The 57,671-nt window shown below is 40.4% G+C and carries 57 protein-coding genes (2 of these 57 running past the window's edge); 30 read left to right on the top strand and 27 right to left on the bottom strand.

What is annotated here, in order from left to right:
• Both DI060_RS09460 and DI060_RS09455 read left to right on the top strand, forming a co-directional pair.
• A protein-coding gene (locus DI060_RS09460) for a neutral/alkaline non-lysosomal ceramidase N-terminal domain-containing protein (RefSeq protein ID WP_108976159.1) crosses the window boundary here: on the top strand, window positions 1-1,506 show its 3' portion. Its footprint begins 501 nt before the window's first position; 1,506 of the gene's 2,007 nt are visible here — the last part of the coding sequence; the start codon falls outside the window, past its left edge; its stop codon occupies window positions 1,504-1,506.
• A 106-nt stretch (window positions 1,507-1,612) separates the two neighbouring features.
• The gene (locus DI060_RS09455) at window positions 1,613-1,906 is read left to right on the top strand and encodes a c-type cytochrome (protein WP_244594339.1); all 294 of its coding nucleotides are present in this window, start codon (window positions 1,613-1,615) and stop codon (window positions 1,904-1,906) included.
• Window positions 1,907-1,909: 3 nt separating this feature from the next.
• On the opposite strand, the gene DI060_RS09450 is transcribed toward DI060_RS09455, so the two are convergent.
• The gene (locus DI060_RS09450; protein WP_108976155.1) at window positions 1,910-3,376 is read right to left on the bottom strand and encodes a methyl-accepting chemotaxis protein; all 1,467 of its coding nucleotides are present in this window, start codon (window positions 3,374-3,376) and stop codon (window positions 1,910-1,912) included.
• A 74-nt stretch (window positions 3,377-3,450) separates the two neighbouring features.
• Here DI060_RS09450 and DI060_RS09445 point away from each other — a divergent pair, with 74 nt between their 5' ends.
• The 4 genes from DI060_RS09445 to lnt all read left to right on the top strand — a co-directional run bounded on the left by DI060_RS09445 (window position 3,451) and on the right by lnt (window position 8,013).
• On the top strand, window positions 3,451-4,263 hold the full coding sequence (locus DI060_RS09445; protein ID WP_108976153.1) for a ZIP family metal transporter: 813 nt from the start codon (window positions 3,451-3,453) through the stop codon (window positions 4,261-4,263).
• A 102-nt stretch (window positions 4,264-4,365) separates the two neighbouring features.
• Window positions 4,366-5,295, top strand: coding sequence for an esterase/lipase family protein (locus tag DI060_RS09440; protein WP_108976151.1), 930 nt, complete (start codon window positions 4,366-4,368; stop codon window positions 5,293-5,295).
• 98 nt (window positions 5,296-5,393) lie between these two features.
• Complete coding sequence (locus DI060_RS09435; RefSeq protein ID WP_108976149.1) at window positions 5,394-6,440, top strand: lipase secretion chaperone; 1,047 nt, start codon at window positions 5,394-5,396, stop codon at window positions 6,438-6,440.
• Complete coding sequence (lnt, locus tag DI060_RS09430) at window positions 6,412-8,013, top strand: apolipoprotein N-acyltransferase (protein WP_167836958.1); 1,602 nt, start codon at window positions 6,412-6,414, stop codon at window positions 8,011-8,013. Before DI060_RS09435 ends, lnt begins: the two co-directional genes overlap by 29 nt.
• A gap of 15 nt (window positions 8,014-8,028) precedes the next feature.
• On the opposite strand, the gene DI060_RS09425 is transcribed toward lnt, so the two are convergent.
• The 6 genes from DI060_RS09425 to DI060_RS09400 all read right to left on the bottom strand — a co-directional run bounded on the left by DI060_RS09425 (window position 8,029) and on the right by DI060_RS09400 (window position 15,226).
• Window positions 8,029-8,439 carry an LA_2478/LA_2722/LA_4182 family protein gene (locus DI060_RS09425; RefSeq protein ID WP_108976145.1) on the bottom strand — a complete coding sequence of 137 codons (411 nt, stop codon included), beginning with the start codon at window positions 8,437-8,439 and terminating at the stop codon, window positions 8,029-8,031.
• Between the two features lie 61 nt (window positions 8,440-8,500).
• Window positions 8,501-11,587: an efflux RND transporter permease subunit gene (locus DI060_RS09420; protein WP_108976143.1), complete on the bottom strand. Its 3,087-nt coding sequence runs from the start codon at window positions 11,585-11,587 to the stop codon at window positions 8,501-8,503.
• Window positions 11,588-12,724, bottom strand: coding sequence for an efflux RND transporter periplasmic adaptor subunit (locus DI060_RS09415; RefSeq protein WP_108976141.1), 1,137 nt, complete (start codon window positions 12,722-12,724; stop codon window positions 11,588-11,590). It abuts the gene before it with no gap.
• On the bottom strand, window positions 12,721-14,043 hold the full coding sequence (locus DI060_RS09410; protein ID WP_108976139.1) for a TolC family protein: 1,323 nt from the start codon (window positions 14,041-14,043) through the stop codon (window positions 12,721-12,723). Before DI060_RS09410 ends, DI060_RS09415 begins: the two co-directional genes overlap by 4 nt.
• 28 nt (window positions 14,044-14,071) lie before the next feature.
• Window positions 14,072-14,389: a hypothetical protein gene (locus tag DI060_RS09405; protein ID WP_108976346.1), complete on the bottom strand. Its 318-nt coding sequence runs from the start codon at window positions 14,387-14,389 to the stop codon at window positions 14,072-14,074.
• A gap of 141 nt (window positions 14,390-14,530) precedes the next feature.
• The gene (locus tag DI060_RS09400) at window positions 14,531-15,226 is read right to left on the bottom strand and encodes a nitroreductase (RefSeq protein WP_108976137.1); all 696 of its coding nucleotides are present in this window, start codon (window positions 15,224-15,226) and stop codon (window positions 14,531-14,533) included.
• A gap of 106 nt (window positions 15,227-15,332) precedes the next feature.
• Between DI060_RS09400 and DI060_RS09395 the strand changes: the two genes are divergently transcribed.
• The 4 genes from DI060_RS09395 to DI060_RS09380 all read left to right on the top strand — a co-directional run bounded on the left by DI060_RS09395 (window position 15,333) and on the right by DI060_RS09380 (window position 18,451).
• Window positions 15,333-15,908, top strand: coding sequence for a TetR/AcrR family transcriptional regulator (locus tag DI060_RS09395; protein WP_108976135.1), 576 nt, complete (start codon window positions 15,333-15,335; stop codon window positions 15,906-15,908).
• A gap of 77 nt (window positions 15,909-15,985) precedes the next feature.
• A complete protein-coding gene (locus tag DI060_RS09390) occupies window positions 15,986-16,504 on the top strand; it encodes an SRPBCC domain-containing protein (RefSeq protein ID WP_108976133.1) in 519 nt (172 codons plus the stop codon).
• A gap of 220 nt (window positions 16,505-16,724) precedes the next feature.
• Window positions 16,725-17,153, top strand: coding sequence for a DoxX family protein (locus tag DI060_RS09385; protein WP_108976131.1), 429 nt, complete (start codon window positions 16,725-16,727; stop codon window positions 17,151-17,153).
• A complete protein-coding gene (locus DI060_RS09380; RefSeq protein ID WP_108976129.1) occupies window positions 17,150-18,451 on the top strand; it encodes a hypothetical protein in 1,302 nt (433 codons plus the stop codon). Before DI060_RS09385 ends, DI060_RS09380 begins: the two co-directional genes overlap by 4 nt.
• A gap of 80 nt (window positions 18,452-18,531) precedes the next feature.
• Here the strand turns inward: DI060_RS09380 and DI060_RS09375 are convergent, their stop codons facing one another.
• Together DI060_RS09375 and katG are read right to left on the bottom strand one after the other, a co-directional pair.
• Complete coding sequence (locus tag DI060_RS09375; protein WP_108976127.1) at window positions 18,532-18,879, bottom strand: high-potential iron-sulfur protein; 348 nt, start codon at window positions 18,877-18,879, stop codon at window positions 18,532-18,534.
• Between the two features lie 6 nt (window positions 18,880-18,885).
• Entirely contained in the window at window positions 18,886-21,099 is a 2,214-nt protein-coding gene (katG, locus tag DI060_RS09370; RefSeq protein ID WP_108976125.1) for a catalase/peroxidase HPI, read from the bottom strand.
• A 174-nt stretch (window positions 21,100-21,273) separates the two neighbouring features.
• On the opposite strand from katG, the gene DI060_RS09365 reads away from it, so the two are divergent.
• Window positions 21,274-21,909: a hypothetical protein gene (locus DI060_RS09365; protein ID WP_108976123.1), complete on the top strand. Its 636-nt coding sequence runs from the start codon at window positions 21,274-21,276 to the stop codon at window positions 21,907-21,909.
• 112 nt (window positions 21,910-22,021) lie between these two features.
• Entirely contained in the window at window positions 22,022-22,897 is an 876-nt protein-coding gene (locus tag DI060_RS09360; protein WP_108976121.1) for a hypothetical protein, read from the top strand.
• Here DI060_RS09360 and DI060_RS09355 read toward each other — a convergent pair.
• Window positions 22,889-24,061, bottom strand: coding sequence for a hypothetical protein (locus DI060_RS09355; RefSeq protein WP_108976119.1), 1,173 nt, complete (start codon window positions 24,059-24,061; stop codon window positions 22,889-22,891). The genes DI060_RS09360 and DI060_RS09355 overlap by 9 nt on opposite strands.
• A 47-nt stretch (window positions 24,062-24,108) precedes the next feature.
• Here DI060_RS09355 and DI060_RS09350 point away from each other — a divergent pair, with 47 nt between their 5' ends.
• Window positions 24,109-25,041: a TPM domain-containing protein gene (locus DI060_RS09350; protein ID WP_108976117.1), complete on the top strand. Its 933-nt coding sequence runs from the start codon at window positions 24,109-24,111 to the stop codon at window positions 25,039-25,041.
• 120 nt (window positions 25,042-25,161) lie between these two features.
• Window positions 25,162-26,559: an MATE family efflux transporter gene (locus tag DI060_RS09345; protein ID WP_108976114.1), complete on the top strand. Its 1,398-nt coding sequence runs from the start codon at window positions 25,162-25,164 to the stop codon at window positions 26,557-26,559.
• On the opposite strand, the gene DI060_RS09340 is transcribed toward DI060_RS09345, so the two are convergent.
• Complete coding sequence (locus tag DI060_RS09340) at window positions 26,556-27,422, bottom strand: DUF4349 domain-containing protein (RefSeq protein ID WP_108976112.1); 867 nt, start codon at window positions 27,420-27,422, stop codon at window positions 26,556-26,558. The genes DI060_RS09345 and DI060_RS09340 overlap by 4 nt on opposite strands.
• 127 nt (window positions 27,423-27,549) lie before the next feature.
• The gene (locus tag DI060_RS09335; protein ID WP_108976345.1) at window positions 27,550-27,855 is read right to left on the bottom strand and encodes a DUF805 domain-containing protein; all 306 of its coding nucleotides are present in this window, start codon (window positions 27,853-27,855) and stop codon (window positions 27,550-27,552) included.
• Between the two features lie 138 nt (window positions 27,856-27,993).
• Here DI060_RS09335 and DI060_RS09330 point away from each other — a divergent pair, with 138 nt between their 5' ends.
• Window positions 27,994-28,917: a hypothetical protein gene (locus DI060_RS09330; protein WP_108976110.1), complete on the top strand. Its 924-nt coding sequence runs from the start codon at window positions 27,994-27,996 to the stop codon at window positions 28,915-28,917.
• Here DI060_RS09330 and nadB read toward each other — a convergent pair.
• Both nadB and DI060_RS09320 read right to left on the bottom strand, forming a co-directional pair.
• A complete protein-coding gene (gene nadB / locus DI060_RS09325; protein ID WP_108976108.1) occupies window positions 28,914-30,515 on the bottom strand; it encodes an L-aspartate oxidase in 1,602 nt (533 codons plus the stop codon). The two genes, DI060_RS09330 and nadB, sit on opposite strands and share 4 nt — an antisense overlap.
• On the bottom strand, window positions 30,512-32,356 hold the full coding sequence (locus tag DI060_RS09320) for a S41 family peptidase (RefSeq protein WP_108976344.1): 1,845 nt from the start codon (window positions 32,354-32,356) through the stop codon (window positions 30,512-30,514). Before DI060_RS09320 ends, nadB begins: the two co-directional genes overlap by 4 nt.
• Window positions 32,357-32,474: 118 nt before the next feature.
• On the opposite strand from DI060_RS09320, the gene DI060_RS09315 reads away from it, so the two are divergent.
• Window positions 32,475-33,401: a tetratricopeptide repeat protein gene (locus tag DI060_RS09315; RefSeq protein ID WP_108976105.1), complete on the top strand. Its 927-nt coding sequence runs from the start codon at window positions 32,475-32,477 to the stop codon at window positions 33,399-33,401.
• Here the strand turns inward: DI060_RS09315 and DI060_RS09310 are convergent.
• Window positions 33,376-34,137 carry a pyridoxine 5'-phosphate synthase gene (locus tag DI060_RS09310; protein ID WP_108976103.1) on the bottom strand — a complete coding sequence of 254 codons (762 nt, stop codon included), beginning with the start codon at window positions 34,135-34,137 and terminating at the stop codon, window positions 33,376-33,378. The two genes, DI060_RS09315 and DI060_RS09310, sit on opposite strands and share 26 nt — an antisense overlap.
• A gap of 104 nt (window positions 34,138-34,241) precedes the next feature.
• Between DI060_RS09310 and DI060_RS09305 the strand changes: the two genes are divergently transcribed.
• The 7 genes from DI060_RS09305 (at window position 34,242) to DI060_RS09275 (ending at window position 39,160) form a co-directional block, all read left to right on the top strand.
• Window positions 34,242-34,721, top strand: a complete 480-nt coding sequence (locus DI060_RS09305) for an FYDLN acid domain-containing protein (protein WP_108976101.1) — start codon at window positions 34,242-34,244, stop codon at window positions 34,719-34,721.
• A 14-nt stretch (window positions 34,722-34,735) separates the two neighbouring features.
• On the top strand, window positions 34,736-35,641 hold the full coding sequence (gene miaA, locus DI060_RS09300; RefSeq protein ID WP_244594338.1) for a tRNA (adenosine(37)-N6)-dimethylallyltransferase MiaA: 906 nt from the start codon (window positions 34,736-34,738) through the stop codon (window positions 35,639-35,641).
• Between the two features lie 18 nt (window positions 35,642-35,659).
• Window positions 35,660-35,905: an RNA chaperone Hfq gene (gene hfq / locus DI060_RS09295; protein WP_108976099.1), complete on the top strand. Its 246-nt coding sequence runs from the start codon at window positions 35,660-35,662 to the stop codon at window positions 35,903-35,905.
• A gap of 66 nt (window positions 35,906-35,971) precedes the next feature.
• The gene (locus DI060_RS09290; RefSeq protein WP_108976097.1) at window positions 35,972-37,039 is read left to right on the top strand and encodes a mannose-1-phosphate guanylyltransferase; all 1,068 of its coding nucleotides are present in this window, start codon (window positions 35,972-35,974) and stop codon (window positions 37,037-37,039) included.
• 168 nt (window positions 37,040-37,207) lie between these two features.
• On the top strand, window positions 37,208-37,939 hold the full coding sequence (locus DI060_RS09285) for a hypothetical protein (protein ID WP_108976095.1): 732 nt from the start codon (window positions 37,208-37,210) through the stop codon (window positions 37,937-37,939).
• A gap of 22 nt (window positions 37,940-37,961) precedes the next feature.
• Window positions 37,962-38,447, top strand: a complete 486-nt coding sequence (locus DI060_RS09280; RefSeq protein ID WP_108976093.1) for a chemotaxis protein CheW — start codon at window positions 37,962-37,964, stop codon at window positions 38,445-38,447.
• A gap of 11 nt (window positions 38,448-38,458) precedes the next feature.
• Window positions 38,459-39,160 carry a phosphate signaling complex PhoU family protein gene (locus DI060_RS09275; RefSeq protein WP_209452025.1) on the top strand — a complete coding sequence of 234 codons (702 nt, stop codon included), beginning with the start codon at window positions 38,459-38,461 and terminating at the stop codon, window positions 39,158-39,160.
• Here the strand turns inward: DI060_RS09275 and ilvD are convergent.
• Window positions 39,157-40,836 (bottom strand): dihydroxy-acid dehydratase, encoded by a 1,680-nt coding sequence (gene ilvD / locus DI060_RS09270; RefSeq protein ID WP_108976091.1) that lies wholly within the window; start codon window positions 40,834-40,836, stop codon window positions 39,157-39,159. The genes DI060_RS09275 and ilvD overlap by 4 nt on opposite strands.
• A gap of 95 nt (window positions 40,837-40,931) precedes the next feature.
• Window positions 40,932-41,216 (bottom strand): helix-hairpin-helix domain-containing protein, encoded by a 285-nt coding sequence (locus DI060_RS09265; protein ID WP_108976089.1) that lies wholly within the window; start codon window positions 41,214-41,216, stop codon window positions 40,932-40,934.
• 154 nt (window positions 41,217-41,370) lie between these two features.
• Between DI060_RS09265 and DI060_RS09260 the strand changes: the two genes are divergently transcribed.
• Window positions 41,371-41,733, top strand: coding sequence for a hypothetical protein (locus tag DI060_RS09260; protein ID WP_108976341.1), 363 nt, complete (start codon window positions 41,371-41,373; stop codon window positions 41,731-41,733).
• Here DI060_RS09260 and DI060_RS09255 read toward each other — a convergent pair.
• Window positions 41,730-42,431: a TetR/AcrR family transcriptional regulator gene (locus tag DI060_RS09255; protein WP_108976087.1), complete on the bottom strand. Its 702-nt coding sequence runs from the start codon at window positions 42,429-42,431 to the stop codon at window positions 41,730-41,732. The two genes, DI060_RS09260 and DI060_RS09255, sit on opposite strands and share 4 nt — an antisense overlap.
• A 60-nt stretch (window positions 42,432-42,491) precedes the next feature.
• Here DI060_RS09255 and DI060_RS18940 point away from each other — a divergent pair, with 60 nt between their 5' ends.
• Genes DI060_RS18940 through DI060_RS09240 form a run of 4 tightly spaced genes read left to right on the top strand, consistent with a single transcriptional unit; the run spans window position 42,492 to window position 44,860 of the window.
• Window positions 42,492-42,665 (top strand): hypothetical protein, encoded by a 174-nt coding sequence (locus tag DI060_RS18940; RefSeq protein ID WP_167836956.1) that lies wholly within the window; start codon window positions 42,492-42,494, stop codon window positions 42,663-42,665.
• A 4-nt stretch (window positions 42,666-42,669) separates the two neighbouring features.
• Window positions 42,670-43,155, top strand: coding sequence for a hypothetical protein (locus DI060_RS09250; RefSeq protein WP_108976085.1), 486 nt, complete (start codon window positions 42,670-42,672; stop codon window positions 43,153-43,155).
• Window positions 43,152-44,210 carry a saccharopine dehydrogenase family protein gene (locus DI060_RS09245; protein WP_108976082.1) on the top strand — a complete coding sequence of 353 codons (1,059 nt, stop codon included), beginning with the start codon at window positions 43,152-43,154 and terminating at the stop codon, window positions 44,208-44,210. The genes DI060_RS09250 and DI060_RS09245 overlap by 4 nt, the downstream gene beginning before the upstream one ends.
• 50 nt (window positions 44,211-44,260) lie before the next feature.
• Complete coding sequence (locus DI060_RS09240) at window positions 44,261-44,860, top strand: YdeI/OmpD-associated family protein (protein WP_108976340.1); 600 nt, start codon at window positions 44,261-44,263, stop codon at window positions 44,858-44,860.
• Here the strand turns inward: DI060_RS09240 and DI060_RS09235 are convergent.
• Window positions 44,857-47,223 (bottom strand): TonB-dependent receptor family protein, encoded by a 2,367-nt coding sequence (locus DI060_RS09235; RefSeq protein ID WP_108976080.1) that lies wholly within the window; start codon window positions 47,221-47,223, stop codon window positions 44,857-44,859. The genes DI060_RS09240 and DI060_RS09235 overlap by 4 nt on opposite strands.
• Window positions 47,224-47,329: 106 nt before the next feature.
• Window positions 47,330-48,001 (bottom strand): hypothetical protein, encoded by a 672-nt coding sequence (locus DI060_RS09230; protein WP_108976078.1) that lies wholly within the window; start codon window positions 47,999-48,001, stop codon window positions 47,330-47,332.
• Between the two features lie 113 nt (window positions 48,002-48,114).
• On the opposite strand from DI060_RS09230, the gene DI060_RS09225 reads away from it, so the two are divergent.
• Window positions 48,115-50,082: a hypothetical protein gene (locus DI060_RS09225; protein ID WP_108976076.1), complete on the top strand. Its 1,968-nt coding sequence runs from the start codon at window positions 48,115-48,117 to the stop codon at window positions 50,080-50,082.
• Here DI060_RS09225 and DI060_RS09220 read toward each other — a convergent pair.
• The 5 genes from DI060_RS09220 to pgsB are packed head-to-tail and all read right to left on the bottom strand — an operon-like array spanning window position 50,066 to window position 53,645.
• Window positions 50,066-50,569 (bottom strand): LIC_12238 family plasminogen-binding lipoprotein, encoded by a 504-nt coding sequence (locus DI060_RS09220; protein ID WP_244594337.1) that lies wholly within the window; start codon window positions 50,567-50,569, stop codon window positions 50,066-50,068. The genes DI060_RS09225 and DI060_RS09220 overlap by 17 nt on opposite strands.
• 47 nt (window positions 50,570-50,616) lie before the next feature.
• Window positions 50,617-50,814, bottom strand: a complete 198-nt coding sequence (locus DI060_RS09215) for a hypothetical protein (protein WP_108976074.1) — start codon at window positions 50,812-50,814, stop codon at window positions 50,617-50,619.
• A gap of 43 nt (window positions 50,815-50,857) precedes the next feature.
• Window positions 50,858-52,000, bottom strand: a complete 1,143-nt coding sequence (gene pgsW / locus DI060_RS09210) for a poly-gamma-glutamate system protein (RefSeq protein ID WP_108976072.1) — start codon at window positions 51,998-52,000, stop codon at window positions 50,858-50,860.
• Window positions 51,997-52,455 (bottom strand): poly-gamma-glutamate biosynthesis protein PgsC, encoded by a 459-nt coding sequence (gene pgsC / locus DI060_RS09205; protein WP_108976070.1) that lies wholly within the window; start codon window positions 52,453-52,455, stop codon window positions 51,997-51,999. Before pgsC ends, pgsW begins: the two co-directional genes overlap by 4 nt.
• Window positions 52,452-53,645, bottom strand: coding sequence for a poly-gamma-glutamate synthase PgsB (gene pgsB, locus DI060_RS09200; RefSeq protein WP_108976068.1), 1,194 nt, complete (start codon window positions 53,643-53,645; stop codon window positions 52,452-52,454). The genes pgsC and pgsB overlap by 4 nt, the downstream gene beginning before the upstream one ends.
• A gap of 92 nt (window positions 53,646-53,737) precedes the next feature.
• On the opposite strand from pgsB, the gene DI060_RS09195 reads away from it, so the two are divergent.
• Window positions 53,738-56,134: a SpoIIE family protein phosphatase gene (locus DI060_RS09195; protein WP_108976066.1), complete on the top strand. Its 2,397-nt coding sequence runs from the start codon at window positions 53,738-53,740 to the stop codon at window positions 56,132-56,134.
• Here DI060_RS09195 and DI060_RS09190 read toward each other — a convergent pair.
• Together DI060_RS09190 and DI060_RS09185 are read right to left on the bottom strand one after the other, a co-directional pair.
• A complete protein-coding gene (locus DI060_RS09190; RefSeq protein ID WP_108976064.1) occupies window positions 56,131-56,463 on the bottom strand; it encodes an STAS domain-containing protein in 333 nt (110 codons plus the stop codon). The genes DI060_RS09195 and DI060_RS09190 overlap by 4 nt on opposite strands.
• A 45-nt stretch (window positions 56,464-56,508) precedes the next feature.
• A protein-coding gene (locus tag DI060_RS09185) for a serine hydrolase domain-containing protein (RefSeq protein WP_108976062.1) crosses the window boundary here: on the bottom strand, window positions 56,509-57,671 show its 3' portion. It continues 907 nt past the right edge of the window; the window shows 1,163 of its 2,070 coding nt (coding positions 908-2,070); its start codon lies beyond the right edge, outside the window — the gene reads right to left on this strand; the stop codon is at window positions 56,509-56,511.

Genomic DNA, 57,671 nt, shown 5'->3' with positions numbered 1-57,671 from the left:
GGTAAAGCGATGGTGAAAGATGCAGGCATCAACCGAAGTTTGGATGCTTACAATGCCAATCCCCAAGAAGAAAGACAATTGTATTCAGATACCATTGAAAGGGAAATGACTCAGCTCAATTTTGTGGCTCAGGGCAAAAAATTAGGCCACGTGAATTGGTACGGAGTGCACCCAACAAATATTACCTTTGACAATCGACTTATTTCCTCAGACAATAAAGGAGTTGCAGCATTACTATCAGAGGAACAAGCATTAAACGAGGGACACCCATCCTTTGTTGCGATATTCGCCCAAGCGAATGAAGGAGATGTCTCTCCTAACCTAAATCTCAATAATACGGGTCCAGGAAAGGAGATGTATGAGAGTAGCTTTCTAATAGGAAAGCGGCAGTTCCTAGCCAGCCAGGAGATATGGAAAGGCCCCACGAGAGAGTTGAAGGGAGGCATGGCTTTCGCGCATACATTTATCGATATGAGCCAATATAAAGTGAGCGCAGAATTTTCTAGAACAGGAAAAGAAGAGAGTACCTGCCCAAGTGCCTACGGATATGCATTCGCCGCTGGCTCTACGGAAGAGGGTGGTGGGCATTGGCTTTTCCATGAAGGTATGACAGATAAACATCGTCGGTTCTATATTGATTGGATCGCAAAATTCATGTTACAGTCACCTTCTGAGGAACTTAGAAATTGCCAAAAGCCAAAAGCCGTTCTATTTCCAATGGGTGAGACCAAACCCATCCCAAGCTTACCACAGATCCTTCCCTACGGTATGGTGAGAATCGGTGATCTGCTGATCATGGTCCTGCCCCATGAAGTCACGACGATGTCAGCAAGGCGTTTGAAAAAGCAGGTCAGAAGTCAATTTCCCAATGAATCTTTAGAAGTTGTGATTTCTGGTCTTTCCAACGATTTTTCTGGCTACATTACAACACCTGAAGAATATTCAGAACAACATTACGAAGGTGGGCATACATTGCATGGCAAGCAGAGTTTGAATGCTCTCCGCCAAGAGTTTCATAGGATGGCAAGTCACATGCGAGAAGGATTCGAGGTTTCCGAAACTATTGGCAATCATCCTTTCCCTTTGGATCTCTCAGAAAGAGTGCGTTCGAAAGAAATACCTTTCACAAATGAAACGAGCACCGAACCAAAAGAAATCCTTATCTTTCCCAAACCAATATACAAAATAGGGGAAGAGGTGCGATGCCGAGTGGAAGCGGCAAACCCAAACGTGGGTTATCCGATGGTCAAAGAGTACTTTATCATTGAAAAGCGGCTGCATTCTGCCTGGTTACCCATCAAAACGGAAGCGGCCATTGATACAAAAATAGAATACCAGACCTCCCGCTTACCTTGGAAATCCCTGGGTAGTATGGATCTTTCTTGGACGATCGGAGATAGAGAGTCAGGTGAGTATCGCTTGGTTCATAAAGGAATGTTCCAAACAAGCAATGGCAAAAAATCTCCTTATACCTTAATTTGCCCTAGCTTTCGTGTTGATCCATAAAAAATTATAAGATGAGGAGATCACCAGGCTGTCTAAATCATTGATGTTGTACCGTCTGTTACCTGTTCTCCTCTTTTCTTGTGCCCTTCCGATTTCCCAAAAAAAAATGGCGTCCCCAGAAGAAACCGAGCTTGTCCGAAAGAAAGCAGATCTAATTTGGGAAAAGCAGTGTTCGGCATGCCATGGCGTAGATGGTAAGTCTGATGCCAGTCTCAATCCAAAACCTCGAAATTTTGGTACCTTTGGAATGAAAATGGGTTTCTTCTTTGGTGGAGATAAAATGCGCGAAGGGATTTACCGTACAATTAGTACAGGAAAAAACAAAGCGATGCCTGCCTTCCAAGGCAGCCTCAAAGAAGAAGAGATCTGGTCATTGGTAGACCGCATTGAACGATTTTAAGATCTACCAGTGAAAAAAGTCTATCGTATGGTTTAGAGACTTAGCCTGTAAAGAGAGAGACTCTGCCGTGACTGCCAATTCCTCCGAGGATGCAGCAAACTGCTGTGTGACGGAATCCAATTCTTTCATTGCTTGCCCGATTTGAGCTACTGACTCTGCCTGCTCTTTATTTGAAATCGACATAGTGCGAACGAGTTCCGAGGTTTGACTAATGGCGGGGATGATATCCGAGATGATTTGACCAGCTCTATTTGCAATTTCTAAACTGCTTGCTGATAGTTGGCTGATCTCACCAGAAGAAACGTTGCTTTTTTCTGCTAGTTTACCAACTTCTGTGGCTACAACGGCAAAACCTTTCCCATTCTCTCCAGCGCGAGCCGCTTCAATGGAAGCATTGAGAGAGAGTAGGCTTGTTTGAGCAGCAATCTCCTTAATGACACCGATCTTTCCTGAGATTGCATTCATAGCTTGAACAGCTTCTTGTACGGAACGTTCACCAATTTTAGCCTCTTCGGTTGATTTTTTGGCAATCAAATCTGTTTTTTCAGCGGAAGCTGCAGACTCTGAAATATTTTTAATGATTTGAACGATGGCAGCTTCCGTCTCTTCAACTGTCGCAGCTTGGTCGGTTGCTGAATGGCTTAGAAATTGCGAAGTATCTTCCAGTTTTTGACTTGCAAGAAGTACCGTTTCCACGTTTCTTTTCACGTCGGATATCACGGTCGCGAGATTTGTCAGAGTATTGTTAAAGGAGTTTTTGATTTCTAAAAAACCACCAGAAAAATTTCCATTGATCGCTGTTTTTAGATTACCTTTCTCTAATCCTTGCAATGAATGTAGCAATTCATTTGTAAGCTCTTTTGCCTCCTCACTAAGTTTCTTTTGTTCGGTAATGTCGCTCGCAAATTTGATTACCTTCGTTAAATTCCCTTTTAAATCAAAGATAGGGTTGTAGGTGGCTTGGATCCATACAACTTTCCCGGATTTCCCGATTCTCTTGAATTCGGATTGATGGAAATTTCCAGATCGAAGGATGTTCCAGAACATATCGTACTCTTCCGATAGAGCGTAGGCAGGATCCACAAAGATTTTATGGTGTTTTCCAATGATCTCCTCGTTTTGATAGCCCATTAAGTGCAAAAAGTTTCGATTAGCGCTTAATATATTTCCCTGCATATCGAATGAAATAATAGCTTGAGATCGGTCTAGTGCTTGGATTTGAGATTGGTGGTCGAGAAAAGTATGTAATAGAGCAGTAATCTCGACATTCTTGGTTTTCCTAAGAAGATAAAGATACTGAAATGAGAAATGTGACCAAATGATCATGAGGATGACAGTTGTTATGAATGGTCGAAAACTCGAGATTGAAGCTTTAGTTTGGTCGTCTTGTGGGATTAGAAAATAAAGTAATCCGATGAAGAGAAAGCAGAGTATACTGAAACGTACGGAATCAGACTTTAATGAATGCATAGAGTTTAGCTATCCTTGGATTTGCATGCGAATCCTACTTGCATCTGACGAGACGTCAAGGTAAAATTCTCAGAATGGAATCACTCCTTTCCGTGCACCCCGTCTTATTAGCACTTCTGGCCACTTGCTTTACATGGTTGTGTACGGCCTTGGGTGCATCCTTTGTCTTTTTTTTCCGCTCTGTGCCCAGGCCATTGTTCAATTCCATGTTGGGCTTTTCATCTGGGATTATGATTGCAGCAAGCTTCTGGTCCTTACTATTGCCCGCGCTTGAGTTATGGGAAACCAAGACAAACCATGCTTGGTTCTATGCGAGCCTATCCTTTCTATCCGGCGGTTTGGTGCTATATCTGATCCATAAGTTTTTACCCCATTTGCATGTAGGATTGGAATCTAATCGACAAGAGGGAGGTCGTTCTTCCTTCCAGAGAAGCATACTACTTGTCATTGCCATTACCCTACATAACATCCCCGAAGGTCTGGCTGTAGGAGTCGCATTCGGTGCATTAGGTGATAATTTCACAGCACAGGCTCTGGCTTCTGCCCTTGTGGTTGCCTTCGGGATTGGAATCCAAAACATCCCCGAAGGTGCCGCAGTTTCCATCCCCCTCCTACGGGAGGGTTTTTCCGTACGCAGAAGTTTTTGGTATGGGCAGTTGTCTGGTTTTGTAGAGCCTTTGGGTGGTCTTTTGGGCGCGGCTTTGGTCTTCTCCATGGCAAATGTACTTCCCTTTGCACTCTGTTTTGCTGCAGGAGCCATGATCTTTGTCGTTATCGAAGAGTTGATTCCAGAATCGCATACGGGCCAAGAAACGGAAATGAGCACTCTCGGTGCTCTTTTTGGTTTTGTGCTGATGATGGCTCTAGACCTAGGCCTGGGGGCCTAATCAGCCAATAACAGGTTTTTCCCTACAAAATCCAAAAAAAAGTTTGACACTCGTTCAGAATCATGTGTATTTAGACATACTTTCGACAAAGGTGAAAAACATATGGTGAGAAAAAGTCTTTCGTATTTAATTTTAGCAATTTTTATGGTAAGCCCTGTTTGGGCAGGATCCACATCCTCCTCCAAACCATTGGCAGGCACATACCCCATTATCCTCTCCCACGGCTTATTTGGCTGGGGTGAAAACTCCAACGGAATCATCAGCATTGTAAACTATTGGGGTGGTGTAGATGACTATCTCAGAAGCCAAGGTGCTACCGTTTATGCTCCTGCAAAGACTGCAGCGAACTCAAATGAAGTGAGAGCCCAAGAGTTGAAAACTGCCATGTTAACTTATTTGGCGGCTAACAACTACACTGGCAAAGTGCATATCGTGGGACACTCTCAAGGTGGATTGGATAGCCGTTATGCGGTGTCTAATCTAGGTTTGTCTTCGCGTGTCGCAACGTTAACCACTCTCAATACACCTCACTATGGATCTCCCATAGCAGATATCGTAAAAACGGTGCTCCCTAGTTGGATCCAGCCCTTTGTCGCATCCATTGTAGAAACCTTAGTGAAAGTTGTATATGGTGGTACAAACCAACAAAATGCTTTGGCGGCTCTATCTTCACTTACAAAAGAAGGCCTTACAAGCTTTAACTCCTACACTCCCAATCGTACTGGGGTAAAATACTTTTCTTATGGCTCCTCGATCACTATTCCTGATTTGATCCAGCACCCACTGATGGGCATCCTGCACCCAGCTTGTGCTGCCGGTGGTTTGTTCCAAGGACAAGGATTGACAAATGATGGATTGGTGCCTCTAAGCTCACAAAGATGGGGTACTTGGAAAGGTGGACCTTCGTTTGGAATTTTGACAACTGGGATTGACCACTTACAGATAACAAACACTTTGCGCTCTGGCCAGTTGTGGTTTGATGTCAATGGCTTTTACCTAAACCTTGCTCGCGACCTCAAAGCGAACCAATAGTTTCGGTCCCTATACAATTGAATTAAAAAACCCAGGCCGATGTGCTTGGGTTTTTTTTTAGTGTTCACTCCTTGGAGATTTTGATTTAATCTATTTCTATGAAGAAATCCTCACTCATTCTGATCACGATTGCTTTTGTCTCCATACTAGTCATCTTACTTGGTGTATCTTATATGAATCCTTCTAGGCAAGAGTCAGAATCAGAAGAAAATCCAAATGAAAAGGCCATCTCTTATTTCCAAAACCAAGAGGATGGTTTTTTTGTGGATCCTTTCTATTTGGAATCTGCAAAGTCTATATTTACTGGCGAGGGTGGCTTTTTAAGTTACGAAGAAATCATCAGCAAAGCAAAGTCAGGCGAACTCAATTTAATTTTTGAATTGTGGAATTTGCGGCGACAATGTCCAGAAGGATCGACTCGCGAGCAATGCCATGAATACATCAAAGCCTTTTTGCAAAATCAATACTCGGCAGAAGAAGCTAAGAAACTCATACAAATGCTCACAAACTATTTAAAGTATGAAGAAGCTATGGCAAATATTGATACTTCCTCACAATCGTATACCAACCAAGAAATGTACGATACAATCAAACAAATGAGAAGAAAGTTTTTTTCTAAAGAAGAAGCGGAGCTCATTTTCGGTCTGGAAGAGGCCACCGCTGAGTTTAGTTATAATAGAAAGAATTTTCTTGAAGAAACTAAAAATTTAAAAGCAGAGGACAGATTAAAATCTTACGAAGAGTTCAGAAAAAAAACATTTGGCCAATACTATAAGGCAATAGCAGAACGTGAGCCAAAATATGATAAATTTGAAACGGAAATGGAATTGCGAAGGAATGAGTTAACAAAATTATCTGCACAAGAAAGAGATACAAAAGAAAAAGAAATCCGCATTCGATACTTTGGAAAAGAGGGGAATGAAAGGATCGAGAAAGTCTTAAAGGATATGAAGGAAGAGGAAGAAAGGATAACAAAATTAGAAAAAGAGGAAGCAAACTTTCTAAAGAATAATCCGAATCTATCTGCTTCTGAGAGGGACAAAAAACTTTTGGAAATGCGCACACAAGCTTTGGGTAGTAAAGAACTTGCCGAGGAATATGGAAGACGATTGGAGTATGAAAAAACTCTTAACAAAGCTCAATAGTTTTCCGGTTTTCTTTTATATACTTCCCATCTCCCTTCTGTTTGCTCTATCACTAGAGCCATATGGATTTGTCAGTGCAGGTTTCTTAAGCATTTTACTTCTCATTTATTCAATAGATCGGCTAACAAAAGAACATACAATTTATTTTATTCTTATTTTTTCCCTATCCTTCTCACTTTGTGTGACTCTCTTTGCATTCCCGTGGATTTGGAATGCCATTCAAAATATAACGGGTTTTTCATTGCCTTATTGTTTACTTTTGTTTATTCTCTATGGTCTATTTTCTTTTTATAAAATTATATTTATACCCATAGGTGTCCATTTCTTGCGGAAAGGGCGGTTATCAGAAGTGTTTCTCTTTCTCTTTGGTATTCCTTCTCTATTTTTGCTAAGTGATAGTTTGTTTCCAATGGTATTTCCCGTATATTGGGCAGATCTATTTCGCAATCATATCCTTTGGAGGCAATCTGCTTTCTTTGGGACAGAGGCGATGGCCTTTTTAACAATATTTGCTATTTCCTCTATTTATCTCTTTTTGCTTCCGAAGAAAGTAGCTTGGATGAGATATTTGTACATCCTTCCATTAGTCTTGCTTCTTATTTTAAATTTTATTTTACTACTCCGGCCCATCGATGGCGAAAAATCGATTTCCCTTTTATTATTGCAACCAAATACACCTTATGCGAAAGATCTCGATAGAGAAAATAGAGATTTTATGAGCCATACCATTCAAAATGTTTTTGATTTGGGTATGGAATCTATCGAGAATTCTGGAAATCAAATTGATCTCATACTACTTCCCGAATCTTCCATTCCTTTTTTGGGTACAAAGAAAGGAGACGATAATGATCCTATGTTTAGTCAAACTTTTCTAGATATTGTCAATGTTTGGAGAAAGAAATCATCGGCAGGAGTCATCTATTCAGAGTTAGTTTGGGACCAAGGTTCAAGGAATTCCATAAGTTTTTTAGGGAATGGAGCAATTGAATCCGAGAGAGCTTACAAAGAAATTTTATTACCATTCGGAGAGTATGTTCCATTGGCTGACCTTTTCCCCTTTGTGCAGAGATGGTTTGGAGAGGCAAGCCATCACAAACCAGGAAACGGAATGCCAGTATTTCGGTTTTCATCCAAAAAAGGGATGGAGCTTAAATTTTCGGGCTCAATTTGTTACGAACTTTTGTACTCAGAAGCAATGAGAGAGAGAGTAGCTAGGCATAAATCCCAATTTATGGTTAACCTAACCAATGATTCTTGGTTTGAAAGTGAACGAGAGGCATTGCAACATGCAGGAGCTGGAAAATTGAGGGCACTTGAGCTAGGGATACCTGTGATTCGTTCTGCAGTATCGGGTGTTACGGTGCTTTTTGACCCATGGGGTAGAGAGATTGATTTGGGATTAGCTCGGAATACAAGAGGGTATCGGGCAATAGATTTTTTCCCGAGCAAACAAAATAACGAAACTTTTTACATCAAGTATGGGACATTGCCATTTCGTATTTTAAGTGTGGGTCTGCTATTTTTGGCTGCACTCTTTTCTCTCAAAAATGTTTTTATCGAGAAAAGAGTCTGAAATAGAAGGAAAGATCTATTTTAAAGATTCTAGGGCTTCGCAACCTGGTATGCTTGGCTTTCCATCTTTAAAGGCACTACAATTTGTTTTGTCTAAGGCATTGATACAAGATTCGAATGCATTGACCTCTTCCATAGTAATCTCTCTCTTCTCTTCTTGTCTTTGTTTTTTGCCTTCTTCAAACTTCTGGTTAAAGAATCCGACACATTTCTCTTGAGATTGCATAAAAGGAGGGATCATACTTCTGTACTGCTCAGGGATTTGTGCCATCTCTGCCTTTGAACATTCCATCATCTTAGAGCAGAGAACGTTTTGAAACTTTGGTAAAATCTCCACTAACTTTTCCTCGGGAGATTGGGATGATTTCCCACATTGGATCACTGCAAATGTAGCAACTAACATTAACAATCGTACAATCGATTTCATTTTTTACCTCGAAATACATAGTGAAATAAGAAAATAGAAACTGAAAAGTAAATTTAGGTCCTCACACCTTTTTTCCTAAGCGCAAATACACTACGGGCAAAACAAAAAGAGTTAGACAACTCGCTGTGATCAGTCCGCCAATGACGACACTCGCAAGGGGTCTTTGCACTTCTGCTCCTGGAGAACTGCTCAAAGCCATGGGTAAAAAACCAATCGAAGCAAGGAGAGCTGTAGTGAGCACGGGTCGTAATCTACTGAGAGAACCTTGTCTCACCGCTTCTCGGTGATCGAGTCCTTGGCCTTCCAGGCTTCGGATAAAGGTGACTAGGACCAAACCATTGAGCACAGCGATTCCAAATAATGCAATGAAGCCAATTCCTGCCGAAATACTGAAATTTAGATCCCGAAGAAATAGAGCCAGTATACCTCCCGAAATAGCGATTGGAACATTTAAGAAAATGAGCAATGCTGATCTCAAATCTCCGAATGCAAAATAAAGGATAATTAAGATTAAACACAATGTGATCGGGAGAACAATGAGTAAGCGATTTCTTGCTGATATGTACTTTTCGTACTCTCCCCCTAATCGATAAAAATATCCAGAAGGAATGAGTTTTTTTGAATCGATGGTATCTTTAACCATTTTAACAGTATTTACTAAATCATTGCCTCTAATATTGAATTGAACTAAGGCGTATCGGCTCTGGTTCTCATGTAAAATTTGCACAGGACCATCTTCAATAAAAATCTCAGATAATTCGCGCAAAGGAGCAAAGTTATTTTTTCCAACATAAAAAGGAAGATTTTTAACTTGGTCCAATTGGAATACATCTTTCGCTTTTACAACGATTTCGAATCGTTTCATTCCTTCATATACGATTCCCGCAGGTACACCTGATGAGATAGCTTCCACAGTTTGATTGAAATCGATAATCGATTGGTGGTTACGTGCTAATTTTTCACGATTGGGTTTCAATCTTAAATATTCCAAACCAAAGGTTTGTTCGATACGTAAGTCATCAACTCCGGAAATATTTTTAATTTCTTCGGAAACTGATTCGGCAATGATTTTAAGCTCGTTCAAATCCTCTCCATATATTTTAATACCGACATCAGCACGTATCCCTGCCATCATTTCGTTATTACGCATTTCTATAGGCTGAGAAAGACCAAATGCTACTTCGGGAGCATGTTGAGAAATCAAATCAGATATTTTGCGTTCAATCTGTTCTTTGGGCATGGTCCATTTGGATCTATCCAACATATCCAAATATATATCAGTTTTTTCGACGCCCATAGGTTCAATGGCAAGCTCAGGGGATCCGGTCCTAGACACAATACGATTCACTTCAGGTATATTCTCTAAAATCGTTTTCTCTATTTTCAAGGAAGAAGTTAATGACTGGCTTAGTGAGGTGGAAGGATACCGACTCACTTCGATTAGGAGGTTGCCTTCATCTAGTTTTGGTAAAAATTCACCACCCATTTGTGCAAAGATTAGGATAGAGATTATAAAAACACCAGCTGAGCCATACATAATCTGCTTTGGATTCTCAAGACAGTAATTAAATTTTGGGAGATACCAAGATTGGATTTTGGAAAAAAAGTAGGTTTCATGTTCGGCTATATGATTCCCTCTTAAAAAGAGGCTAGCAAGGACTGGGATTATTGTAAGAGTATATAGAAATGCACCAGCTAATGCCAGTAATACAGTAATTGCCATTGGGATGAACATTTTTCCTTCTGTGCCAGAAAGGGTTAAGATTGGAACATACACTATGGCAATGATGATTTCGCCAAAGATAGTCGCTTTCCGGACTTCTATCGTTGCTTTCAGTATGGTCTCTTTTTGTTCCTCATCTGTTAGATTTCTTTTTAGCTTTGTTTTCATAAAGCTTAGGTGTCTATGAGCATTTTCTATCAAAATAACAGCACCATCGACTATCAGTCCAAAATCAATCGCTCCCATCGACATTAGATTTGCAGGCAAATCACGCCAAAACATCAAGGTAAGTGCAAACAACATAGAGAGAGGAATCATCGCCGCTATTACGAGACCAGATCGAAAGTCCCCAATCATTAAGAAGAGAATGACAATGACAAGAATTGCACCCTCCGATAAATTCCAAAGTATTGTTTTGAGAGTATTTTTTACCATGATAGAACGATCATAGTAGGGAATAATTCTCATTCCTTTGGGAAGGGTGGGTTCAATCTCCTTGATTTTTTCTTTTACTGCATTTGTGACTTCAAGAGAATTTCCACCTAATATCATTAAGGTGACTGCTCCTGTTACTTCACTTTTACCCATTGAGGTTGCAGCTCCTTTACGGAGTCTGGTTCCTTCCTGAATAGTACCCAGGTTTTCTAGATAGATGGGAAATCCATCAGCAGATGTTCCTACTTCTATTTTTTTGAAATCATCTATGGACTTTAAGAACCCATCTGTTCCCACTATCAACTGTTCACCGAAAGTTTCAATATAACCAGAACCTGTTGATAGATTGTTGGATTGCACAGCCTCTACAATCTTTGCAAGCGGAACACCCAATGCTGCTGCTTTATGTAAATCTACTAGCACCTGGTATTGTTTTGTTGCACCGCCAAATGTATTTACTTCTACGATACCGGGTACTGTTTTGAGTTGTGGATTGATATTCCAGTTAAGATAGGTAGTCAATTCCATCGCCGAATGTGAATCACTTTCCAAGGTAAACTGAAATACTTCACCGAGACCAGTACTCATAGGTCCAATCATCGGTTTCCCATATTTGGATGGAATATTTTCTCCTGCTTCCGTGAGTCGTTCGCTTACCAACTGCCTTGCTAACATAATAGGAGTTCCTTCTTTAAAAATGGCAGTCACTAATGAAAAGCCATAACGAGAAACAGAGCGAACAATTTCTAAATTAGGAACCCCAGTAATTGCTCTTTCGACAGGCAAACTAATGTATTGCTCAATTTCTAAAGTGGAAAGTGAGGGTGCAGTAGTTACAATTTGCACTTGGACATTTGTGATATCGGGAACAGCATCTACTTTTAAGTGGTAGGTTGCATACAATCCAAAACCTGAAACCAATAGAGTAGAGAGTATCGTCAGGAACCGGTGATGTAAGGAAAATCTTACAATGTGTGTGAGCAATTCCATTCACTCCCCTCCAAATGTTGACTTAAACAACATTGCTTTGAGTGCAAAGGAGCCTTTGCTTACAATGGTTTCGCCTTCTCTTAGCCCATCTGTAATCTCTACTTCCTCAGCCGTTTCTATCCCTTTTGTTACAGCTCTCCAAAGAAATTTGTTAGGCTCTGTTTCAAGCAAAACAAAAGTTTTATTTTGATAAGACTGGATGGAAGCCTTGGGAATGACGATGCCTCTTTTTTTCTGCCTTTGGATCAGAGCTTTCCCAAATAATCCAATTTTTGCTTTCTGATTATGGTTTTTAAAAATGAGACGAGCATGAACGGTCCGTGATTGTGCATCAACCTGTTCCCCAATATGATCAAGTTTAGCTGTAAAGATATCCTCTGGATAGGAATTTAAAAAGATCTCAGCATTTGCTCCTTCAGTTAAAAATTGCAAATCCCCTTCAAAGATCTTGGCTTGGAACCAAAGTGTGTCTAAATTTGCGATACTTGTAAAAACTTGGTCAGAGGTTACCAATGATCCAGGGATTGCATTTCTAGTTAGTGCCTTCCCAGAGATGGGAGCAAAGATTGTATAAATTCCTGAATATGACTGGTCGAGTGCCAGACCATTTGCTCTCAAATATTCTTCTGATGCTCTCTTTTCGGCATCCACCACTTTGAAAGAAGCTTCAGCATCTATTAGCTCTTGTTTGGCGGCTAAATTCATTTGGACTAAACGTTGTATTCGATTTAAATTTTCTTCGGCAGCTTTCCATTTTGATTTTGAAATTTGGTAGTTTGACCGAAGTTTTGCCAATTCAGGAGAATCAATCGAAACAAGTTTGGCTCCTTTTTGAACTTTATCGCCTTCCACGAAGTATACTTTTAGAATGCGCCCTGGGATACGAGCGATCACATCCATCTTTTGATCGGGGACCGCTTCGGTTTCTCCCAAGAGTTCAAGTTTTGAAATGATTTCTGTTTCTCGGACAATTTGGGTTTCAATCAAAAGTCCTTTCCTTTGTTCGTCCGTAATCTCTAGAATCTGATTCGAGGTATGGATCTCTCGGGCTTGAGGTTTTTCTTTGCCTCTCTTCCATAAATAAAATCCAAAACCTAATGCAGAAAGTATAAGTAGAGCAATGTATTTGGTTCTCATTTTTTTGCCTCCAATTGTTCGATTGGAAGTCCTAAAACTCTAGTAAGCTCGATTGTTGCCAATTCCCATTCGAGCTTTGCATTCAGATACAAGAGTTTTGTTTGCAGTAATATTCTTTGTTGTTGAATAGCCTCTAAAAGCCTGACTCTACCAAATCGAACTGCTTCTTGTAGATTTTTGATGTCATTTTCTGCTCGGATCATTTTTTCAGATTCGTAGAGTTTGATCTCTTCATTTAAAATGCTATAGTTTGCCACTGCCTGGAGAACCTCTTGTTTGATACTTCTCTCCGTTAATTGGTATTTTTCTTTTGATACCTGAACTTTTGTCTTTGTTACCAACAGTTCTCCTTCAAAATCTCTCCAAACTAGAATGGGAAAACTGACCAGACCACCAATCACACGTTCATTGAAGCCATCATTTTGAGCAAATGCTCCCAAACTTACATTCGGAATTTTCTCTTTCTTGGTTCGGTTCCATTCTAAATTTGCAATTTGAATCTCGTTTTCCGTTAACTTTAATTCCGGTCGCAGCATGATTGCCATTTGCACCAACTCAGATTTGTTGGCGAAAGTTTCATTTTGCAGAATCCAATCTTTTTGGTGTATCCAATCCCTGGTAAGGTCTAGTTTTAGTAAAAGTTCAAGCTCTGATTTAGTGGATTCCAACAAACGTTTGCTTTGTGCCCATAATCGATAGACTCGGATTTCTTCGGCTTCTGTGAGCGCTTCGTCAATCCCCGGCGACAGGCCTTCTTTGATCCTTGCTTTGGCAATTTTTTTGATATCTTGTGTAAGCGATAGTGTCTCAAACAAATTTCTTTCTTCCTCATGGATCGTCCGAAATCGATATAACTTTTTTAATACTTCAAATTCATACAATCTACGCGTGGTTTCCAATCTAAGCACTTGCGATTGGAATTCTTCATCTGCAATCTGCATCGCAATTTCTCGTTTTCCGTTTGTGTAAATTTCTTGGCTTACCATCACCTGGAAATTTTGAGCGGATGTAGGAGCATTGCCTATTAGAGATGTGGAGTTTCCTTGTCTTTGTGCAAGATATTGGTTAAACAAAGGGTTTTGAGGAAATAAATAGGATGCTATTTTTTTTCTCCCTCGCATCTCGCCAAGTTTTAATTCTTCCATTTTAAATTCTGGAAGTTCCTGAACCAAACATTTGCTAAGTGAAGTTAGCTGTTTTTCTTCCGAACAGCGTGTACGAATATTCTCTTCAGCAAATAAGGCTGAAGTAAATAAGATTATATAAAATAAAATACATTGTTTGTAATAAAACAAATATTTAGGTAAAAAACTACCCATAGAAACCTCGATTTGATGAAAGATAAATCTAAGAGAAAAGGATCGAGGTTTTTGGGGGACGGAAGAGAGATGAGAGACGTAGAGAGAGTGGCTCTAACTGTTCGTGGGTGACAACATAGACGGTTTGGATGTGAACAAATACTTGGGATAAATGCAAACTTATTTGAAAAAAGGCAATAGCATTGCAAGGGCAGGAAAAACAAACATGGTCTTCATGATCGCCATCCTCTTCCAATCCATGGTCGGAATGCCCAAGACTATGGTCTAAAAATGCATAAGGACAAGTACTCTCTGGGCTACCTAACAGGCCACAGTTGATTTCATTGTCTACAACACGCTGGTACAAAAAATTCCCCATAAAAAGAAGCAGAAACACTGTTAGACTGATCCTTCGAGAGAAAGCCATAGACAAGAAAAGTGTACAAGGCCACCGAATGAATTGCAAGCATTTCCTATCGTTTCTTTTTATGTGGAATGAATTTAAGTCTCAGGAATAGTACTGGATGAGACTGTCTTTTCCTTCCCTCGGTGTATGGAAGCGATTCAAATCAGAATCGGGCTTCGGATAACCAAGACTAAAACCCAAGATGACTTTTTCTTCCTCAGGTAAAGATAAACTCTTTTTTACGACTTGAGGAAAAGCACCTAGTGCAGCTTGTGCACAGGAACCTAAGCCTTCTTCTCTTGCTAATAGGAGTACAGACTGAACTAAGCAACCTATATCAATCCCCACAAAAAAACTAAGTTCAAACCTCGTGCTTAAAAAAACAGCTACAGGCGCGTCAAAGAACTGAAAATTACGGAGCGTAAATTGGTCTCGAGCCTCTTTGTCCTTACGGTCAATGCCCGCAACTCCATAAACTCGCATCCCCAAATCAAACATGCGTTTTTTGGCATCACTTGGATAGCCTTCTGGCCAAGCAGTTTCTGGTTGTGGACTAGACTGCATTGCATGTTCACTCATTTCTTTTGCCAATTCGATTTTCTTTTGTCCTTGTACGATGTGTAACTTCCAGGGTTGGGAATTTTTCCAACTAGGTGCACGGAGTGCCGTTGAAAAAATACGGTCCAGGACTTCTTTGGGAACAGGTTTATCTAAGAATTGCCTGATACTGTGCCTTGTAGACATGGCATCTGTCACCGTAATAGCTTTATTATGGATATCGATAAATTCTTCACTCATAAATACATACCGACTGGTATGTATAATTTTGCAAGAAAAAAACATACTGACTGGTATGTATATTTCTTGTGATTTTTTTCCTTTGGAATTTCCTGGAGAATGAGATATGGAAAAAAAAGGGACTCGTTTCAGACTTCTCGAGACAAGTAGGCGCCTTTTCCTGGAAAATGGATATGCTGAAACGGGCTTAAACCAAATCGTTGCAGAGGCCAACACGGTAAAGGCAAGTCTGTACCAACACTTCCCATCAAAAGAAGAGTTGGGTAGGGAGGTATTAAAACTCTACTCGGAAGAAAATCTAGATCTACTAAAGGTATTGATGAAAAAATACCCTGATCCTATCGATTTTATCTCTGCTTGGACCAAAGTGATCCAAAGAGAAGCAAGGCAAAAGAAATTGTATGGCTGTGGTATGGCAAACTTCCGCGCCCAAATTTCGAGATCAGAAAATGTGATCAAAGAAGAGATCGAATCGATTGTTAATAAAACAGTCTCTTCTTTAGACACATATTTGAAGCAAGCACAGACACAAGGCCTTGTTCCAAAAGACAAAAACACAAATGTATTGGCGCGCCAGATTTTTATGGTATACGAAGGTGTCTTACAATGCTATCGCCTGACAGATGATCCCAAGCTTATCTCCGATCTACTCGCCGTTTCTACCATCCTATTGAAAAAATAAACTGCTTGTCATTCTTATCTTCTAAAGAGTCCAATGCACTGTTTCCATTTTGAAAATGGTAGCAAAGGGATGTAAGGATGGCCAAGGCATTCATTGAAAGATTACAAAGTTCTGTGAAAGGACAGACAGAAATTGAGTTCCAACGGCATTTCCGTGCAAGTCCAGATGCACTTTTTTCTTGCCATACAGAAGCAAAACTCATCCAAAAGTGGCTTACAGGCCCGCCTGCCTGGGTCTTTGAACGTTGCAAGGTGGATCTTCGTGTGGGCGGCACCTATCTCTATATCTGGTCGCACCCGCAAAATGGTAGGTTTGGGATGATGGGTTTTTTTAAAGAGTTAGAGACACCGTTTAAAATCGTAAATACGGAAATCTTTCTTCCTGATCCTGATCAAATCAATCAGAATGCAATCGATGAATCACTAGCTTCTTGGAATTGGCTCAGCTTCACAAAAGATGCCGATCGTACACTTATGAAATTGGTTTGCCGTTATCCGAATGCGGATATCAGAAAGACTGCCTTAGATTCAGGCATGTCGGATGGAATGGAAATGAGCTACCAGAAATTAGATCAGTTGCTTGCTGGCATGAAATAAAAGAATTTAAGATCTGTTAAATGATGGGTATTTAAAGGTAATTTAGAACAGATTGCACTCTCACTCTTCGATTGCAAATGTTTTTGTTTTGTCAATGTAAAACTCCATTATTCTTCAAATCAAATTATGAAAGGGAATTTTTAGATAAATTTTACATACTCTTCAATACAAAACTTACATGTAAGGACAATGCATTCTGTCTAAGAAGATAGGAGAAAGTATGGAAACTAATATTTTTCAAAAAACATTACGTATTCTATTAGGTGCTTTTATGACATTGGCAGGCATTGGCCACCTAACGTTTCAAAGGCAGGAGTTTTTAGCTCAGGTACCAAGGTGGCTACCTTCGGATCCAACATTTATGGATTTTGTGGTAGTATCCTCAGGACTTGTGGAAATCGCACTTGGCCTGTCTATGCTCTTTTGGGTGAAACAACAAATTAAGGTGGGAATTTTATTGGCATTATTCTTTGTAGCGATCTTTCCTGGCAATATCTCTCAGTATACAAATGGCATCAGCGCCTTTGGTTTGGACACTGATGAAAAACGATTGATACGTTTGTTTTTCCAACCTGTTTTGATTCTATGGGCTCTTTGGTCCACTGGTGCTTTGCATTACTTAAAGGAGAAACGCAAAACGAAATCATGATCTTCTTCCGTACCGTAGTTTTCCTTTTTTTCTTTTCCGTAAGCCTATTTTCAGAACCGAAACAAAATCCAACTGCGGTACAACCAGATTCAAAGAAAATTACCACAAAACAGGCAAAAGATACCCAAATCAATTCTTCCGAAGAGGCAGAGAAAGAAGAGGAGACTATCAGTATAGAAGTTACCCATGAGGTGGTGAATGATTTTATTTGGAGAGGACAGAGCTTTACTGGCGACTATCTTGCACGAAGAAACAATACACCCTATTCTAGTTTTGCCCAAGCGTATACCTATGTACCCGTTGCAAGGGTGGCCCATACAAATGGGTTTTATTTTGAACTCGAGGGAAACATTGCCTTAAAAGGTAGGTCAGATCGAGATTCTGACCAACGAATACAATCCTATCCAGGAGCACTCCCTGTGCAGCTAAACCAATGGCAGGATCGATGGACCAATGGAAACTTTAGCCCAGATGCACAGGGGAGTTCTGTCTTTTATGATCCAGCAAACAATGTATATACGGACAAATGCAATAAAGCTTTGCCTGACAATGCTTTTTTAAATCCATGTGCACTTGATCCAAGCCGAGTTAAACCTTACGCAGAAAAAAATGGGATGCAAAGATCTGACGGGTTGTTTACAACCTTTGCCTATGAAATGGAGGCGGGTAGGTTTGGAAGTTTCACAGTGGGAACTTGGTGGTATTATAAAAATGATAGATCCAATAAATATACCTGGAATGAATTTTTTATTTGGTGGGAGTTGCCCTGGCTTCGTGAATCTTTAAAACCAACCATCCAAACCTTTACACAAACATCCTATGATGTAGGTGGTGGCTATGGAAATCAATACTCATCCTTTTCATTGTCTCACACATTCTTTTCTGACAAACCCATATCTTTAGAATGGATGAGCAGTTTGGGATACCAGTGGTTGAACAATAACACTTCCAAAAAATCAGGATTTAATGATCTAACAACCAACTGGAAGTTTATATGGCAGGATTTTTTTGTCTCATTGAACCATGTATACCGTCCAGACATTGATTTGTATGACAACAACAGAACATACTTCCAAAACTCTCAAAATAACTTTGCTTTTTCAAATCTTAGTGAAAGGGATGGTCGTATAGCAGATCCATCAAAGCTTTATGGTTTGCAAAATGAACTAGTGTATATGGCGATCCAACAAAGTGGTTTAGCAGAACCACTCAAAATCTTGGCAAAAGATTCTTACCAGAACCAAACTATCCCAAGACATTTGTTTTGGATCGGGATAGGGTATACGCAAAAATTTTAAATAATTCTCCACCAATGATTTGTTAAGTGAAATAGAATATTCCCTAGCCATTGGGCCATAAAACAAATCCAGACACCTGATTACATTTTTTTGGTAAAGGCAGAACACCATCCAGACTGGGAGACTAGATTGGCTCCCATAATTGAACAGCGTCCCCATCGCTCATCTACCCTTTGGTATTGTTGGCAATTCTTGCATATATTGTCCTTTTGTGTCTTTGCCCTTCTTTCCGGATACAAACTAAAATCTGTTTTGGATGCATCGTGGTGAAACCCAAGTGCGTTCGGTGTTGGGTCATTTTCGTCTAGAATTGTATCAGGATTCTCTGCCTTCTCTTTTATTTCAGAGAGGATTTTCCCTGTGAAAAACAAACCTCCTCCTAAGAGGAGGCTTGTTCTTAAAAAACTTTTTCTGTTAGTTCGTTTCATCTTTTCTTACTTTTTGATATCAAAACGATCTAACATCATCACTTTGTTCCATGCATTGACAAAGTCTTTTACAAACTTTTCTTTTGCATCATCGGAAGCATATACTTCAGCAACGGATCTCAATTCGGAGTGCGAACCGAAAATCAAGTCAACAGAGGTAGCTGACCATTTTTTAGCACCTGTTTTTCGATCAATACCTTCATATACAGCGGCATTGTCGCTAGACTTCTGCCATTTTGTGGACATATCCAAAAGATTTACAAAAAAATCATTGCTCAAGACGCCCGGCCTTTGGGTTAGAACGCCGTGTTTTGAGTTAGCAGAGTTTGCATTTAAGGCTCTTAAGCCACCTACAAGCACAGTCATCTCGGGAACTGTTAAGCTCAACATGTTGGCTCGATCAACAAGTGCTTCTGTGGGTGATAGGTAGTTGCCATCTCCATAGTAGTTTCGGAAGGCATCTGCCTTTGGTTCAAGAACGGCAAATGATTTTACATCAGTACTTTCTTGTGAAGCATCCATACGTCCTGGTGTAAATGGAACACTTACCTTTACTCCAGCCTTTTTTGCGGCTTCTTCTACGGCAGCAACTCCACCTAATACAATCACGTCGGCCAATGAAACTTTTTTTCCGCTCTCATTGAACTCTCTCTGGATCTCAGTAAGTTCTTTTAAGACCTTTTTCAATTCATCAGGATTGTTTACAGTCCACTCTCTCTGTGGAGAAAGTCTTAACCTTCCACCATTTGCACCACCACGCATATCAGTGCTTCGGAAGGAAGCCGCCGCTGCCCAAGCAGTTCTCACTAATTCAGGGATTGTAAGGCCTGATCCTAAAATCTTTCCTTTCAAGGATTTGATTTCTTTTTCACCGATGAGTTTGTGGTCTACGCTTGGAATTGGATCCTGCCAGATTAAAGTTTCTTTCGGCTCTTTTTCCCAAATATATTTTGAAAGTGGTCCCATATCTCTATGAGTCAATTTGAACCAAGCTTTGGCAAAGGCCAGTTCGAACTCTTTGGGGTTGTCTTTGAATCGTTTTGCGATTACTTGGTAACTTGGATCAAATTTTAATGCCAAGTCGGTTGTAAACATGATAGGAGCATGTCGAAGTGTTTTGTCATGCGCATCAGGTACCATGTTTGATGCTGCCCCATCTTTTGGAATCCATTGGATTGCACCGGCAGGACTTTTTGTCTGCACCCATTCAAAACCGAACAAATTGTTCAGATATTGAGTAGTCCATTTTGTTGGATTTGCGGTCCATGCGCCTTCTAAACCACTGGTTATGGTATCTTCTGCGTTTCCTTTTTTATAGCTGTTTTTCCAGCCAAAGCCTTGTTCTTCGATACCAGCCGCAGCGGGTTCAGCACCTACATGTTTAGAAGGATCCGCCTTTCCGTGAGCCTTACCAAATGTATGTCCTCCGGCAATCAAAGCAACAGTCTCTTCATCGTTCATTGCCATTCTACCGAATGTTTCTCTAATATCTTTTGCAGCAAGAAGTGGATCAGGGTTGCCGTTTGGCCCTTCGGGATTTACATAGATAAGACCCATCTGTACGGCGGCTAATGGATTGTCTAACTTTCGATCGCCTTTGTATCGTTCGTCGGCAAGGAACTTCTTTTCTGGTCCCCAATACACGATGTCTGCTTCCCAATCATCGGTCCTACCTCCGGCAAATCCATAGGTTTTAAATCCCATGGATTCCAAAGCCACGTTTCCTGTTAATACCATCAAATCTGCCCAAGAAACTTTTTTTCCGTATTTCTTTTTGATAGGCCATAAAAGCCTTCGTGCCTTGTCCAAGTTTGCATTGTCCGGCCAACTGTTGAGTGGTTCAAATCGTTGTTGGCCACCACCCGCTCCGCCACGACCATCTAAGGTTCGATAGGTTCCAGCACTGTGCCAAGCCATACGAATGAAAAAAGGCCCATAGTGTCCATAATCAGACGGCCACCACTCCTGGCTTGTGGTCATCAATGCCTTAATTTCTTCTTTGAGTTTGGCGATGTCGACGGTTTTGAATTCTTTTGCATACTCATACTGTCTACCCAAAGGGTTTGATTCTGGTGAGTGTTGGCGGAGAGGGGCTAGGTCTAGCCTCTCTGGCCAAAAGAAGAGATGGTTTGTTTTTTCTTGGGTTTGGGCGGATATGGGAACGCTTAGCAGGGCCATGAGGGCTAAGAGTCCCACTTTCGCTGGAAAGGACTGGTTCATATGTTGCCTCCTGAATTTGATACAAATTTAGAATAAGTCTAAATTAGATTCAAGAATAAATTTAGAATCAGTATAAAAAATTTGAATTTTTCCCCTTCATAATGTGGGCCTTAGAAACCTACTTGCAGAAATCGAAATTCGTCCGATACTCTTCCCAGATTTGGTAGGTGGTTTATGGAACGACAATCTCCCTTCTATCCGAAAGGACAGTGGTCTTCTACATATCCGAAGCATCTTTTGGCAATGGAGACTCTATTCCAACAAAGGAGGCAAAGTTTACACCCTGAAGTTTCTGTCTATTTAGCTGGCCTTGTGGCACGAAGGTTGGACTCGGAATATTGGACACAAGTCGAACAAACCTTTCTTGTCGAGTCACCTGAGGAAATATATGATCTCATCCGAAAGCATTCTTTGTACATAGGACAGAATGCACCTATCGTGACCACTTCCAGGTACAACGCCGAGCATTTGATGATAAACATTGCTCTGGACCAACAATCATATCAATTTTTGTTAAAAATTCCATCTAAATACTACGGAATCGCATCCACTTACTCCTATTATGCGGGAAATGAAACCTTGGGTCGTATATTGCAGTTTCTATCTAGACACACCCAACAGATCATTGACCAATTGAGAGCCTATATGCATTCGATTCAAGATAGAGATGAGATACCAGAACCGAGTCCTATCCTAAAAGAACTATGGGATAAATTTTCAAAAGGAGTAGAATCTAAGAAAACAAAAGGTGGATTTGATGCAAGTGTTGATATAGCACAAATTCTCCAGCAAATGAGAGGCTTTAATTAAAACTGACAAGGATTTGTAAACTCTCGTTTCCATTTTCCCTGGCAAGCAGCAAGACTAGATTGCTCCTATCTTCTCCTTGACCATTCTGGCACAGAAATGTAAAATTATAGATATGAACCAAGGGAAACCAGATGTTTGCCCTGACTGCGGCAGTAAAAATATCTACCAAGAATCACAAAATCGATTTAGATGTGGTGATTGCTTTTGTAAGATTGATGCGAGAAATTTTTCACAGCCAAAAGTAAGTCCTTTAGTGCAGGGGAACCAGACTCTTTCCCTCAAAAAACAGTTCCTTTTTGCTCTTTCGCTACTGATCCCAATTGCCATCTCGACTAAGTATGTTTTCTTTCTAGAGACAGATAAGAATCTGCCAGTCCCCGCAGAGAATCAAAACGTAGAATTAGAAACATACCGAAAATTCCAAATCCTCACATCGGATGCATTCCAAGATTCCATCGGAAACCTGTTTGTGGTTGGTCGGATCAAAAATTTAGAAGAGAAAGTAGTGGAAAGACCAACGATTACCGTATCTTTTCTCGGCACTTCCGAAAACATCATCCACACAGTGGAGGGATATGGTATCGCCCCTCTTTTAAAACCCAATGAGGAGACAATGTTTGTTGCTTTATGGATGGAGTCAAAACCCTATACCAGCTATCGAATGGAGGCGGCGTCTATCGGGGTTTATGCGGAGAGAGAAAGCTATCGTGCCGAGATTCAAGGATTAAAAATTACAAAAACAAAAGAACACTGGCTTGTGACAGGACTGGCAAACAAAACAGGATCTACTGATCTAAAGTATGTTGAGCTCCATCTTCTATGCAAAAATAAAAAAGGAAAAGCAATCTATTACCTCTCCCAATCATTGCAAGAGGAAAGATTGAGGAAACACGAGTCTGTGCCATTCGCCATTCAAATATACCAACTGGATCTCGAAATCGCATCTATAGATATAGAAACAACGGCACAATCGATTGATTCACCATGAGAGACGCTCTTCTTCCTTCCAGTCTACAAGAATGCGCAGTACTGTTTCCATCGCAAGGTCACTAAAATCCCAAGTTTGGATCTCATCCACCTGGAATAGAGACGGGATAACATTCAGGGGATCTTCTGACTCGATGGTATCGCTTTGCAAACTTCGATATAAACGTTTTAGAGATTTATAATAGGAACTTGTAAAAACTGTGACTCGCTTCATTGGTATTTCGAGTTCATAAACAAAATCATTTTTTGTATCTAGCTTTGCAATTTGTATGTCAGGAGAGTTTTTGCGTGTCTCATATAAATAAAAAGTACTCTCAGATTTATCCAGTTTATATCCTAGGTCCTTTTTTTCCCATACCCACTTGTAGTAGATACATCCGGACACCAAATATCCGAGTAAAAGGAAAAGAATTGGTGAGAGAACCGTTTCCTTTCTTTTGAACTTTAAGATGAGAAAAGCTAAACCCAAATGACCGGGTACGAAAAAGAAAAATAAAAAATAAAACGGATACAAAGTGACTTTGTACTTCCAATGGATGGGATATTGTGGATTGGGGATGCTATGTTTTCGCTCTGGAGTGGAGGAGAGAAGGGGACTAGGAACCAAGAGCCCTTTCATGGGTTCATCTAACATATCTAAGACTGGCAATTGATGGATTTTTTGGTATTTGCGTAGATATCTGGATAATTTTGCAAATCGGCTAAAATTCCCTTTGTCCTTACTCTCATAAACTGTTTCTTCGATTCCTAAAGGGAACCTCAGTCCTGAATTGTGTTTAATAAATATTTGGTCTGAATAGCTTCGACCGGATTTTTTTGAGGTAGAGGTGGAGACGATTTGGTAGGCATAGAATTCTTGTAAGGGAATTTCTAAGTCCAGGATTTCTACAGAATCTCCCACTCTTACCAGTTGGTTTTTGGTTTCGAGTTCAAATCGATAAGTAAAATCACTCTTTTCTTGATTGGATTGGTAGCATAGAAAACTAAAAGGTAGAAAGGAAATGAGGCTAAAGAACAGTCCAAAGTACCGTATGTCCTCATGCTTTCGGAGTAAAAGCCCGAGCAAGGAAATAAAGATCCAAAAGATGACAAAAAAAATAATGAGACCGGAAGGGAGCGAGTTTGGGATGGCTTGCAATGAATCCGTAAAAAATGAAACTTTCACACCAAAAAAATCCTTTAATCCTTCCTTTTGTCAACTATGCTTAGGATATGAGAGCTTTTTTACTCATACTTTGCCTTAACCTTTTTTCCCTTTTCTTTGATTCTTCATTGTCTGCTCGTGATGTCCGTGCTCTTGAGAGCCGAGTCACGGATGAGGTTGGGATCATAAGCAATGAAAAAATTCAGGCTTGGGAAGAAATTTTATCGGCTTGGGAAAAAGAGAGAAGTGACCAGATTGCAATCTACATCATTCCCTCTCTGGATGGCGAAGTCTTAGAAGAATACAGTCTCAAAGTAGCCGAGACAACAAAGTTGGGACAGTCCAAAGAAGATAACGGTATTTTGCTCCTCATTGTTATAGAAGATCGAAAGGCTAGGATAGAAGTTGGTTATGGACTCGAAGGCGTATTAACAGATGTTTATTGCAAACGTCTACTTCGCAATGGAGTGATTCCATTCTTTAAAGAGCAAAGATATGAAGAAGGAATAGACTTCGCGTTGCAAGAAATATTCCAAGTGCTAGAAAATGGTGAATCTCCTCCCGAACCAAGCTGGTTAGAAATTTTCCAGACTTATCCTGGGATAGCCGAAGAAGCTGGATTCTTTATGTACATAATAGGTCCATTTGTCATGTTAATCCTTGGAATGTTTGCCTTTCTTTTTGCTTTTCACAAAGAAGTTAATGGAATCCGACATTTCATTTTTATTTGGATATTCTTCTTACTATTCCCTTGGATTTTATTTGGTTATACATTCTGGCTCGTTTGCAATATCACTTATTTTATTCTCTTTATATTTGTTCGACTCACTCGAGATCGCTGGAAACCTATCGTCATACTTTCAGACAAAATCACAAATAATGTGCATTATACGGAAGGTGGTATTAACACCAGTATCGCTGGCTACAGTTCTTCTGGCGATAGTGGCTTCAGCGGAGGAGGCGGAAGTTTTGGCGGCGGCGGCGCAAGTGATAGCTGGTGATTTGCTTGATAAAAAAACCGCCTTTGATTTTCTGGCAATCATCGGTACAATCCCATGAGCCTGTAATATAAACAAATCCATTCTTTCACCAAACACAAGATTCATTATAAGGATTCGTTTATGTTACAATTTACTTTCTCTCTTCGGGAACTTACGAAGGGCGTACTGGAGTTATGGCCCATCGCCTTCCCAATTTTCATCTCTCAAGCCATAGATGTAGCCATGGTGTTTTGCGATCGTTATTTCCTCGCAAAACTTAGCAAAGAGGACCTTGCCGCGACACTTAGCGGGGGTTTGAGTTTATATGTTTTTGGCACTTTGATCGTAGGGACACTAGGCCAAATCATTGCTCTTGTCGGCCAATACCGAGGAGCAAAACAAATCGAGAATTCTATTCGGATCGTACACCAGGGATTTTTTCTGTCCTTGGTTTTAGGTCTGTTATTCGTTTTGTTAAGCAAAAAGATAGCTCCCGTACTCTTTGCATTTTTTAACCATGATCCCTTACTTTTGGAAAGAGAATCCGCATATTTTTCCATTCTCTCTTTCTCCATTCTGCTCATGTCCTTTCGGATGAGTTTTGCTAGCTTTTTCATTGGAATTGGAAATTCTAAAATTGTGACCTGGTCTGCATCAGGCGCACTATTCTGCAATATTCCTTTGACCTACTTACTCGTCTTTGGAAAGTTTGGGTTTCCTAAAATGGGAATAGAAGGTGCTGCATTAGCAACTGTTATATCTGGATTAATTCCAAATCTTGTCTTATGCACGGTTTTCTATTCTAAAAAATATAGAACGGAATACCGAACTGGAATCATACCCAGATTTGAATTTCCTCTATTTTGGAAACTACTGAGGTATGGACTGCCCGCAGGCATTGAAGGTATGATCAATGTTATGGGGTTTATGTTCTTCACAATGGTGATGTATTCGTATTCAAGTGAGATAGCGGCAGCCACAACGATAGTCTTAAACTGGGATATGGTTTGTTTCATTCCCTTGTTAGGAATTTCACAAGCTGTATCTGGCCAGATTGGAAAATACTTAGGAGAACAAAATAAGAGAAAAGCCATGCAAATTGCCTATTCCGCTTTGATTATGGGATGGGTCTATGCGAGTATGATTACCTTAACTTACCTTTCTGCAAATGAGTATTTAGTCAGAATCTTTGCCTCAGAACATGTGAGTGGGAAAGAATCAGCTGTTTACTCGTATGCAAAGTCTATGCTTTTGATTTCTTGCCTCTACTTTTTGTTTGATTCCACCTACAATATCTTAAGTGGGATCTTAAAAGGCGCAGGAGACACTGTATGGGTGATGTTGACATCAAATTGTCTGATGTGGACAACTGCCAGTTTGGTATACTTCGGAAAGAACCATTTTCAATTGAGTCCCCTCGTAAGCTGGTGGGCTCTCACGGCCATGGTATTTTCTCTTGGACTCAGTTTCATGATTCGGTTTTTGGGTAAAAAATGGCTCAGCCTTTTGATGATTGAGCCACAAGATAACATTGATTAGGATGATTTTCGGATCTTTTTAAATCTTCCGTATGCAAGATAGGATAAGAATAAAAAGCCGATAAAAGGAAGAATCCAAATCATATAGTATAACAAACTCAAGGTGAAATTGAGAATACCAATCAGGGCGTTTTTATAGATGGGGACCTCAATTTCATCGACATTCCTTGGGCTCACAAAATGCAATTGGATGGTGGCCCATTTGACTTTTTCGAGGATGCGCCAAGTTTCATGCTCGGATAGATCTAAATTTTCCTCGGATTGTTCTATGCTTTCCTCTATTTCCGGCCAATTTCTTTGGCTGGAGTTTGTTTGGTTGAGTGCTTTTGCTCGTCTTATCAGCCGGACTTTCTCTCGACTTACTTTTCTTTTTTGCCAAACCATCGCATCGGTGTGATCAACCACTGAGATTTCTTCATTCTGTAAGCTACCAAGTTGGTCCAAATCCAGAAGAATTTCATGCAATTTAGTGGCATTGACTTTGATGGTTAGATTCATATAGGGATTCTTATCGTTGTAAGCATTGCTGTTCTCAAGATATCCATACTTTGTGATGATCTTTAACAATTCTTTCCGAGTCAGAACGAGATCGTGGCATTGGTAGGTAAGGTTTACATTGTACTCTAGTAAGCGATCCGTCACATTGAGATTGGGTAAAAACGGATCTCCCAGTGGTTTTTCTTCTGGCGCCATCGCTTTCTTTGTTTCTTCGGAACGTTCTTCTAATTCCGAACGTTCGTCGGCTACAGCAGAAGCAGATTTCATCATTGCAGAAGAGTCTGGTTTATCTTTGCTTTGTTCTTGGGAATCTTTACATGCGAAAGAAAAACATAATAAAAGTATGACTGTAAGTTTATAGTTCAAATTTCTCTCCCAGTGGGGTCTTGTTTATGTTAACAAGTAGGGGAGATTTTTTTTCCGAGAGCCTTGCAGGCTTTTCAAAAAACAGAAGCTTCTATCAAAGGAAACTTCTGTTTTTTCCAGACTTGGCCTATGTTTCGCCTTTTTGTGCCCAAAAGTAAATAAGAACGAAAACACCAATACCTGTAAAGGCAATGAGCAACCACCAAGGGCTTCTTCCAGTGTCACGCAATCGACGCGCGGCAGCACCAAGGTAAGGCAACAGTGTACCAAGAGAGAATATAGCACCAACGATTGGGTGAATGGCTTGGAGGATGTTGCTCACAACAAAAGTGAATAGAGCAAACCACCAGAATTCTGGTCTTGCAGCTTTACCACTGAAATCAACATACTTTTTGAAACAGGTTTGGATTGAATCTTGAATTTCTTGTACCATCTTTACTTCCTCGATTGGCTTCTTTTGAAGCCAAAGACGTTTCAGTATGGTAATGAAATTTATCCATTCGTAAAGGAAAAAAAACTTTTCTTTGTTCAGAGAACTCAATAATTTTTAAGAAAGGAAACTGCGGTATCTATGCGACTTGTTATTGTCTTAGTTTTGTCACTACTTGGCTACAATTTGTTCGCTGAGGAACTTCGCTACTCCGATGGAAATGGAAATGTTTATAGGATTTCCGCTCAAAAAAACCAGTACATACTACAATACATTCCAGTCACGGAAGCAATGAGTTCCAGTGGAACCTACAGTGGAGGTGAACCTCGGTCAGTTTACCTTTCCGTAAGTGAATATAAGAATTTGATAAAATTTATGGATACGATTAAGAGTTCGGGCGAAGATCTCCCTCGGAACAAAGGTACCAGTGCCTTATCTTACCAAAGAAATGGTGCTGACTGGAAGTCGGTATTCCCGTATGGATCCAAAGAGGCAAAATTAATTGAAAAAAATTTAAACCAACATCTGCAAAAAAATGAAAAGGTAGATGCAAGGAATCTAATGAACTTTTACCAACTTGACCGATCAATGAACCCTTGGAATGGAATGAGTGCCACATCGAAACAAGAAGAAGAAAACCTTATCGTCAAGCCTGTAGATCCTAGTTTGCCAGGCCTTTCCGCAATCGATGGAAATGCATTTTTGTTTTTGAATACGAGTGATGGAAAGATTGTAGTGAACCAAAACTACTTTTCAGAATTGCATAGATTGAATGTGACAAACATTGCGACAAAAGAAGAAAAGTCAATAGGACATTATGATCCAAATTTGTTTCCTGATACTAAGGTTCTTTTGGATTTTTTAATTCGTTATTGTATCTTAATCACTTTCATTCATACGGATGCCGAAATTGAAATCTTTGATCGGCAACAAATGGGAGACAGAGAAGTCTATCAGTTAAAAGGTGTCCACCACTACTATACGAATGAAAAAAACACGAAAGAATACCAATTCAAAGTCACTTTCTTTTTAAAATCAGGTGAAATGAAAGTTTCAGGTATTTAGTTTAGATTGTGTAAAACGGTATCTTTTCTAGACGGACTTCTATCTTCTTTGTAGTCTGTGCTAAAATGCAGTCCTCTACTTTCTTTTCGCATCAGTGCAGATCGTACAATTAAATCAGCAACCTTCACTAAATTGCGTAATTCCAAAAGACCCAATGAAACAGTAGTACGATTGTAGTAGTCTTTTACTTCTTCTGAGATCAATTGTAATCTACGTAGAGCCCTCTCCAATCTAAGATTGGAACGCACAATTCCCACATAATTACTCATGATCGTCCTTACCTCACCTAAATTATGTGAGATTAGGATCCACTCCTCGGTATTGGTTGTTCCCTCTTTATTCCATGCAGGTATTTCCTTACTTTCTTGAGGGTAATCTAGTTTTCCTTGGTTTTGGATATCGATAGCGATTCTATGAGAGAAGACCAAACACTCCAAAAGACTGTTGGATGCTAGGCGGTTGCCTCCATGTACCCCCGTACAAGTTGTTTCCCCACATGCATACAGGTCTTGGATATTGGTCCGTCCGAATAAATCGGTAGCCACACCTCCACACATATAGTGTGCTGCTGGCACAACTGGAATAGGATCGGTAGTGATATCAATCCCCAATTTTTTACATCTTTCATAAATCGAAGGAAAATGGCTTTTGATATCGTTAGCAGGTCTGTGGGTGATGTCCAATAGCACATAAGATTCACCTCTCTTTTTCATTGTATCATCGATCGCTCTTGCTACAATATCACGTGGAGCAAGCTCTCCCATCTCATGGTAATCTTTCATAAAAGGTCTACCATTCATTTCACGTAAAATCCCACCATGACCTCGCACAGCTTCGGAAATTAAGAATGAGTTTCCTTGTTCATGGAAAAGTGATGTAGGATGAAATTGATAAAATTCCATGTTTTTGATAATGGCGCCGGCACGGTAAGCTGAGGCTACACCATCACCTGTAGCAATGTTTGGATTTGTAGTGTGCAAATAGACTTGTCCCGCACCACCAGTAGCCAGTAAGGTTTTTTTGGCAATGACGGGAAAGACTTCGCTTGTTTCAGTATCTACAATGTAGGCCCCATAACAACGAAGGGGTAAACCTTCCTTATTTTTTAAATGGTGCCTTGTCATCAAGTCTACACAAGCATGGTTTTCTAATATACGAATATTTGAATTTGCGTGTACTGCATCCAATAGGGCTTTTTCGACTGCACTTCCAGTTCTATCGTGTGAATGGACGATGCGGTTTTTGCTATGGCCACCTTCTCGGCTAAGATCGAGATTGCCCGATTCGTCCCTTGTAAAAGGGACTCCTATTTCCAATAATTCACGAACCCTTGTTGGGCCTTCTTCTACGAGAACACGGACTGCTTCTGGATCACATAGACCTGCTCCAGCACTGAGGGTATCTTGTATATGCTCCTCAAATTTATCCTTATCATCAAAGACAGAGGCAATGCCACCTTGGGCATAATTGGTATTGGATTCGTAGTCAGCTTTTTTGGTAACGACTACAACTTCACCAAGAGGAGCAAGTTTCAGTGCACTGAAGAGCCCACTGACTCCGCTCCCAATGATCAAAAAATCTGTCGTGATCCGGGTCACTTGGTATTTAAAAAACCTTCGATGTAATCAACTGCCCTCACTAACATATAATCTGGTTTGATCGCATCATTTGAGTGTTGCTTTAGGTAGGCCTCTGCCTTACCATTCTTTTTTACATAGGCATTGATGGCTTCTATGTTGAATCGAGATTTCACCTGACCATCATATGGAATCTTTGGCAAATGGTTCCACATATCTTCCTCTCGGTAACGGAAAGGAAAGCCTCCATCTGCTTCTTCTGATACTTCAATATCCGGGCTCACACCCACAACTTGTATGGTTTTGCCTGATGGAGAGTAGTAACGCGAATTGGTGAGTTTAAGAACATAGTCGTCATTGCCAGGAAGGGGATCGATCAATCTTTGGACCGTCGCTTTACCAAATGTCCTCTCTCCTAATAACAAACCGCGACCGTGGTGTTGGATCGCACTTGCAACAATTTCAGAAGCAGAGGCTGATTTTGCGTTGATTAAAACAACTAGCGGTAGTTTTGTGATGTCCTCTTTGGTGGCATAGGATTCTTCAGAGCTTGCTTTGTTTGGAATCTTTGTGGAAACGATGAGACCTTTTGTAATGAACATATCTGCTATGTCCACAGCTAGATCTAGGTAACCACCCGAATTGTTTCGTAGATCCAAAACGAGTGCCTTCAATTCTTTGCCGTTGGTTTTGGCTTCTTCTTCTAGGCTGCGCAAACCTTTCACGATCACCGATTCAACGGGTTCTTCGCCAGCCGCTTTTACAAATCCAGTCAGTTTAATATAACCGATTTGCGGATTTTCTTTGAGTAAGTGGTAGGATACGTTCTTGATCGTAATCTTATCGCGGATAACTTCGATATCTAAGTTTGCTGTGTTTCCTTTTCTTTTAATTGTCAGGACAACCTTTGTTCCTTTTTTGCCTTTAATCTTTTTGACAACCTTATCCAGCGACAATCCCTTGATGAGTTTGTTATCAACTGCGACAATGGTATCTCCCGAGCGCACTCCAGCCCTTACAGCTGGGCTACCCTCTAATGGGCTTTCCACGATGACTTCCCGATTTCCTCCACCTGAGAGGATGGCGCCGATGCCTTCAAAGGAGCCATCAGAAATTTTTGCCATTGACTCTTCCCACATCTCTTTAAGGAAAACGCTAGAGTGTGGGTCTAGAGAATTTAAGTAGCCATTGGCGGCAGCAAGGAACACCTGTTCCATGCTAAATTCTTTTTTAACTTCCTCACTCTCTTCGTCTAACTCTCCATCTATTTCGGTGAGTGATTTGAGGACGGGCTCTTTGTAGGTTTTTAGATTTTCGCTGATGTAGGCTAGGATACGATCAAAGTCCTTTTTTGAAAAATTTGTTTCTTCCCATTTTGCTGCGATAACTGACTTTCTTAGTTTTTCTTTTTCAATGAGCTTCTTTAACTCTTCATCCGACAGCTTTTTGTTTTCATTTTTCTTTAGCTTTTCTTTTTGAATCTTTTCCACTTGTTCGTAGTCAGGATCAAAAATCACAAACTTATCGGAGGGCGAAATTTTAAACTCTTTACCAGGATAGATATCATCCTTGTCTTCGTATTTTTCTCGTTCCGAGTAATAGGATTCGGGGTAAAGGTAAAGAGGATGCGGTAAACTCATCAAAGCAAAAACGGCGGCGTCTGTAAAGGCACGGTTTTTGTTGATATTTTTGTCAATGTAGTATCTGTCGATGGAAGACACAACTTGCTCAAAATCTCTGTCTGTAAAATCAGTAACCCTTTTTTGGGCTTTTTTGGCCTCACGTTCACAGGAGATAAACCCTGCTGGAAGGGTGAAGCTTAAGATTAAAAAGAGGGAAGAAAGGTATAAAAATCGTTTCAAGGGGGCACTCAATTTTATCAAGATAATGTAAGAAAAATCTCAATTTAAAGGCAGGGCAAGATAAAAAATATAAGACAGACACTTATTCCTTCTTAGTCTAGATTTTGACATGAAAAAAATGATCTGGTTTTTTGCTTTTCTGAGTGTTGCATTTCACTGTTCGGGAAGAGTACCTAGCCCAAAATCAGAGCCTTACCATCTTGATACTCTTATCTTTCTCGATGAAGTTCTTTTAGAAATTTGGGACGGCGGTGAAACTCGGGAAAATGCAATGTCTCGCTTGCGATACACTTGTCGAAACCAAGATACCGATGATGGATTCATTTGTTATTCCCTAGGCCTTGTAGAATACAAACGAGGGAATTTTCTTGAAAGTTACACGGCGTTCCAAAAGGCACTGGAAAAAAATCCAAACGACACACTCTACAAAAACATGCTCAGGCTCTCTGCAGAAAAATCCAATAATTTGGAGGACCTCAAAGCGAAAGGCGAAGAAGCCACGGTACTTGCTACATACTCCTCACTTATAGAAGCTTGCCAAACTGAGACAAAACGTGAGTTTCTATTCCCTAGGTTTTTAGAGTTGGCAAAGTTAGGTCATCTAACGAAAGATATGCTCAGGCGTGGTGTGGTATCCTCTTGTTTTTCATTGTTAAATGAGGAGGAGAAATCCCAAATCTCCGCATTTGCTAAACACAATCCCATTCGTTATGCGGACAGGCTTGCTGATGATAGGACCAAAGCCGACCCTTGGTCCAAGGTTTGGGACACTCGCGCCTACCACAAAGGGGAGGAAGCAGATGAGAACCCAAGCAATAGCAAGCCGCTAACGGAGCATTGGAAGAAGGTCAAATCAGCAGCTAAAACTGGGGACGTAGAACAGGCAAGAATACATCTCAAGTCCTTTACCTACGAGATCCAACAAGCAAAAAAGAAGGGAGGTCTAGAAGCAAACCTTGCTTTGGCTTTGGAAAGAGCAGCGAAACTACTCATAGAACAAGACCCAAGTTTTGCACGAATTAGTGTCCTTGCGAAAGAACTTTGAGATAATCTTCTATTGTTTGTTTCATACCATCTCGCAACGCTTGTGCCATTAGGCGGTGTCCGATAGAGACTTCCGCCAGGTGGGGGAGTTTGGCAAAGATTTGAAGGTTGTTTGTATCCAAATCATGCCCTGCATTCACACCTAATCCTAGTTCGTTGGCTCGTTTTGCGGCAGTTTCGTATTCTTTAAAGAAAACCTTCCCTGATTCCAAGGACTGGTCACAGGCATGGGCAAAGGGTCCCGTATACAATTCTATGCGATCAGCTCCAAGGTCCTTGGCGATCTCGTAGCCTTGAGGATCAGATTCCATAAACAAAGAAACACGGATGGACTTTTGTTTGAGTGCTTGGGTGCATTCCGCTACCAAATCTCGCTCTCCCGGATGAAAGAGGTTGAAGCCATGGTCGGATGTGATTTCACCAGGTGTGACCGGCACCAATGTCGCCTGGTCAGGTTCTACTGCCAAAACGAGCTCCATAAAGCGTTTGCTAGGCTCTCCCTCGATATTCAGTTCTTTCTTTTCCGTACGATTTGTATTGTATTGTTTTAAAAAGGAAGCAATCTCGAAAACATCCTTTTTGGTAATATGCCTTTCATCTTCTCTCGGATGAATGGTAATACCATGTGCGCCTAAATCTAAGATCAGTTGGCAAAACGAGATGACATTGGGAATTCCCCCCCCACGCGAATTGCGCAAAGTGGCGATTTTATTCACATTTACACTTAATTGTGTCATAATAAAAAAAATACTTTCCTATTATTTTATGCCAGGAGAAAAACGTCAAATTTCAAAAAGGTTGTCTGAAGGTGGGGGTCTCAAAAGATCGTTAAATTACTCCTATGGTAGCAAAGAAAGCATCGAAAAAATCTGTTCCATCGGCGAAAAAAAAGGCTCCTTCCAAGGAAAAACCTTCCAAACCAACCAAAACCGCCGCCAAAAAAGAAGAAAAGCCAAAGGCTTCTCCAAAAGCACCCGTGGGTAAGGCAAAGCCAGCACCTGCAGCTCCCGCTCCCTCTAAGTCAAAACCGACAGCCAAGGAAAAAGGCGAGCACTCTTCCAATCCTCTAGGTAAAAAGTTCAGTTGTTATTCTTGTGGTACAAAATTCTACGATCTGAATAAACCTGAAAAGAAATGCCCGAAATGTGGTGCAGACCAGTTAGCAAAACCTGCCATCAAATCTCGATTAGCTGCTCTGAGACAGAGCGAATATGAGGTTGAAGAAGAGGAAGAGCCAGTCATTGATGAAGACGAAATTTTAGAAGATGCAGAAGAGATTGAAGATACTGAGGAGGAGGAAGAAGTCGCAGAAGAAGAATAGATTTCTGTTCCTCTATGTATCGCCTCCAAAAACAAATGTTAGTATTAGCAGGGCCTACGGGCTCTGGTAAAACTTCCCTCGTCTGTTCTCTCAATCCGCAAATATTCGAAGTCGTCTCTTTCGATTCTCGCCAAATCTACCAGGAATTATCCATTGGGACAACTTGTCCCACAGAAGACGAGCTTGTCCAAATGCCGCACCATCTGGTCCAATGTATACCACCCACAGATACAATGAATGCGGGCGATTATTCGATTCTCGCAAAAAAAGCTGTCCAGACGATCTTCGACAAAGGGAAAATACCTATACTGGTCACAGGCAGCGGTTTTTACCTAAGGGCTTTTTTACAAGGTATGTTTCCCGTTCCCAAAATACCAGAAGAGACCAAAGAAATTGCAAAGAACATGGATTATGCGGAAGCCATTCACTATCTGCGAGAAAAGGATCCTATTGCTCTCTCCGAAATCCAGACAAGCGACCATTACCGATTGAAGCGGATCTTGGAAGTGGTCTTAACGGGAGCACGGTGGTCGGAAGTTTCCAAACAAACTGTTGGAGGATTTTTAGAAGAGAATCCTGGCTTGAAAATCCAGGGCTATTGGCTGGATTGGCCGAGAGAAGAGCTCTATCGGCGCATAGGAAAGCGTGTACTAGGAATTTACGAAGGTATGTTGGATGAGACAATGCGTGTAGCAGAACAGTTCGGAGCAGACTGCCCAGGCCTTCGTTCCCTGGGTTATAATTTTGCGCTTGATTTCTTGCAAGGAGCCATTGACACTAATGCATTCATAGAATCATTGGCGCAGGCTCATCGAAATTATGCCAAAAGGCAGATCACCTGGTTTCGTAAGGACCCGCTCCTCCAAGCCAATCGCTGGGAAGATGTTTTCTCTGAATGGAAAAATATAGAAAAAATATAGAAAAGACTCGGGACCCATATGTCTGCAAAAAACAATATCCAAGACCAACTTCTCAATACTGCTCGCAAAGAAAAAATCGATCTCACAATTTATTTGTTAAATGGAGTACCTCTCAAAGGCAAAGTCGTAAGTTTTGATAACTTTACCATCATTTTGGAAAATGATAACAAACAGAACCTGGTATACAAACACGCCATCTCCACCATCATTCCAGGAAAGCCTATCAAATTGCATTCCGAGGAATCTGGCAAAGAAGGGACCTAATAGGGACATCCTTTTCTAGTTTTCGTTCTGCTCGGGTTTAGAAATCTGTCCCTAAGCCCAGAATTTATGGCAAAGCTAATCAAAGAACAACCAGTGGTTCTCATCATGGCGGGGGGAAAAGGGGAGAGATTTTGGCCCCGTTCCCGAACCAACTCGCCTAAACAATTGCAAAAAGTCTATTCCTCCAAGACCTTACTCCGAGAAACCATAGACCGGGCTCTGACGATCACAAGCATGGATCGGATCTTTATCGGTACCAACGCAAACCTCAAACAAGAAATCTTAAAAAAGGACCCCAAGTTCCCTGCTAACAATTTTATCATTGAACCTGAGGGTAAAAATACTGCACCTATCATTGCCCTTTCAGCGCTTTATTTCCAAAAAAAATTTGGCAACCCCAATTTGGTTGTACTATCTGCAGATGCTTTCATTGACCCGATCAAAGAATTTACAAATACCATAAAACAAGCCTTATATGAAACAGAACATGGAATGGTTTTGCTCGGCATAAAACCGAACCGTCCAGAGATCGGTTATGGATATATCAGCGCAGGAAAGGCAACAGAAGCTGGGTTTTTGGTAAAAGGGTTTTTTGAAAAACCGGACTATAAAACTGCCTTAAAATACATTAAAAAGAAAAACTTCTATTGGAATCCTGGAATTTTTATCTTCCGAGTAGAGACAATTTTAGAAGAGTTTCAAAAGCATTCCCCTAACATATTACAGCCATTAGCCTCGCGTTTTCCCTTTAAAAATTTTGGAGATTTGAAGACTGCCTTTGCCCTCTTGCCAAGCGAAGCCATTGACACGGCCATCATGGAAAAGAGCACAAAGATTCGAATGGTAGAGGCTAGTTTCCAATGGGATGATGTGGGTTCTTGGCTCTCATTGGAAAGGATTCTTCCGGAAAACCAAGGGAACCACCACCAAGGAAAAGAAGTTTTTTACCACAAAGCAAAGGGAAATATCTCTTCCGTACAAAAAGACCTCATTGCTTTTTTAGGGGTGCAAGATTTGATCGTCGTAGAGGAACCCGACGTTCTCTTTGTAGCCTCTCGTGCAAGCATCAACGACATCAAGTCGATGTTGGCTTCCATACGGAAAAATAAAGTTTTACAAAAGTACCTCGATTAGAATTTTGACTTAAACGTGAAGAAAGGAGGAAGGAATGCCTTCCGGAAAGAAGAGAAAGCGCAGAAAAATCGCCACACACAAACGTAAGAAAAAAAGAAGAGCCAACCGACACAAAAAGAAGAAATAATCTTCCTTCAGTGACTTTCTCATTCCTCCGATAGATTTGCTATGAAGCAAATCTGGAGGAAGCAGAAACCCCGCACCCCTGGTTTCATCCGATCATTTACGATGGAAACACCTCTAGGGGATGTTCTGGAAGCCGAATTCAATTTCCACGAAAGGTTAGTTAGACTCAGCGCTGAAATCAAAGCAGAGCGCGGTCGCATCTATAACAGCACCATCCGCAATGGTGTCGTCATGCAAGAAAAGGACATGACAGCGGGACGCGTATACCCAGTGTTCCGTAAGATTTGGCCATTCCGAGAGTTTTTTTCTCTCTTGCCTGACAAAGATATGCTCGCCTCCATCGGAGGCTGTTATGAAATTTATCCCCCCCAAGCAGAAAACCAATCTGAGCGCAAGTCCTGGGAGGAGAAGGGATTTGGTGAGCCCTTCAGCACGAAGTATGATTCCATTTTTGGGATCATACGGGAGACAAGGTTCCAGAGGTGGAGGAGGAAACGGAGAGAGGCGAGGTTGTCCCGAGGGACACGCTGGGAACGCTTTAAGAGGCGCTTCTGGGGGGATGTCCAGGATATTTGCCTTGGTTTGGGACTTTGCGGAGTCGTTTACTATGCGTATTATGATTATGTCATTTTGGGCTTCAGTTTAGCATCCTTTGGAATGTTGGCAGGACTTCTCGACTTTCTTGTTAGAAAACGTTCTGTGCTTATGACAAAAGTGTTGTCATTTCTTTCGCTAGGATCATATTTCTTCTATACTGGCTACGTCTACTTCTAGAACGTAGGCCTCTTAGAAGTTTATGGCAAAAGACCAAACAAGTAGCAATCAATACATACATGAGCAATACATCATCTTCAATCTAGGTGAGGAAGAATATGCGATTCCCATCACTATCGTAGAGGAGATCGTAAAGATTAGCAATTTAATCCGGATTCCTCAATCCAAAAGTTATTTTGCAGGGATTATGGACATTCGTGGCAAAGTTGTGCGGATGATTGACCTCACCAAAAGATTGAATATTAAAAATGCGAACACCTCTGAACAGGCAGAACGAGCCATTGTCATTCACATCCAAGGCAAATCTGTAGGCGTCATTGTTGACAAAGTATCACACGTGGTTCATTTTCCACAGAACCAGGTAGACCCTCCACCACCTTCTGTCAAAGGCATCTCCTCACGGTACATTACGGGTGTCGGTAAAAAAGACAATCGATTCATTATTCTAATCGATATAGAAAAAATTCTCACTGTTGAAGAAATATCTGAGCTCACAGCTGTTACTTAAGTAAAGCTATGATCATATCAAAGTTTTATTATCTCAGAAAAAATCTCTACTCGATGGCGGAACTCGTTCTCGAGCAGGTGATTATGTTAGGTGACGCTTTAGAAAATGATGATTATGCCCTAGCAAACGAGATTGTGGATCGAGACGATATGATAGACGAACTCGAAAAGGAAAATGACAATCTTTCCCAAATTGCGATTTTAGAAGCGATCACAAATCGTAACATCTTAGGAATGGGTGATGTTGACAATGAAATCGTCCTGAAAAAAGATCCTTTGCGATTTGCCCTCTCCGCCATTCGCATAACAAGAAATATGGAGAGAATGGGTGACCAGGTGGTGAACTGTGCAGAGGTATTTCGTTATAAAACCATTCGGCCAGGCATCTTCAAAAAAGAAGAACCGATGGGACTCATCCTCTCTCGAGTCACAACTTTGGCTGGTATGGCCGTTGAGTCTCTCGTCGAAGAAAAAGAAAGATTTATGGGTAGTGTAAATACCATTGAAGATGAATTAAATGGTCTCTGCGATGAAGCGTTTAAAAAATACCGAGAGTCAGAAATGAACAAAACCGAATTCGCCGACGTCTACCGAATCATTTTAGCCTTAGAGCGATTAGGCGATTATGCGGTAAACGTCGCTGAGGAATTGGTGCGGCTCAACACAGGTAAAGACATTCGCCATTTAGAGAACGCAAAACCACCCAAAGTTTAATCCCTGTCTGTGAGGCAGCCTGTACTTGCATCCCTTACATTCTGGATGTACTTCCAGAGATAGCCTGACTTGACTCGATAAGCAGGCTTTTTCCATTGTTTCTTTCTCTCAGCTAGGACCTCTTCACTTACCCTTACGAGTAGTTGGTTGGTTTTTGCATCGATGAAGATGGTATCTCCATCTTCAATGAGAGCGATCTCTCCTCCTTCCATAGCTTCAGGAGTAATATGGCCCACAACAAAACCATGTGTTCCTCCTGAGAACCTACCATCTGTGATGAGAGCAACTGAATTCCCTAAACCAGCTCCGATGATGGCGGATGTAGGCTTTAACATTTCGGGCATACCAGGACCACCCTTAGGCCCTACATACCGAATCACGACCACATGTCCTGGTTTGACTTTGCCATCGCGAATGCCCTCGTTGGCATCTTTTTCAGAATCAAAGCAGATCGCTTGGCCTTCAAAGGTTTCTCCTTCATGGCCTGTGATCTTTGCAACGGCACCTTGTTTGGCGATATTGCCATAGAGAACTTGAATATGTCCCTCTTTTTTGATCGGGTTTGAGACAGGTCGGAGGAGGTCTTGTTCGCCAGGAAGACCTGGCAATCCTTCGATGTTTTCTCCTAATGTTCTGCCTGTTACGGTTAGGCAGTTGCCATCGATCATGCCTTCTTTCAATAAAAACTTTAAGATGGCAGGCACTCCACCTATAGCGAACAGGTCCTCCATTAAATACTTACCGCTTGGTTTCATGTCTGCAAGGAGTGGAGTTGTATCCGTTACTTTTTGGATCATATTTAAGTCGAGAGGTACTCCCATAGTGCGTGCGATGGCTATCATATGCAGTGCCGCATTTGTGGATCCACCTAAAATGGTGATGATTCTTAGTGCATTGTGTACGGATGCGGGTGTAATGATATCCGATGGTTTGATGTCTTTTTCCAGTAGTCGGTAAATGAAGTCTCCAATGGTAGCACATTCATTTTTTTTCTCCTGGCTTCGGGCTGGAGCTGAGGAACTATAGGGAAGGCTCATGCCCATAGCTTCAATAGCGGTTGCCATGGTATTGGCAGTATACATACCTCCGCAGGCTCCAGGACCGGGGCATGAGTTTTTGATCACTTCCCGAAAGTCTTCTTCTGAGATTTTACCATTGATCTTTTTGCCATAGGCTTCAAAGGCAGATACAATATTGAGTTTCTCGCCTTGGTAATGACCACCATTGATTGTTCCACCATACACCATGATGGATGGTCGGTTGAGCCTAGCCATTGCCATAATTGCACCAGGCATATTTTTGTCGCAACCAGCTGTGAACAGGATTCCATCATAAAAATGTGCGCCAGCAATGGTTTCGATGGAGTCCGCAATGATTTCGCGCGAAGGCAAAGAATATCTCATGCCATCATTTCCATTTGTGATTCCGTCACTCACCCCAATGGTATTAAAAAGAAGACCGACCATTTTTTTGGTATCTTGTACGCTTTTTTTCTGAAGGGCAGAAAGGCTCGTTAAATGCATGTTACATGGATTGCCGTCAAAGCCTGTACTCCCTACACCAATAAAAGGTTTGCTTAAATCTTCATATGGAACTCCGGACCCGATGATCATGGCCTGTGAGGCTGGGAGGCTATCATCTTGTGTTAGTACTTTGCTATATTTATTTAAATTCATGGAGAATCCTTAGGTATGGATGATAGTCTTTGCTGGGAAGCTCGTAAGAAAAGAAAAAATCAAATCGCTAAGCGATATCTTAGAAAAAAATAGGATCAGGGCTTAGGAGTTTCAGGGTTTTTCCAATAATGCCATTTCAATTTGGATGTGTCCCTTCCACCTTCGGCATAGTAAATTGCCATTCTAAGCACATACAAATAATTCTGACTCGTCTTATGATTCACTTTTGCATTGGCTTTTTCTAATTTTGCAAAAAGCGCTTCTGCCTTTGCGTGGACCAAGTCGGCCTGGGAGAGAACCTTGATGCGGGCAAAATCTTTGGCAAAGGTCTGCCCAATCCCTGGAATTTCTAGCAAATCTGATTTGGTTTGCTTTGGCATTTGGCTCCTCTCTTACCTTAGACCCAATTGGAAAAGGGTGATGGCTCGGACAGTCTTAAAAAAAGCTAGATTCCTCTGCAGGGATAAAGTGTTTTTGAAAAGAAACCAAGTCTAAGCCTTAGTGTTTTACATCCATACTATCTCTGTGTTTTTTATGACTGGTGCTATATGGATAGTTCAGTTAGTCCATTACCCTAGCATGAGATTTATTTCTGAGGAACGATTTGTTGACTTCCACCATTTCCATACGACTTGGATCAGTCCAGTCGTAGCACCTATGATGCTTCTCCAATTGGGGAGTTCTTTTTTTTTGGCGGAGCGAAAGTTTTTATATATTGGTTTGAGTCTTCTTGTCTTTTTGGTAACATTTGCTATCTCTGTTCCCCTACACAACCAATTGAGCCACGGATATAAATTAGAGACAATCGATCGGCTGGTAGAGACCAATTGGTATAGAACAGTGCTTTGGTCCGCACACTCTGTACTTTTGGCATGGGAGCTCTGGACAAAAAACTAGGGATTGGTTTCGGGTGGGAATTTGGAGAGTAGATAGTGTTTAAGTAGAAACTTCCAGTCATCTTTGATTTGGGTTGCTTTTTTCTGAGGATAGTCCAATGCAGATCGCAAAACGTAGCCCGTGGTATCGCATAGAAAAAAAGCGATTTCTTCGACCGGTAAACTTTCCTTCCCCTTGGGCAAATCTGAAAGTGCACGGGAGACCAACTTTGCGTTTTCCTTGGAATCTTTTTTATCTAATTTAATAAGCTCAATGCTTACCTGTGAAATTGACCAAATTTCCCGAAAGCTACGATCACTCTGATAAAATTCAAAAAAACGATCTATAATTCCATCAACAGATTTAGGTATGCTAATCGAAGGTTCACGAACATCTCGATGGCGCAACAACTCTTCGAAAAGAATTTTTCTCAAACGAGAGAGATGGTCTTTCGCTAACTCTTGGAAAATGGCTTCTTTATTTGAGAAGTATTTATAAATGGACCCAATGGACAAGCCTGTCCTTTGCGAAACTTCTGCCATTTGAAAATTGAGAGCACCAACTTCAATGATCAAAGCTTTTGAAACGGCAAGGATTGATTCTCTCGTTTGGATCGCTCGATTTTGTTTGGGTGTTACTCGGGACATGGGTTTTGCCATGATTGGTTCAGTACAAATCCAAAGAAAAAAAGAGAAACAAAAATAAAATGATCTTGCCATTTTCCCCTGTAGAACTCTAGTGATAAAAAGTGAGTAAACCTCACTTTTGGAGCGAATGAGATGAAGGGAACAGTAGGTATCGTAGGAGCAGGTCCAGCTGGCCTTGCGATGGCAAAAGCTTGCAAAAAAGTAGGATTGAACTATGTAAAATCCGCTCTGTTTACAAACTATTATGAAACAGATACATTCAAAAGTTTTCTTTTAGAAACGAGGCTTTCCTTGTTAAAGGTGTAGAACTATGAAACAAAAATTGAAACGATTTTATAAGATGGCTGTTTTTATGTCTGTCCTTCGTTTTTTTGGACCACTTTCAAGATTGAAAGTCCTTTCTATATTCGTCCGTGCTTACATGCATATGACGGCTCGTTTTGTATCTTGGGTTTGGAGTGCGCAAGAAAAAAGAACTGTTGAAGAGATTGCTTCGGAATGGACCAATCAGATGCCCAAACCCCACTCTATGTTTCCGATCACAAAGATAGAAAATGGCATTGCCCATGGAGAAATTAAGGTGCACTGCCCCTTACGAGGCACAGGTGATCCTATGGCGTGTTATAGGCTAATGCAGTATGATCGCTCCTTGGTGGAAGCATTGGGTGGTGAGTTGATTGTGTTGGAGAGTCAATCGAATAGTGGAGAAAATTTTTGTAAAGTAGCCATAAAGAAAAAAGGTACTTCATGGAAAGAACTTAAAACGGCTTGGCCTGTTTCAATGGAAGATTTATGAAATGGATGTTATACGGTGCGACCGGATATTCGGGAAATCTCATTGCTAGGTATGCCGTAAAAGAAAATCTACAACCTATTTTGGCAGGTAGATCCAAAGACAAACTTAAGTCTCTCGCAAAAGAATTAGATCTACCGTATCGAGCTTTCTCTCTCGAGGATCAAAAAAGTATTTCTGAAGCCTTATCCGATTGCGAATTTGTTTTTAATGCTGCTGGTCCTTTTACTGAAACATTTGAAGCATTGTTAAATGTTTGTTTAGAACAAAAAATTCACAACTTATCCTTGGTAGGTGAAATTCCAATGTTGGAGAAGCTTTACCAAAAAAATCCAGATTTCCAATCTAGGCAGATTCTCTGCGCAATCGGTTTAGGTTATGATGTTCACCCTACTGATTGTTTGGTCCACCTCTGCAAAGATTTACTTCCAGATGCATCTTCAATGATATTAACTATGGATGGACCAAATAGTATGTCACCAGGATCTTATAAGGAACTCATCCAACAAGTAGGTGAAGAGCCTTTTTGGGTGCGTAGGAATGGAAAACTTATCGCTTCCAGACCTAAAACCATGTTTAAATCGATTCAAAATCGGAGTCGACTGATTTCCTCTATAGCTTGGGGAGATATAGCCTCTGCATACCATTCAGCAGGAATTCAAAACATCGATGTTTATTCTACGATTTCAATTCTTGATTGGATTTCTCTGAAATTATTGCGTGCATTTCGTACGATTTTAAAATTCCAAATGGTTAAAAATATAACGTATTCTTTGGTAGACCATTGGGTGACAGGTCCAGGTGAAATAGAGCGCGAAGAGTCAGTTGTCTACTTACATGTGAGACTCAAAAACCACGCAGGCAAAGAGGTCATAGCTGCAATAGAGATTCCTACTTCTTATAAAATTACCTATCTTTCGTCTATCTATGCCATCAAACAAATGTTGACACGAAAAAAAATCCCGATTGGTTACCAAACCCCAGCCCAGTGGTTGGGTCCTAGTTCAATTTTGGAAATACCTGGTGTACGTTGGGTGCAGTCACCTACCTTTCTCTAAGGGGAAAAAAAGATTTTCAATCTTAGCTTACTTACATACTTTATGTGCCTATGGCGCAAAAAGTCCGAAGCAATGAAACTTTCCAACCCCATTCGATTCAGGAACTCCGCAGATGGTTTGAAAAAAATTTGGATCGTGAGGAAGGGATTTGGATTATCTTAGCCAAAAAAAATTCAGGCATTGAAACGATACGTGTAGATGATTTAATTGATGAGTGTTTATGTTTTGGTTGGATAGATAGTCTACCTAACAAAATTGATGAAAAAACGTACAAATTGTACATTTCCCCTCGAAGTCCTAAAAGCAATTGGTCTCTGGTCAACAAAGAAAAAGTCAAACGTTTGGAGAAAGAAGGTCGTATTCATGCTAAAGGAAAGGCGATGATCCAAATTGCCAAAAAAACTGGGACTTGGACTGCGCTGGAAGGAGTTGATAATTTAGAAATACCAAGCGACTTACTCAAAGAGTTAGAAAAGTACAAACAGGCAAAGGCAAATTTTTTAGCATTTCCCAAATCAGTCCGAAGGGGCATCTTGGAGTGGATAGGGAATGCCAAAAAAGAGGAAACTAGAAAGAATCGTATCTCGGAAACGGCCTCTCTTGCCGAACAAAACGTCCGAGCAAATCAATACCAGAAACCAAATTCTTAGAGTACCACTGACAATCCGATATAGTAAAAGATGCCTTCTGCGGGTAAAATACCCGGTCCAGGATAACCACCAGATCTCCTTGTAAAATACCGCTCGTTACCTAAATTATTCACTCCACCGGTGAGTGAATAATTTTCTACGAAAGTCCATCGAAAGGAAATATCCCTTACCATATAACGAGGGATTTTACCAATTTGTCCATCTGCAGATGGAGTCACTGTGTTCGCAGCATCAGAATAGGCCATACCAGTATAGCTGATTAAATAGGTAAGGCTGAAAGTATTTTTAAAATGATATGTGACACCGTATCTATGTATTTGAGAAGGAGCATTTTCTACTAGGTTCCCGATCCTATAGTATGTTTCTGCAGCCAGAAGATTTTGGCCACTATAGATAGCTGGGTCAGTGAATAGACGAGGGTCTTGCCAGCGAATGTATCGAGCATTTACATTTGCAGATGAAGTAAAGAAACTCAAACTTCCGTAAGGTGCTTGTTCTGAAAATGCCAGAATAGGGTCTACCTCCAAATATGCCTCTACACCTCTATGCAAAGAATCACCTACGTTGGTGACCGTGTTTAATTGTCCTGGGAAGGCACCCGGCAAGAGACCCACTCGATTGTTGTAACGGAGTTCAAAGGCTCCTACATCAAATTGAAACCAAGTGCCAACCTTTCCTCTATAACCACCATCTAGATTGTAGCCGTATTGGTCTTTTAAATTGGGATCGACCGTATTGTAGGTTGCATTGGATGCATAAATCTCTGCGAAAGTAACCGGTCTATATGCTTTGGAATAATTGGAATAAAAGTTCGTATGTTTTGTGATTTGGTATTGGGCTCCTAAACCATACAAAACTTGGCTTCTTGTAAAGTCTTGGGGAAAAACGTTCCCACCAAACGGCTGTGCATTGGAAGGCAATTTTTCATTGATCCGACCTGATCCTGTGGTACGAATCCATTCATAACGCACACCAGGTGTTATGGATAATTTGTCGGTGATTCTAAATAGATTTTCTGCAAAAGCAGAGTAGTTTAGAGTAGAAAATTTGAGGTTGACCGTACGACAACGTGTACTTCCATCAAAACACTCTGGTAAAGAGACCTCTCGGATATCATAATCCGTAGAATAGTTTCCCGCGTAGTCAACCCCATTGTTTCCATTTGGGTTTCGAATTCTATCGGTATTCGCATTATAATACCTCACTCCAAAGGAGAGACTATGAGTTTGGTCAAATAATTGGTAACCAATGATTTGTCGGGCTTCCATCCCAAAGTTTCGGTACCAATCTCTATCTACCTGTCTATTCCCAAATTGAAGTGTAATAGGAGAAATCGAATCAAGTCTGTTAGGTGCTTGTGTAAAGCCGATAGAATTTCTCTCACCATAAAGTCCGAAAAACTTAATCTGGGTTCTCGTTTGGCTACTATGTTCGTAATCAATCTGTAAGGCGGGAACATTCCAAGGAGCACTGAACCAGTTCCGTGTGCGGAGGGATTGCCTTGGGTTATCCCAGAATTTCATATCAGTGAGACCACCTGGCTGTCTGCTTTCATAATTACTCTTAGTAAATTCTAAACTAACCTTTAACTTTTCTGTTGCTTGGTAAGCCAAATTGACATAGCCAGCTTGAGTTTTGTAGTCTGCATTGTCTCTCCAACCATCCCCTGTCCGAGATTGCACATATGTAAAATAACTAAATTTCCCTACTGTTCCACTGATACTTGCATACGCATTTAGCGTGTTATATGAGCCACCTGTCGTTTTCATTTCTAATTTTGCTGGTTTATTGGGATCAGCTTTCTTAGTAACATAATTTACCATACCGCCAAATTGAGGCCCGTATTGGAGAGAAGCAGCCCCGCGTATGATTTCGATTTTTTCCAAAGACTCCATCGGTGGGTTGAAATATGCTTCGGGGTATCCAAAAACATCCGAAGAAATGTCATAGCCATTCATTCGAGTGTTGAATTCCCAATTACGGTTGGGGGAAAGACCACGCGCACCAATCCCAGGTTGAATGCCCGATCCCTCATTTTCCCAGATGGTAATCCCTGGCACCTTAGCGTAGATCTGGCGGGTGTTGTTCAAGGCTAGGTTGGCATTCGTTTTTTCCAGACGAATCACTTCCGATTTTTTCCCAGCATAGATATTTGTGCCTTCGATGTCATTCATCTGGCCACGGTCTGATTCCCGCTTTCCTTTGACTTGGATTCCCGATTCTTCTTTGTTTTCCTGTTGGTTGGAAGGAGTTTGGCTGGGTTCTTTGGATTCGTCTTGGGCAAGTAGGCTAAGGGCAGACAAAAAGGCGAAAAGAAGGAGGGAAATTCGGAAACGGAAAAGACACATTAGAATGATTTTCATTTTAAGACTCGATCTCAAATTGTCAGCCTTTCGGAATGCCTGCCTATGGCAACCAATTTGAAATAAAGGGAACCCATCTAGGGCGAAGGGAGAAAAGCCCTACTGCTCAATCTCCTTTTGCATCCATATAGGATTGTAACTCTTGTTGGAGGCCTTCCGGTAGATCCAATCCTCGTGCTCGGATCCTTTCGTTGTATTTATTAAAGGACATGCGGTGTTGGTTCGTATTCAGATAACCCTCTAAAGCCTCAGCGGCCCAGGGAATGATTTCCTTCACAAAGGCATGGTTTTCTTCTAATTCATCGCAGTAGGGAATGAACAGGGGTCGATTCACTGGCCTTCCTATATTCCGATAAAACAATAGGCAATACAGTGTTTCATCACCTAATACATCTTCTATGCGAATCTTCTCTTCCACATACTTTAAATTGATTGTATCGAGGTATTCAATGTTAAATACCTCTGGTTGGAGTCGTTTTGTAACAAATTTGCGTATTTCATCTTTCACATAACTCACGTTTGGGCAGTGAGGAGGGCAAGACCCTTGGTCTTTGTGGAGGTCACATTCCAATAGCAAAATGCAATCGACATCGGATGTGGGTTCGACAATTCCAAAATTAATAGAACCGAGGATTTCTAAGGCCACTTCATAGCCTTTTTTAGAGAGCTCTTGGGTTGCCAGCCGGAAGGCCTGCATTCTCTTTAAGGCATACTTTGTGTCGTAATTTCTGTATTTATTTTTGAGAACGAGGTATCGTTCTACAATGTTGGTGGACATATTTGTTCTCCCCAGTACCCGAACTGATCATAGGAGATTCAGGTGGTGGATTCAACACCTTTTGGTTTACGGATTTGCTTTTTTCGCCGATAGAGATATGGGTAGTCTAAGTGATGCTGAAAATCTGCGTAACCATTTTTTTATTTTTTGCATCCTTTTGGATCTGGGCAGGGGAAGAGGACCGCAGAAATCCTTTGGGTGGACTATACCTCAACCCTTTACAAGTAATCTCTGTGGAAGAGATCCAAAACCTCGATACAGAAATTCGCATTCCCATAGACGAAGATTCTGGCATTGCCTTTCGGAAAGAACCCAAACCAAGTCCTGGAAATCCTGATGCGGTTCCAGAAACGAGTGGCGAAGAGACAGGGCCCAAAAGTTTGGAAGTCAAAACCAAAGAAGTGGAGGGACTCTTAAAAAGATACTATAGTCAATTCATTGAAGAAAAAAGAATTTGGGAAGATCGGGAGCGAGGAAATATTTACAATTCAAGGTCAGACCAAAATGATGTTAGGTTACTTCTATGGAAGAATACACATCGACTAACAGAAACTTATATCGTTCGTGATTCTCCCGTACTCTATGACCTCCATATCCGCGCCGCAAAGTTATATGCCGAACAAGGAAAATCTGCCCCAGCCTTGCGGCATTATCTCGCTGCCTTTAAATACCATCCTCTTGACCTTTCGGAAGAGATGTATATGAATGGAGAATGGCAAAAAGAAGACTATAAAAATTTATTTCTGGGACCTGCGAATACACATAGAGATACATTTCAGAAAATGAATGATGCCTATGCAGATTGGGAAAGAGCTAAAAATAACCAGCATACCAAACTCTCTGAATTGGCTCGCAAGAATCGACCATTGAGCGAAATAAGAACGGTAGAAAACAATCTCGTTTTAGAAACCAAAGCAAAAGAAAAAGTATATTTAGATGCAAAGAAAGCATACGAAGAATCCAAAAAACAAACATTTGATATTTATTTGGACAACAAACGTAAATCAGATTCGATCGCTTTGTATGATATGGCTTCCGTTGTAAAGAAGTTAGAGGATGATAATAAAGAAAGATTAAAAATCATCAATAAACTTGGCACTGCAGGAAAGGGAATTTACGTCTTATTTGATTACAAACGAAATGTAGATTTTTTTGCATATGAATTGCTCTTAGAAAGAGCACACTCCCAATGGCCCGAAAATCCATTTGTCATTTTTGATATCGCCGAACAGTACCGCCAAGATAGCCAAAAAGAAAGAGCAATCGATTTTTACGAAAAATATTTGAATCTTATGAAAGAGAGCAAAATTTCTGGCGCGGATGCTGATGAAAAACTCAGAACAACTTACTTACGTTTGGCGAGTTTAAATGCTGATATCAAAAGAAAGGTTATCGCAAGTCAATACTATGAGTCTTACTTTAAAATTGCAGAGGATTCAAAAGAGAAAACAAGAGTATCCTATGAAATGGGTCTATTTTTTGCGAACCATATAGGTGATCTCAAGAAGGCATCCGAATTTTTTATTTATTGGTTAAACCGAAATAGTAAGGATTGGAATCCAAGTTTAACAGAATCGATGGGTCTTGAAGAACTCGAAGCCCTTGCTTTTTTTCATCTTTCAAGATTGGATAAACTGAACAGAAGGCCAGATGCGGAAAGAGGAAAGTTAAACTTGGCTTATAATCAGTGGAAAAAAATAGACTCCGATTTATTAGATGCAGAAAAACTACTCTTAGATCTTAAATCTCAAAAGCAAAAGATTAAAAAAGATCTATTGGTTACGACAGAAGATGAAGCACTTTCAAAATACCGATTGTTAGATTTAAAAATAGAAGATGCTGAAGGAAAAGTTCGTATCTTAAAGACAAAATCAGATAAAGTTCCCTTCCTAAAAATAATGTACCGTTTGGCAGTGTTGGCAGAAGGAAATCGAGACTTTGTGCGTGCGAACGAATACTACGATAAAGTGATTCAATATGGTGGAGAAGTGGAAATACAGGCCGCACTCAAAGAGAAAAAACGAGTGGAGCGCATTTTAGCAACTGGAAATATCTATCCACCATTCAACGAGAGTATTTAATGATTTCGTCTTCTTGCTCGGATGCTAATTCTTGTTCAATAGTATCTTCTGTATACCCTTCTTCAGGTAGTACATGAAATTTTACTTCATCCACCACATCCCCTTCATGAACAACTTTCATTAAGTATTCACCAGCCCTTAAACCCGTATAACTTTCTCTAATGGCCAATGAATCTGGTTCGACTCTTTTCCTTTTGATATCGATTTCCACAAAATCTAGTTCATAACGATTCAGTGAGATATAAAAGTCTGACTCCAATCCGGGATTGCGAGAAAATTGGTAAACATAGTGGATAGTATCCTTAGGAGAAAAGATCAATCCATCTCGCATCATTTTATAATCAGTAATCGTTTGGATTTCTCTTTCTAAGATACTGAGTTTTTGGGAATCACTTGTGGCCCAGCCAAACTCACCAGAAGGAACGCCACAATGGATCAGGGGAAATAAGCTTAGGCAAAGAAAGAAACCTTTGAGAGACCGATGCATCCTAGTACAATCATCGGGTAGATTTGAAAAACAGACGGAAAAAAACTCTAATCTTCTACGATTCGTCCTTTGTCGGATATGTCTTTTTCCTTTATATTTTTACCTGGTTTTGGTTCTTCTCCTCTATACACATAAAAACGTGTGTTGTCCGACTCGTGTTGTATTCTGGCTGGAATGGTAAGTATTCTTGCCACCAATCGAATCAGGAAAATAATCAGAAGAGTCAAAAAAATCAGTTTCAACATGCTCTTTAGACTCAAGTATCACAGGAATTGATCAAGCGGAAACTTACGAATTTCCTTTCTTTCTGACGGTTTGGGGTACTTGGTAATCGATTGGATTTTGCCCCCATTTCCGTTTTGTAATGCCATATAAACCGATCAGTAAGACTATCATTGTGAAACCAGCGAGGTATGGATTGTATTCTTCTTTATAGAAGATCAGACCTTCTCCGGGAGCAGGGGTTTTTTTGGGTGCCACCGGCAATCCATATTTCGAGGCCAAGGCTTCTATTTGGATCATATTGATCACGGGGATATCTTTTTCTAAGAAAGCTTTGATCACAGAGTTCGGAGGGTTCACATCGTCCGGCAGTTGTTGTATCAATCCACTTTTAAAAACTTGTTTTCCTAAACTTGTGCCAAGGATAGTTGTACCACCACCAATATTCATAAAGGCCTTGATTGGCTTACCGGCAGCTAATTTAAAGTAAAGATCTACTCGTTGTTTAATCGAGTCCTCAATACTTGAGGGTAGCAACTGATTTACTTTATTTCGTTTTATGCCTGCTAAAAGAAATGCCTTTCCTTCTGGACTCATACCTAATGCTCTATCCTGGGTTCCACCTAAACTAGCATAACTTGTTTTATAAGAAAATATTCCATTTTCATTTAAAATGGTTTCCATATCTAACCAAAGTAAGCTGGGATGATTTGCACCGTATTGGCTGGAGGATGCACTCCCGATGATGATTGGTTTTAATTTTAAAGTTTGGAATGCGGAGAAGGCACAGACATTTAACGCTGGAAAAGATCCAGACAGAGAGACAGCGATTGTATCACCTTCCTCTAATTCAGCTCTTTTTAGGTATTGGACGATCACAGCAGCAAAATTTGGATTGATAGAAGTCTGCTTTGATGTAAGAGATCCCGTGTTACTGGTAACCGGACTTAAAAAATCTCCAATAAATCCGGAGTTACTCGGGTCAAATTCTCTGTTCTCTAATTTGTTTCTTTTTAATAGTTCTGGCTTTAAAATTGAAAATGCGTTTTGTGCAAGTTTTGATGCATAAAGTTTTTGTTTAAGGTAAGATTGTTCTCTTTTTACTTTAAATGATTCTATACAGATGATCCCTATGATTGCTATCAGGGCTAAAAGTGAAATACCGATTCTTGAGTGTTTCCATAGTTGCCAATAGACTCTCGTAATCATTGTAATTCAGCACCTATTGAAAAGATTAGAAGAATTTTTACCAATACTGATGCAATGATCAGAATAGAAGTTGTTTCAACTACTCCTTGTCTTTCAAACCATAATCCGATCAAACCAGGTATAATAAAGCCGATACTGCGCACATCGGATAAAAGTGTAGAATCAAGATCAGGAAGGATTTGGTAATTTAAGAGATGTCCGAGAAAGTAGGCAACAAGAAGTATCAAGACACTCTTTCTTTTCCCAAAGACTATGAAGAAATAAGAAAGAAGCTCAACAAATAAAAAAGCAATGAGAGCAATGGTAAATGTTAGTGCTAGATTTTTGGGATGATTCAGATGTAGGGCTATATAACCCGGAACTACAAATCCTGTGCCAATAATTCCAAAGAATTCTGAAAATAACAAACTTATGACCAAACTAAATCCAATGGCGAGTGAAAGGATATCATTCATATTTTTTGCAAAGTCCTGTTTTTGAGATATTGGTTGAGCTCCAATCCAATGCCAGCAATATTCCCTACCGCCAAAACATAGGACTGAAGAGAGACTTGTTCGAGGAGGGATTCAAATATATGTTCTGCACTCGCGGATTCCCAGTTAAAAATTTTGGTTCCTTCCTTACAGTATAGATTTAAAGCATTGAGTGCATATTTGGTTCCTTTCCCTATTAGAAAGATAGCTTCTATCTCTTCCCAACTTGCAATTTCTTTTGCGATTTGTTCCGATCTATCGATGCGGTCTTCTCTACAATTAAACAAAAGATAGGCAGTGCGTTCTTTCGAATACCTCTCTTTACACACATTTCGTAACATCCTAGTACTTTCGGAATCATTTGCTGCCATTAAATTTAAATAGATAAGATTTTTCCCAAAAAAGTCTATCTCCAAAGGTATAAGTGCACCAGGATCAGGATTTGCTTTAAGCATACCATGAAATGCTAATTCTCTTTTTATCCCAAGAAATTCACACACAGCTAAACTTAAGGCAAGATTTTCTTTGTGTTCCCAATAAGCAAAAGTTTGTAACATCTCTTCTGGGATAGAATCTACGTCCTCTTTCCCTATCCAATGCAATTGCGTATTCCGTTCTTTACAAGCAAATTCAAAGATATCAGGAAACTCATTACGAGTAGCAAATAAATGCGCGTTATACGGTATGGACGAAGCTAAGGCTAAGGTCACATCTCTAAGAGTCGGGCCCATAATTTCTAAATGATCCGGACGAACATTTGTGATCACAGCAACGGTAGATCGGATCATCTTTACCTCCGAAACATATTGATACCTTGGTTCGAGCGCCATACATTCAACAACCAGGGCATTTGCCTTCTCGGAGATTGCAGTTTTTAAAATTTGTATTTGCTCTAGAATGGATGGTTTACCCCAGCGAATCACATTTCTTTCTGAATTGTTGGGAAGGATGATTCTTGCCATGGTTCCGGTTGTCTTTGCCAAAACAGAATGACCGGCTTCAGCTATACCAGCTCGGATCAATCGTGTTACACTTGACTTTCCTCGCGTGCCATTTACCTGAATGCGAATTTTTATTTTTTTAAAGATGCTTCTTTGGATGAGTATCTCTATGAATAGCCACAGCAATATAGCAAGGATTAGTAGAAAGAAAACAAAAGTAGTGGATTTCATGATCTGATTTTGCTCCTTGATACCGTTTCTTTTCGTGAATGTAATGAATCTGAAATCAAATCATGTTAAAAATAAGTAAGGAAACCAGATTTATGAGCATTCGATATAAATTTTTACTCATTTTGAGCTTGAGCCAAATCCTTTTAGTAATTGCTCTTACGACAAGTTTCGCATATTTACTCCAAGCTGTAAAGAACATCCCACAGACCCAAAGAGCAGAAGATCTCTCTCGGAATTTCCAAAGAGAGTTAGAATTTAAAGAAGAGAAGCTACGGTTATTTCTGAATGAAATTACGCTTAATTCCAAAACAAAAAATTTGCTCAGTTCCGGATTTAGCAATCGGGCAATCTTACTTTCTGAATTACCATTTCTGAAAGAACTAATGGATCGCTATGAACTTTCGATTTTTGAAATTGGTGATTCCCGTGGAAAAGTTTGGTTCCGCGTGCATAGACCAAATGACTTCGGCGATGATAAGTCTATGCAACCACTTATTCAGAAAGCACTGAGAGGTGAATCATCCGCAAGTTTAGAGGATGGCCATAGTGGTTTAGGGTTTCGATTGGCTGCACCTTTGTTTGGGAAAGGTACAATTCTAATCGGCCAAGTAGTGGATGATGCCTTCACAAAAAATATATCTCGCGACAATAGAATCCACTTGGCCATTTTCCAAGGGGGCAAAGTAAAGACAACAGGTTCCCAAATCATGAGGGATTTGATCAAAGAAGAACCAGATGCACTCGAAAGTGGCCATCGATTTCATTTTAAAGATAAACCATATTATCTTGTAAAATTGCCTTATACAGCGAGAGAGAATACAGTCAAGGATTTGAATTTTACTGTCGTGATTGATGAAAATGAAGTAGAGAGCAAAACTCTTAGAATTTGGACATTTTTTATCATCGCCTCCATTGTGTTATTTGGAGTTATCTTTTTGATCTCTTTTGTTTTTGCCCAAGATATTGTGGAAGCGATCAAATTATTGACCGGTGCCATGAATAATCTTGAAAGTTGGAATCCGGAATCTTTGCCGACCAAGAGAGCTGATGAGATAGGGCAGATGGGAAGAGTATTTGTCGGTATGAAAACCGAACTTTCTGAACACCAAAACCATCTAGAAGATAAAGTAGTCCAAAGGACAACTGAACTCAACCTCACGATCAAAGAAATTCAAAAACTAAAAGAAAAACAAGATGGAGATTATTTTCTAACCTCTTTGTTGATAAAACCTCTCAGAGGGATATTCTCGAAATCGGAAACAATAACGACGAGTATCTTAGAAAGACAACTAAAGGAATTTTCTTTTCGCAACAAAAGATCTGAAATTGGCGGGGATCTTTCTGTCATAGACTCCATTTATTTGATTGGCAAAAAGTACACTGTGTTTCTAAACGCGGATGCTATGGGAAAATCGATTCAGGGTGCGGGAGGTTCTCTTGTTATGGGAACAGTTTTTCGTTCCATCATTACTAGAACCAATAAACTCAAATATCTACAAGAAAGGCATCCAGAGCGCTGGTTAAAGGAATGTTTCCAAGAAATCCACAATGTATTTGTTAGTTTTGATGGTCATATGTTGATATCTGCCATTATGGGCTTAGTCGATGAAGAGACGGGAACCATGTACTACTTGAATGCGGAGCATCCATGGCCGGTTTTGTATAGAGATGGAGAAGCCTCCTTTTTATCTACGGAACATTCTCTACGTAAGATTGGATTTACTGAAATGAGCGGTGAGGAAGTTTTGATCCAAGTATTTCCTATGAAAATCGGAGATGTGATCATTTTAGGCACGGATGGACGTGATGATTTACTACTGAGTGAGAATGTAGGTTCTCGAAATATCAATGATGACGAAACCTTGTTTCTTCAGCATGTTAAAAGAGCCGATGGAAATTTACCAGAGATCATTCAATCGATGGAATGCTTTGGAACCATCACAGATGACTGTAGTTTGATGCGTATTGCCTTCTTAGAAGAGAAGGTAAGTTCTATTGATGACCTCAATAAACAAGATGAGTATTTCCAAAGATTAGAAGAAGGGATCCGTTCCTATCGTGATGGAGATTGGGAGTCTGCCATTATTTCTTTGGAACATGCATTGGATTCTGAACCTGAGGATTCTTACTGTTTGCGAGAATTATCAAAACTTTACCTCAAATCAAAAAATTATGAAAAGGCCATTCCATTGGCTGAAAAGTATATAAAGTTAAATCCGCATGATACAGACTTTCTCTTGTATTTGGCATTTGCTCATAAACAGAGAAGAAATTTCGAACTGGCTTGTGATTTTTCCGAACGATTGAGATTGAGAGACCCACGGAATTTTAAGAATCTTATGCTTCTCTGTGAAATTTATATGCACATGAAGAATATTAAAAAATCAGAATCTATCCTAAGTCAACTTGATGAGATTTCACCAAACAATGCGAAGGTGTCCAAATTAAAGTATTTCTGGAAAAAAATGGCGGCTACTGCAGAAGTTTAAAAAGAGGCTAGGGCATCTTCTGTGGTTTCATAAATTTGGATCACAGAAGATATCTTTGAGATTCTGAAAATTTGTTGGATGGTTTTTGATACGTTAACGATTCGGAGACCTCCTCCTTGAGCTGTCAATTTATCATTGAGAGACATGATCAATCCAAAGCCCGAAGAGTCGATAAAACTCACTCCGCCAAGATCAAAGATAAACTTATATCCCGTCTCAGAAGAGGACTCTTTGATCCTCTCTTTCAGAATCCCAGCGTTTAACATGTCTAAGTTTCCGAAAAGCTTAAGGATGGTGACTCCGTTGGTTTTAGATTCTGTGTATTCCATTCAAACGCTTTGAGAATAATCCTTTTTTTGATTTGGTCAATCAGTTTAATTTACAAATTTGTCCCATTTTTCTTGGGTAGAAACAGTTCTTAAAATACGCCAGATGAGATTGGAGCCATTTTCAGAATTGGTCAAAATAACGATTCCATAGCCTTTTTTTGCATTGAAGAAGGCGAGTGCCTTGTGGCCTTTCGTATGACCGCCATGAAAAAAATATTCTGAATCGCCTGTCTGGTTCAAGAAAAATCCTCTTCCAACGAGAGCATGGACAGTTAAGTTTGCGGCACTCATTTTTGGGCTTAAAAGGTATTTGGCACTCTCTGCCGAAAGAATTGTGGATTGTCCATTGTAGGCTTTGGCTACTTCCAAAAAAAGATTCCCTATCTCTGAGCTCGTTGTCCAAAGTCCACCGGAGGAAAGTTCGGGTGTGATAAAGGATTTTTGCTCCAAGACCTCGCCATTTGTCCCATGCCCATCGCAAAAATCCATAGGAGTTTTTAAATTTTGTTGGAAGGTGCTGTCTCTCCATTGCAGAGGCTTTGCTACATATTGATCAATGAGTTGCGAGAATGGCGAACGAAAACGTGTGCTTAAGGTCTCCTGTATCACTGCATAACCTCCTCCTGAGTATCTGGATTTGCTGCCAGGACTATAGTAAAGTTTTAAGCCATTGCTGCTAGAGTCTGCAAAAGTATCTTTGATTTCTTTAATGTGTTTTTTGCCACGATTGACTGGGTCATCCCAGTTTCCTTTTTCTGTCAATCCACTGGTATGAGATAATAGGGAGTCAAGATTAACAATCTCACCTTTCTTTCGCTCTTTTAGATTGACACGGAATTTTTTCAAGGTATGGTTCCAATTTTCGTAAGGGTCTAACAAACCTTGGTCCATCAGCTGAGCCACAGTAAAAGCCAAAGTGGTTTTTGAAAGAGATCCAGCTCGGAATAAAGTACGTTCTGTAACCTTTTCTTTTGTATCTAAATTTTTGATACCAAAATTTTTTTTCCAGGACAATTGGAAGTTTTTGTAAACAGCGATACTCACAGCTGGTACATTCTGTTCCTTCATAACCTCTTCTAAACTAATCTCCGTATTCTGGGTCACCGGTTCTCTGATTCGCAGATTTCTAGCACCAAAAATGGTTTCTGTAATAAAAGACTTATGAGAGGAAAGTTCTCCCTTTGAACTACCCCAGGTATCTATCAGGC

The sequence above is a fragment of the Leptospira ryugenii genome, from assembly GCF_003114855.1.
GTDB lineage: Bacteria > Spirochaetota > Leptospiria > Leptospirales > Leptospiraceae > Leptospira_A > Leptospira_A ryugenii.
The sequence above is the reverse complement of the archived record's forward strand: the minus strand, read 5'-3'. Positions and strand labels throughout refer to the sequence as shown.

Bases quoted from the DNA above. Each gene is read 5' to 3' on its own strand.
- DI060_RS09455 (WP_244594339.1), top strand. From the start codon at position 1,613: ATGGCGTCCCCAGAAGAAACCGAGCTTGTCCGAAAGAAAGCAGATCTA.
- DI060_RS09450 (WP_108976155.1), bottom strand. From the start codon at position 3,376: ATGCATTCATTAAAGTCTGATTCCGTACGTTTCAGTATACTCTGCTTT.
- DI060_RS09445 (WP_108976153.1), top strand. From the start codon at position 3,451: ATGGAATCACTCCTTTCCGTGCACCCCGTCTTATTAGCACTTCTGGCC.
- DI060_RS09440 (WP_108976151.1), top strand. From the start codon at position 4,366: ATGGTGAGAAAAAGTCTTTCGTATTTAATTTTAGCAATTTTTATGGTA.
- DI060_RS09435 (WP_108976149.1), top strand. From the start codon at position 5,394: ATGAAGAAATCCTCACTCATTCTGATCACGATTGCTTTTGTCTCCATA.
- lnt (WP_167836958.1), top strand. From the start codon at position 6,412: ATGAAAAAACTCTTAACAAAGCTCAATAGTTTTCCGGTTTTCTTTTAT.
- DI060_RS09425 (WP_108976145.1), bottom strand. From the start codon at position 8,439: ATGAAATCGATTGTACGATTGTTAATGTTAGTTGCTACATTTGCAGTG.
- DI060_RS09420 (WP_108976143.1), bottom strand. From the start codon at position 11,587: ATGGAATTGCTCACACACATTGTAAGATTTTCCTTACATCACCGGTTC.
- DI060_RS09415 (WP_108976141.1), bottom strand. From the start codon at position 12,724: ATGAGAACCAAATACATTGCTCTACTTATACTTTCTGCATTAGGTTTT.
- DI060_RS09410 (WP_108976139.1), bottom strand. From the start codon at position 14,043: ATGGGTAGTTTTTTACCTAAATATTTGTTTTATTACAAACAATGTATT.
- DI060_RS09400 (WP_108976137.1), bottom strand. From the start codon at position 15,226: ATGAGTGAAGAATTTATCGATATCCATAATAAAGCTATTACGGTGACA.
- DI060_RS09395 (WP_108976135.1), top strand. From the start codon at position 15,333: ATGGAAAAAAAAGGGACTCGTTTCAGACTTCTCGAGACAAGTAGGCGC.
- DI060_RS09390 (WP_108976133.1), top strand. From the start codon at position 15,986: ATGGCCAAGGCATTCATTGAAAGATTACAAAGTTCTGTGAAAGGACAG.
- DI060_RS09385 (WP_108976131.1), top strand. From the start codon at position 16,725: ATGGAAACTAATATTTTTCAAAAAACATTACGTATTCTATTAGGTGCT.
- DI060_RS09380 (WP_108976129.1), top strand. From the start codon at position 17,150: ATGATCTTCTTCCGTACCGTAGTTTTCCTTTTTTTCTTTTCCGTAAGC.
- DI060_RS09375 (WP_108976127.1), bottom strand. From the start codon at position 18,879: ATGAAACGAACTAACAGAAAAAGTTTTTTAAGAACAAGCCTCCTCTTA.
- katG (WP_108976125.1), bottom strand. From the start codon at position 21,099: ATGAACCAGTCCTTTCCAGCGAAAGTGGGACTCTTAGCCCTCATGGCC.
- DI060_RS09365 (WP_108976123.1), top strand. From the start codon at position 21,274: ATGGAACGACAATCTCCCTTCTATCCGAAAGGACAGTGGTCTTCTACA.
- DI060_RS09360 (WP_108976121.1), top strand. From the start codon at position 22,022: ATGAACCAAGGGAAACCAGATGTTTGCCCTGACTGCGGCAGTAAAAAT.
- DI060_RS09350 (WP_108976117.1), top strand. From the start codon at position 24,109: ATGAGAGCTTTTTTACTCATACTTTGCCTTAACCTTTTTTCCCTTTTC.
- DI060_RS09345 (WP_108976114.1), top strand. From the start codon at position 25,162: ATGTTACAATTTACTTTCTCTCTTCGGGAACTTACGAAGGGCGTACTG.
- DI060_RS09335 (WP_108976345.1), bottom strand. From the start codon at position 27,855: ATGGTACAAGAAATTCAAGATTCAATCCAAACCTGTTTCAAAAAGTAT.
- DI060_RS09330 (WP_108976110.1), top strand. From the start codon at position 27,994: ATGCGACTTGTTATTGTCTTAGTTTTGTCACTACTTGGCTACAATTTG.
- DI060_RS09315 (WP_108976105.1), top strand. From the start codon at position 32,475: ATGATCTGGTTTTTTGCTTTTCTGAGTGTTGCATTTCACTGTTCGGGA.
- DI060_RS09310 (WP_108976103.1), bottom strand. From the start codon at position 34,137: ATGACACAATTAAGTGTAAATGTGAATAAAATCGCCACTTTGCGCAAT.
- DI060_RS09305 (WP_108976101.1), top strand. From the start codon at position 34,242: ATGGTAGCAAAGAAAGCATCGAAAAAATCTGTTCCATCGGCGAAAAAA.
- miaA (WP_244594338.1), top strand. From the start codon at position 34,736: ATGTATCGCCTCCAAAAACAAATGTTAGTATTAGCAGGGCCTACGGGC.
- hfq (WP_108976099.1), top strand. From the start codon at position 35,660: ATGTCTGCAAAAAACAATATCCAAGACCAACTTCTCAATACTGCTCGC.
- DI060_RS09290 (WP_108976097.1), top strand. From the start codon at position 35,972: ATGGCAAAGCTAATCAAAGAACAACCAGTGGTTCTCATCATGGCGGGG.
- DI060_RS09285 (WP_108976095.1), top strand. From the start codon at position 37,208: ATGAAGCAAATCTGGAGGAAGCAGAAACCCCGCACCCCTGGTTTCATC.
- DI060_RS09280 (WP_108976093.1), top strand. From the start codon at position 37,962: ATGGCAAAAGACCAAACAAGTAGCAATCAATACATACATGAGCAATAC.
- ilvD (WP_108976091.1), bottom strand. From the start codon at position 40,836: ATGAATTTAAATAAATATAGCAAAGTACTAACACAAGATGATAGCCTC.
- DI060_RS09265 (WP_108976089.1), bottom strand. From the start codon at position 41,216: ATGCCAAAGCAAACCAAATCAGATTTGCTAGAAATTCCAGGGATTGGG.
- DI060_RS09260 (WP_108976341.1), top strand. From the start codon at position 41,371: ATGACTGGTGCTATATGGATAGTTCAGTTAGTCCATTACCCTAGCATG.
- DI060_RS09255 (WP_108976087.1), bottom strand. From the start codon at position 42,431: ATGGCAAGATCATTTTATTTTTGTTTCTCTTTTTTTCTTTGGATTTGT.
- DI060_RS18940 (WP_167836956.1), top strand. From the start codon at position 42,492: ATGAAGGGAACAGTAGGTATCGTAGGAGCAGGTCCAGCTGGCCTTGCG.
- DI060_RS09250 (WP_108976085.1), top strand. From the start codon at position 42,670: ATGAAACAAAAATTGAAACGATTTTATAAGATGGCTGTTTTTATGTCT.
- DI060_RS09245 (WP_108976082.1), top strand. From the start codon at position 43,152: ATGAAATGGATGTTATACGGTGCGACCGGATATTCGGGAAATCTCATT.
- DI060_RS09240 (WP_108976340.1), top strand. From the start codon at position 44,261: ATGGCGCAAAAAGTCCGAAGCAATGAAACTTTCCAACCCCATTCGATT.
- DI060_RS09235 (WP_108976080.1), bottom strand. From the start codon at position 47,223: ATGAAAATCATTCTAATGTGTCTTTTCCGTTTCCGAATTTCCCTCCTT.
- DI060_RS09230 (WP_108976078.1), bottom strand. From the start codon at position 48,001: ATGTCCACCAACATTGTAGAACGATACCTCGTTCTCAAAAATAAATAC.
- DI060_RS09225 (WP_108976076.1), top strand. From the start codon at position 48,115: ATGCTGAAAATCTGCGTAACCATTTTTTTATTTTTTGCATCCTTTTGG.
- DI060_RS09220 (WP_244594337.1), bottom strand. From the start codon at position 50,569: ATGCATCGGTCTCTCAAAGGTTTCTTTCTTTGCCTAAGCTTATTTCCC.
- DI060_RS09215 (WP_108976074.1), bottom strand. From the start codon at position 50,814: ATGTTGAAACTGATTTTTTTGACTCTTCTGATTATTTTCCTGATTCGA.
- pgsW (WP_108976072.1), bottom strand. From the start codon at position 52,000: ATGATTACGAGAGTCTATTGGCAACTATGGAAACACTCAAGAATCGGT.
- pgsC (WP_108976070.1), bottom strand. From the start codon at position 52,455: ATGAATGATATCCTTTCACTCGCCATTGGATTTAGTTTGGTCATAAGT.
- pgsB (WP_108976068.1), bottom strand. From the start codon at position 53,645: ATGAAATCCACTACTTTTGTTTTCTTTCTACTAATCCTTGCTATATTG.
- DI060_RS09195 (WP_108976066.1), top strand. From the start codon at position 53,738: ATGAGCATTCGATATAAATTTTTACTCATTTTGAGCTTGAGCCAAATC.
- DI060_RS09190 (WP_108976064.1), bottom strand. From the start codon at position 56,463: ATGGAATACACAGAATCTAAAACCAACGGAGTCACCATCCTTAAGCTT.